Origin of the sequence: Actinoallomurus iriomotensis (assembly GCF_030269445.1) — a bacterium.
GTDB lineage: Bacteria > Actinomycetota > Actinomycetes > Streptosporangiales > Streptosporangiaceae > Actinoallomurus > Actinoallomurus iriomotensis.
In genome coordinates, this window is record NZ_BSTJ01000015.1 from 196,747 (window position 1) to 252,887 (window position 56,141).

Sequence of the window (56,141 nt, forward strand, 5' to 3'; positions counted from 1 at the left end):
CGCGGACCCAGGGCCTTCGGCCGGGTCCGCGCGTCACCGGACTGTCATCTCATGGGTGACGGAGACCGTCGTCGACGGCGCGTTCCGCCCGCGCGGGCCCGCCGTACCTCTCCCCCAGCGCCGTACCCCGGGCCCCCCGCCGTACCGCCGAGGATGACCGGCGGGCGGACCGTGGCACGAGGAGACGTCAGCTCTTGCGGCCGACCGCTCCGTACAGCCACCCGGTGGCGTCCGGCGCCGGGTCCTCCGGGTCCGGGCGCCACACGTCGAGTGTGACCAGGCCCGGGTCGACCAGGTCGAACCCGTCGAAGAAGTGACCGATCTCCGCGTGGTCGCGGAAGTAGATCGGCGTCGGCGTCGTGGCGTACACCGCCTCGATCTGCGCGACGGCCTCCGCGGCCTTGCCGTCGGTCGTCACGTGGGTCGCCGCCAGGTGGCTGCCGGGGGCGAGCGCGTCGCGCAGCCGGCTCATGACCGCCGACCGCTCCTCCACGGTCAGGAAGTGCACCATGGCGATCATCAGCACACCGACCGGCTCGTTGAAGTCGATCAGCTTGAGCGTCTGCGGGTGCTCGAGCACCTGGTCCGGATAGTGCATGTCGGCCGTCGCCACCGCCGTGTTGTCGTCGGCGGCGAGCAGCGCGCGGCCGTGAGCGAGCACGACCGGGTCGTTGTCGACGTACACCACCCGTGCGTCCGGGTTGATCTCCTGCGCGATCTCGTGCGTGTTGCCGACCGTCGGCAGGCCCGAGCCGATGTCGATGAACTGCCGGATGCCCTGCCGGGCCATGTACCGCACCGCGCGACGCAGGAACGCGCGGTTCTCCTGGGCCAGCTGCCGGATCTCGGGCATCGCGTCGGCGACGCGGTCGACCGCCTCGCGGTCCACCCGGTAGTTGTCCTTGCCGCCCAGGTAGTAGTCGTACATCCGCGCCACACTGGGCCGGCTGACGTCGATCTGGGGGATCGTGGGGTCGCTCTGCTGTCCGATGGGAATGCCTCCGTCCAAGCCATGCCGACGGATCGTCGCGCCGACACGATGCCTCCCCGCCGCGATAAACGATCTTAGTAGAGAAGCGACGGACGTACGGGAGGATTCTGGCAGACACTGACGCTAATCGTGGACGTCCGGACGGTTCCGTTCGCCGTACGCGGAGGGGTTCGCGCCGGTACGGGTCGCGGCGCCCGGCGGGGACGATCCCGCGGCGGGCACACGCGCTGCCGGACCCGCCCCCGGCTCGTACGGTCCGGATCGACACGATCGGCCGCCGGAAAGATCGAATGGCGCCCGCCGATTTTCCCGGCGGATCTCACTGGCCACCACGGGTAATTGGATTTACTCTGTTTCTGCTCTCGCGGAATCCGGGGTTAAAGCGCGACGCGAGGCAGAAGGGGAATGCCGTGAACTGGTACGTGGCGGTACTCAAGAACTACGCGGGTTTCAGCGGCCGGGCACACCGGACCGAATACTGGATGTTCTTCCTCGTCAACTTCGTCATCTCCGTCGTACTGAACATTCTCTCGACCTGGGCGAAGGTGTTCAGCTTCATCGACCTGATCTACGCGCTCGCGGTGCTGATCCCGTCGATCGCCGTAGGTGTTCGCCGTCTGCACGACACCGGCCGGACCGGGTGGTGGACGCTCATCGGCTTGATTCCCATCATCGGCACGATCATCTTGATCGTCTTCCTGGCCACCGACGGCCAGCCGGGCGACAACGAATACGGGCCGAATCCAAAGCACGCCCCAGCCGTGGCCTGAACCGGCCACCATGTGAACCCGAGGCCCGGGAGAAGTTTCTCCTCCCGGGCCTCACCCTTTTCTCCCCACCCATTCCGCTGAACCAGAATTCGCCCTCCCGTCGAAAAGGCATCGCCGCCTTCACCCATCCCGGAAACCCCATGCGGCGAACGGTGGGTACCCGCCACTGAGTAGGGTCGGCGGACATGAGTCCCCCGAGTGAGCCGCTGGACCCGGTCGACGAGTCGTGGTCGCGCGCCCTGGCCGTGGTCGCGCATCCGGACGACATGGAGTACGGGGCCGCCGCGGCCGTGGCCCGCTGGACCCGCCAGGGCAAGCGGATCACGTACTGCCTGGCCACGAGCGGTGAGGCGGGCATCGACGCGATCGCCCCCGAAACGGCCGGCCCGCTGCGCGAGGCCGAGGAACGCGCGGGCGCGGCACTGGTGGGCGTCGACGAGGTCGAGTTCCTCGGTCATCCGGACGGCGTGATCGAGTACGGCCTGAACCTGCGGCGCGACATCGCCCGAGCCGTACGACGACACCGGCCCGACGTGGTGATCACCGGCAACCATCACGACACGTGGGGGCCCGGCGCCCCCAACCAGGCCGACCACATCGCGCTGGGCCGCGCGGTGATCGACGGAGTACGCGATGCCGCGAACCGGTGGGTGTTCCGCGAACTCCTCGACGAGGGCCTGGCCCCCTGGCGCGCCGCACGGGTACTCGTGGCCTCCAGCCCACGGGCGGCACACGGCGTCGACGTCACCGCCACCTTCGACGAAGGCGTCGCCTCCCTTCGAGCGCACGCGGAGTACCTGCGCGGCCTGGGCGAGAACGCGATGAGCGACCCGGAGAAGTTCCTCGCCGAACTCGCCCGCCCGGTCGGGGCCCGGCTGGGCACCCGCTACGGCGTCGCCTTCGAGATCATCAACCTCTGACCGGCCGGCGCCATCGAACCCACCCGCGGCGTGCATCGCGGCTTGTGTCTCGAGCCGACGCTGATCCGTGTCAGATCTCGTGTGCCGACCGGTGCTTTCTGACGTCCCAGGCGGGCCGCTGGAGCTCGTCGTTGTTCACGATGATGTCGGCGTGGTCGGTCGGGTGGTCCCGAGTGAAGTAGAGCCGTTGGGAGGGGATGTAGCGGTTGCGCCAGGACCGCTCGATCTCGGTCGTGTCGGCGGTGAGTCCGGCCAGTGCCGTGCCGCGGGCCTGGGCGCGATCCAACGTCCGATCGAACGTGACGGCCATGAAGATGCTCAGGTCCCACCGGTCGAGCAGCTCTGGGCGCAGGAGGAAGACACCGTCGAAGAGCAGCACGGCGTCCGCGCGGGCCGTGGCGACCGGGAGCGACAGTGTGGTGTCCGTTTCCCGGTGGTAGACGGCTGTCTGGAACCTTCGATCTCCGTTCGGGCCCAGCGGGTCGAGCAGCACCCGGCGCATCGAGTCGTGGTCGTGGGCGTCGAAGTAGCAGCCTTCGGGCGAGTACTGGCCGCGTCGATAGCGTTGTGCGCGGGGGAACAGGAAGTCATCGATCGTCGCGCGGATGACTTCGCGGCCCTGTGCACGGAGAACGACGGCGAGTTCGTCGGCCAGCGTGGTCTTGCCCGCGGCGGGCGGCCCGTCGATGGCGACCCTCAGCGAGTGCGTGGTCGTGGCGGATCCGATCTCCGCGATCAGTCGGCCGAGGAGATCGTCGCGGGTGCCGTGTCGCATCATCTGTCCCCATCCGTGCGCCTGGCGCTTTGCCCCAATGTATCGAATCGATATATCGAGGGGATATGGCTTACGGGGGATGTGCGCGCTCCCGGCGTGTCGCCCATCAGTCCGGTCAACAACGCGAACCAGCCGGCCCCGGCGCCGCTGCCCCCGCCCGCATGGGCCGCCGAGCCCGCGGGGACCCGCGGCTGTTGAGCCGGCGATCTCCTGTTCTCGCCGCCGGGCGTCACAAGGTCGACGGACGCACGGCCCCGCCGCTGCGCGGAGGGTGGGCGAATCCGCAGCGGGGAACCAGCCCCGTACGGGAAACTCCGCTCCTCCGCACCGGCGCCGAGTCGCGATCTCACGTTCTCGCGCCGTGGCGCGTCTACAAGATGTGACCATGCAACCGTTCGAGCAGATCGTGACCGCGTACGGCCCGATGGTGCTGCGCGTCTGCCGGGCCGTGCTCGGGCCGGAGGACGCCGATGACGCCTGGTCCGAGACCTTCGTCGCGGCGATGAGGGCCTACCCCGGGTTGCCCGCCGGCGCGAACGTCGAGGCCTGGCTCGTGACGATCGCCCACCGCAAGGCCATCGACGTCACCCGCGCCGCCGCGCGCCGGCCCACGCCCGTCGAGGCCCTGCCCGAGCGTCCCAGCCGTACGGGCCGGCCGGAGGACTGGGACGGTGACCTGTGGCAGGCGTTGCGCGGCCTGCCCGCCAAACAGCGCCAGGCCGTGGCGTACCACTACCTCGCCGGGCTGCCGTACAAGGAGATCGCCGGGCTGCTCGGCGGGAGCACGGACGCCGCGCGCAGGGCGGCGGCCGACGGTCTGAGGACCCTGCGCTCCACCTACCCGGCCACCGACCACGAGGAGATGGCTCGATGAACACCGCACAAGACCCTCAGCACCTGCTCGCGGCGCTGCCCGCCGACGACGAACCCGCGCTGGCCCGGCTGCATGACCGTCTCGCGGACCGGGCCGAACGCGAGGGGATCCTCGACGTCGCGTACCGCACGCTGGACACGCCGGTCGGCTCGCTCCTGATCGCCGCCACCGCGCGGGGCCTCGTACGGGTCGCCTTCGCCGTCCAGGACCACGACGCGGCGCTGCGCCTGCTCGCCGACCAGGTCAGCCCCCGTGTCCTCCACGCGCCCGTACGGCTGGACGCGGCGAGCCGGCAGATCGAGGAGTACTTCACCGGCCGGCGAACCGGGTTCGACCTGCCGCTCGACTGGCGGCTGTCCCGTGGGTTCCGGCGCGACGTGCTGTCCCACCTGCCGGACATCGGCTACGGCCGCACCGAGACGTACGCCCAGGTGGCCGCGGCCACCGGCCGCCCGCGCGCGGTACGGGCGGTGGGGACCGCGTGCGCCACCAACCCGCTGCCGATCGTCGTGCCCTGCCATCGGGTGGTGCGTTCCGACGGCACACCCGGCGGGTACGCGGGCGGCCCCGAGGCCAAGCGCACCCTGCTGGCCCTCGAAACCGGCTGAGCAACCGGCTGACAGGTCCACGCCGCTCCCGACGGACTCAGAAGTCCATGCCACCCGCGTCGGGAGCGGCCGGAGCCCTCTCCTCGGCCCTCGCCCACGTCGTGTGACTCCCGGCACCGGGACTGATCCTCTCCGTAACGGGTAGAACCTGCCCCACGCCGTGCGCGGTGCGACCGGGTGAACAGGGGGAACGATGGCAGGTCTGACCGACGCCGACGGACTGTACTTCATCGGCAACGCCACCATGGTGATCCGCTACGGCGGCTTCACCCTGCTGACCGACCCGAACTTCCTGCGGCACGGCCAGCGGGCGTACCTCGGCTACGGGCTGAGTTCGCGCCGGCTGCGCGACCCTGCGATCTCGATCGACGAGTTGCCCCGGGTGGACGCCGTCGTCCTGTCCCATCTGCACGGTGACCACTGGGACCGGGTCACCACCCGGCACCTCGACCGCGACCTTCCCATCGTCACCACATCCCATGCGTCGCGGGGACTGGCCCGGCGCGGCTTCGGCCGTACCCGTCCCCTGCGGGTCTGGCAGGAGCACGAGTTCATCAAGCAGGGGCGCAGCGTACGGATCACCTCGATGCCCGGCCGGCACGCCTTCGGTCTCACGGGCCGCATGCTTCCGCCGGTGATGGGCTCGATGCTGGAGTTCGGCCCGGCCGGCGGCGGCACCGAGCTGCGGATGTACATCAGCGGCGACACGCTGATGTACGACGGGCTGAAGGAGATCCCCCGCCGCTATCCCGACATCGATCTGGGAGTCGTGCACCTGGGCGGTACGACGCTGCTCGGCCTGTCGATGGTCACGATGGACGCCCGGCAGGGCGCCGACTGGACCGAGATGATCCGCTGCCGCCGCGTGGTGCCGGTCCACTACGACGACTACACCGTCTTCACGTCGGGGCTGGCGGACTTCGAGGCGGAGGCCCGCGACCGCGGCTTCACCGACAGGCTCCATCCGGTCGGGCGCGGCACGAGCATGCCGTTCGGCGACTTCGCGCGGACCACCACGCGGTAGGTGAGCCGCGCGTCAGCCGGACGGGCCAGCGGGGGCGTCCTCCTCCAGGGCGGTGACGACGGCCGTCGCGACCGCCGAGCCGACGTCGTCGAACGTGGGGATCGCGCGCGCGACCGCCGTGATGTCGAACACCTTGCGGACGATGCCGCTCGGCGCCACCGCCGCGTACAGCGGGCGGCCCGTCGCACGGGCCCGGGTGTTCGCGCGCAGCAGCGCGTTGACCGCTGAGGAGTCGCAGAACGTCGTCCCGGTCAGGTCGGCGATGATCGGTTCGTCGCCGGAGTTGAGCAACGCGAGCAACTGCTCACGGACCCCGTCGGCGTTGGACGTGTCGACCTGCTCGGGCAGCTCGACGACGGTGTAGCGGCTGGTGCGCCAGGTGGGCAGAGCGGAAACCACGGCCCGTACCATCCAGATCCCCCTTGTGTCATTCCGAATGGTGGGGCGGCCTCACTGTTGGACCGCGACGACTCGTCTCACCGATACGACGCGCCGCCCCCTGCGGCACGCCTTCGGATCCTGCGGTGTTTCGCATCAGCGGCCGGACATCCCCCGTCCGGCGGTCACCACTCTGATGAGACGCTCCCCTTGCCAGGAGGTTATCCCCTCATTCCCTGATAGATACACCGATTTACTGCTAATCCGGCATAGATCACAGCACGGGGAGTATCGCGACTAGGACACACCGGTACGCCCGCGGAGAGCAGAGAGCCGAGCGTCCGAACGCGAGGACAATCATGGCGCGTTGTTTCGTGTAAACAGACTGGTCAGCGGGGTAATCGATGCGACATGCGCATCGTCGCGGGCCCGACCGACCACGTGGTCGTCGTCGGTGCGGGCCTGTCCGGGCTGGCCGCCGCCCTGCACCTGTGCGGGCGGGGCCGGTCGGTAACCGTCCTGGAACGTGCGGCCGTGCCCGGCGGGCGTGTCGGACGCCGTGACGTCCGCGGTCACCGGCTCGACACCGGGCCCGCCGTGCTCACGATGCCGGACGTCGTCGAGGAGACCCTCGGCGCGGTCGGCGTCGCGCTCGACGACCGGCTCACGCTGACCCGCCTCGACCCGATCTGCCGCGCGTACCTCCCGGACGGCTCGGCGCTGGACGTACGGGCCGGGCGGGACGCCGTGACCGAGGCGCTCCGCGCGTACGCCGGCCCGCGTGAGGCGGCCCGGTACGGGCGGCTGCGCGACCGGCTCGCCCGGCTGTGCCGAGCCCCGTACACCCGGCTCTCCGGCACGCCGGCGCTCCTGCCCGGCGGTTTCGGTCACCGGTTCCCCCGTGCCGAGCCGTCCCCGGCGCTGGCCGCGGTCGCCGCCATGGACGCCGCCGGCGGAGCCTGGTTCCCGCACGGCGGGATGCGGGCGCTGCCGGACGCCCTGGCCGGAGCCGCCGCGGGAGCCGGCGTCGACCTGCGCCACGGCACCACCGTGTCGGCCCTGGAGCGCCACGGCCGCCGCGTCATCGCCGCCCACACCACCGGCGGTGAGCGGATCCCGTGCGACGCCATCGTGCTGGCCTGTGCGCCCGCGACCGCCCGCCGCCTGCTCGGCCACGCGCCGTCGCACCCGTACCGGGCCGCGCCGTCGGCGGTCGTCGTGCACCTGAGCGCGACCGGCGACGGCCCGGCGCACCACAACCTGCTGTTCGGCGACCCGGCGAGCGACACGCCGCTGCTGGTGACGCGACCCACGGCGACGGACCCGGCGCTGGCGCCCGGCGGGCGGCAGATCCTGTCCGTGTCCGTCCCGTTGCCCCGTCCGGGCGACGGCGCGAAACGCGCCGCGCAGGCGTCCTCGGAGGAGACGGTCGCTCTCGTCGCCGCCCGGTGCGGCCTGAGCGGGGTGGAGACGCTCGCCGCCTTCACCGCGGACGGCGCGGAGATCTCCGGCCCCGCCCTCGCCCGTACGGCCGACAACGTGGTGTTCGCCGGCCACGGCGCGATCCCCGGTCTCGACGTGCCCACCGCGCTCCTGTCGGGACGGCCGGTCGCCGACCGCGTCACGGGCACGCCGGTCCCGCGCCCCCGCCCGTACGCCGGGATCACCCGGTGAGCGATCATCCCGGCCGCGTATGGACGCCCGCGTGGACCAACTGCGGTAGCTGCCCCTGGTGCTGCTTCCGGCCGGCTCCGTGGCGGTCCCCGTCTCCTGCGGCCTGTCCGGCGGCCGGGCGTCCGGCCACCCGGCGCGGACGCGCCTGCCCATCGCCGTGGTGTCCGCGGTGCGGGACGTCGTCGCGACCGGCCTGCGGCGTGGCACCGGCCGGATTCTGCCGCTGCCGCTGGAGGCGCTGTCTCCTGTGAGCCGCCGCGCCTGAGGGTCCGGCGCGCTCAGCGTTGCGTCGCGAGCCGCCGCCGGGCGGCCGGCCGGAACAACCTCAGGTCGCCGCCGGGGTACGCGCCGCGCGCCGGCTGGTCGCCGTTGAGGACGGTGCCGAGCACGCGTGCGCGCACGGTCTCCAGCCGCTCGACCGCCTGGGCGACGTCCTCCCGCCGCGTCCGGCCGTGCCGGGCGACGACGAGCGCGCCCGCGCACCCGTGCGCGAGGACCGCGGCGTCGGTGGCGGACAGCACCGGTGGCGTGTCGATGAGCACGATGTCGGCCCGATCGCTCAGCGCGTGGATGACCGAGGGCATCGACCGCGACGCGACGAGGTCTCCGGGGTTGCCCCTGGCGGCGCCGCCCGGCAGCACGGACAGCGTGTCGGGGCCCCACTGCCGGAGCACCTCATCGACGGTACGGCCGCCGCTGAGCAGCTCCGCCAGCCCGTCGGCCTCCTCGACGCCGAGCCGGGAGGCCAGCGGCGAACCGCGCAGGTCGGCGTCGACGAGGATCACCTTCCAGCCCGCCTCCGCCAGCGACACCGCGAGATTGCACGCGACGGTGGTCTTGCCCTCGCCGGGAAGGGCGCTGGTCACGACCACCGATCGGGGCAGGGCGTCACCGTCCTCGGTGAACCGCAGGTTGGCACGGATTCGCCGGAACGCCTCGGCGAGCGGCGCGTCGCCGCGTACGCCGAGGTCGATGCGGCCGTCGGCGGGCACGGCGCCCAGCGCGGTACCGCCCGCGACCTCCCGCAGCGCGCCGGCCGAGCGGATCGAGGTGTCGGCGCGGTCCCGCAGGACGGCGCCGGCCACGCCGACGGCGGCGCCGATCACCAGCCCGATCCCCAGGTTGACCAGGGGCCGCGGGCTCACCGGTCCTCGGGGCTGATCCGCGTCGTCGGCGACCGTGACGCGTACGCCGGCCGGCGCGCTCCGGTCCGGCCGTTCGAGCCGGTCCACGTAGCCGGCGAAGGTGGTGCCGAGGGTGCGCGCGATCCGCGTCGCCAGCTCCGGAGAGCCGTCGGTGACCGTGGCGCGCACCAGGACGGTGTCCGGCACCGCCATCGCGCTGATCTTCGGCTGTAGTTCGTCGGCGGTCATGCCGTCGCCCAGCGCCGCCGCCACCGCGGCCACGACGGTCCGGCTCTGGATCAGCTTGGCGTACGACTTCGCGCGGTCCTGCGACAGCAGCGCGCCCTGGTAGGCCACTGCCGCGTTCCCCCCGTTGGCGGGCGCGGAGACGATCATCGTGATCGTCGCGGCGTACCGCGGGCTCATCCGCGTCGTGGCGAAGGCCGCCGCGATGAGGGCGAGCAGAATCGAGGCCGCGACCAGCGTCCATCGGCGCCGCAGCAGGCGAAGGTAGTACAGCGGTTCCATCGCGCTCCCCTTCCGGCCGGAACTCACGTGGTGCGAAGCCGCTCGTCGTGCTTGGCGTACACCGGCACCTTCAGCAGCAGCCACACGAACACGCCGCCCAGCCCGGTCGCGACGGCGAGGGGCACGGGCGCCGGCACCCAGTCCCACAGGACCGGCAGGACCGCGAGGCAGGTGACCGCGGCCGCGCCGGACAGCGCGAGCGCCACCTGTCCGGTGCTGAGGCCGAGCCGGCGCAGCCGGTGTGAGACGTGGTCGGTGCCGCCGAGCATCAGCGGCCGGCCCGCACGGTGCCGTGACACCAGGACGACGCAGGTGTCGACGGTGGCGACGAAGGTCACCATGAGCGGCCCGGCGACGCCCGTGTCGTCCGACCGCGCGAACACGAACAGCGCCGACGCCGAGATCACGAAGCCGATGAACAGCGAGCCGGCGTCGCCCATGAAGATCCGGGCCGGCGTCCAGTTGTGCGGCAGGAACCCGGCGCATCCGCAGGCCAGCGCGACGAGCAGCACGCTCACGCCCCGCTGCCCCACCATCGTCGCGGGCAGGGCGAGGGACGCGCCGGTGACACAGGCGACGCCGGCCGCGGCGCCGTCCATGTTGTCGAGCAGGTTGAAGGAGTTGGTGATGACGACGATCCACAGTACCGGCAGGACGTAGTCGAGCCAGTTCCCGAAGATCTTCACGTGGCCGCCCGCGCCGACGACGGCCGCGGCGGCCACCCCCTCGACGGCCAGTCGCGGGTACGGCGACAGCGGCCGCAGGTCGTCGACGAGGCCGAGCAGCGCCACGGCCGTCGCGGCCACGAGCAGGATCCGCAGGTGCGCCTCCGCACCGCTCAGCGCGGCGACCGTCGGCACGATCACGCCGGCGGCGATGACGACGCCGCCCAGGTACGGCGTCGGCCGCTCGTGACTCTTGCGCATGCCGGGCCGATCGGTCAGTGCCAGCCGAACGGCCAGCCTGCGGACGAATTCGGTCAGTATCGCGACCAACACGAATGCAGCGACCGCCACCCACGTCATTGCCATTGATTCTGGTCTCTCGTTGACGGCAGCAGCTTCTCAGCTCTGTTACCGCGAGAGACGGCCCGCAAAACACCGGCGCACGGGAGAACAGTCGGCACAGCCGTGCACGTTTCGGGACACCGCGAATCGAAACATTCACCCGAACAAAAGATTGTCAACGGTGGTCAATATTTGCAAGGGTTCAAAGAATCGGCCCAGCGTGATAGCGTGCGGCTGATTTTTGAACGGGACCAAGCATGCCATTTTCCGGAATGGCACAGAGGGCAGTTCAAGCGCGCGGATAACGAAATGTCCAGATTGGCCAGGGGGGGCCTGATGGGTTCGGCAATTAGAGTATCTGGCGGTATCGCCGCCGCCGCACTGATGATGACTGGAATGGCCGTCGCACAGCCGGCGTACGCCCGCCAGATCGTGTACGTGCCCTGCAACACGGCGGCGCTGATCGCGGCGGTCAATGGCGCCAACACCATCGGTTCGGGGACGCTCCGGCTCACCTCGAACTGCGACTACGTCCTGACCGCCCCGTCGGCGACCGGGCGTGGCCCGGACGGGCTGCTGGTCACCGGCGACATCTCGATCATCGGCGGCAGCTCGACGCGAATCACCAGGTCGGCCACTGCCGCGGCGTTCCGGGTCCTCGAAGTCGGATCGGGCGCCAGGCTCTACCTGCGGAACGTCTTCATCTCCGGGGGACTGACCGACAACACGGTGCCCGCCAATGACTCGGGCGGCGGCATCCTCAATTCCCGCGGAACAATCGTTCTGTACCGTACGACCGTCTCCGGCAACACCGCGGACAACGGCGCCGGGATCTCCAATGACAGCGGACGCCTGATCACCAGCTACACGCTCGTCCAGAACAACTCCACGCGCGCCGGCGGTGGCGGCGGCGGTGGCGTGTACAACGACGGCGCGATCATGGCGTCCAACAGCATTATCAGGGGCAACCGCGCCAACACGAACGGCGGCGGTCTCTACAACGGCCAGGGCGGCCGGGCCGAGACGTACCGGACCACGATCGACCACAACACGGCGGGCGCCAACGGCGGCGGTCTCTACAACACCGCCGACGCGCGGTTGCTCCTGCGAAGCACTCTGGTCCAGCTGAACTCCGCCACCAACGGCGGCGGAATCTTCAACGGCGGCATTCCGAGCCGAGTGTCGCTGAACAACAGCCTCATCCAGCACAACACACCGAACAACTGCGTGCCTCTGGGCTCGCTGTTCGGCTGCACGAACTGACCCGCGTTCGACCCGTCACGGCGGTCGTCACCGGGTACGCGCGTACCCGGCGACGACCGCCCGAGAATGGAGATGCGTGGTGGCCGGCATGGCTGAACTCCGCACCAGCGACTTGCACACGGGCCGCCGGTCCGCCGGCCACGGACGACCGCCGACGGCGGCCCTCCCGGCCGGGCCCGCACGCGTCTGCCTGCTGATCGGCCAGCTCGGCCTCGGCGGCACCGAGAAACAGGTCGTCCTGCTCGCCCAGGGCCTGCGCGCCCGCGGCATCGACGCTCACGTGCTCCTGATGTTCGAGGGCGGTCCGCGGGAGAGCGCGCTGCGGGCGGCCGGTGTGCCCGTCGTCCATCTGGGTTTCGCCTCCAGTGCCGTGGGAGCGCGCATGCTGCCGGCGAACGCGGTCGCCTTCGCGCGGCTCGTCCGCCACCTGCGGCGGCTGCGGCCCGCCGTCCTGCACGCGTTCCTCTTCCACAGCTACGTGACCGCCGCCCCGGCCGCGCGCCTGGCCGGCGTCCGGGTGCTGGTCGCGGGCCGGCGCAGCCTCGGTGACTTCAAGCGCGGCCGCCATGTCATGCTCGCGGTCGAACGCCTCGCCACCGGCATGACCGACCTGCTCGTGGCGAACGCCGAGGCCGTCGCCGAGGACACACGGCGCCAGGAGAAGGTCTCTTCCGACAAGATCACCACCGTCTACAACGGCCTGCCGGACTCCGCGTTCGCCCCGGCCGCCCCCGCGGTCATCGACACCACCGCGCCGGTCGTCCTGTGCATCGCGAACCTCAAGCCCGACAAGGGCCACCGCTTCCTGATCGACGCCGTCGCGCGCCTCCGCGACCAGGGCCTGCCGACCACTCTCGCCCTCGTCGGCGGCGGGCCGCAGCGCCGCGCGCTGGAGGAGCAGGCGGCACGCCTGCGTGTCGACGTGCGCTTCCTCGGCACCCGTACCGACATCGAGCCGCTGCTGGCCCGCGCCCAGGTCGTGACGCTGCCGTCCCTGCACGAGGGCATGAGCAACGCCGTCATGGAGGCCATGGCCGCCGGGCGCCCGGTGGTCGCCACCGACGTCGGCGGAACCGGCGAGCTGCTGCGCGACCGCGGCGTCCTGGTGCCGCCCTCCGACGCCGCGGCGCTCGCCGAGGGGCTCGGTCGCGTACTGCGCGACCCCGGACTGGGCGACCGCCTCGCCGCGCGGGCGCGCGCCTGGAGCCTGCGACACCTTCACGTCGACGCGATGGTCGACCGCCACGTCCAGATCTACCGAGAGCTGCTGGAGCGCCGATGTGCGGAATAGCGGGAACCGTGTCGGCCGGCGCACCGGACGCCGGGCTGGTCCACCGGATGTGCGACGCGCTCGTGCACCGGGGCCCCGACGGCGCGGGCTTCCACACCGACGACCACGCCGCGCTCGGCATGCGCCGGCTCGCCATCATCGACGTGGCCGGCGGAGACCAGCCGGTCTACAACGAGGACGGCACCGTCGCCGCGGTCCTCAACGGCGAGCTGTACGACTACGGCCGGCTGCGCGACTCGCTGCGCCACCGCGGGCACCGCCTGACCAGCGAGGGCGACACCGAGTGCCTCGTCCACCTCTACGAAGAGTACGGCGACGGCCTGGTCGACCAGCTGCGCGGCATGTTCGCGTTCGCCATCTGGGACGCGCGCCGGCGACGCCTCCTGCTCGCCCGCGACCGCGTCGGCAAGAAGCCGCTGTACTACCGCTCCGACGGCGCCTCGCTCGTCTTCGGCTCGGAGCTGAAGGCGCTGATGCAGGATCCGTCGATGCCGCGCGAGGTCGACCCGGTCGCGCTGCACCACTACCTCACCTACCAGTACGTCCCGGCTCCCTGGTCGATCCTTCAGGGGGTGCGCAAGCTCCCGCCCGGGCACGTGCTGGTCTGGCAGGACGGCCGGCACGAGGTCCGCCGCTACTGGCGGCTGGACTGCACGCCGCGCCACGTCGCCGACGAGCGCGAGGCGGCCGAGGAACTGCGCGAACGGCTCCTGGACGCCACCCGCGTGCGGATGGTCAGCGAACGCCCGCTCGGTGCCTTCCTGTCCGGCGGCCTGGACTCCTCGGCGGTCGTGGCGGCGATGGCCCGCCAGACGACGGGCCGCGTGAAGACCTTCAGCATCGGCTTCGAGGAGCAGAAGTTCGACGAGCGGCACTACGCCCGCAGGCTTGCCGAGTGGTACGGCACCGACCACCATGAGCTGGTCGTGCGCCCGTCCGCGCTCGACGTGCTGCCGGCGCTGGCGTGGCACTTCGACGAGCCGTTCGCCGACTCGTCGGCGATCCCCAGCTTCTACGTCGCCCGGATGAGCCGCGAACGGGTGACCGTCGTGCTCAACGGCGACGGGGGCGATGAGACCTTCGGCGGCTACCGGCGGTACGTCGCGATGAACCGGACGCGGCGGATCCACCTGCCGGCGGCGCTGCGGCCCCGGCTCGGGCGGCTCGGCTCGCTGCTCACCTCGCGCAACGCGCCGCAGTCGCCCGCGTGGAAGGCCGGGCGCGTCCTCGAACTGCTCAGCCACCCGCCGTCCCGCCGCTACGCGCGGATGATGTCCTACTTCGACCCCGAGCAGAAGCTGGCGATCTACTCGGACGCCCTGCGCGAGCGGCTCGCCGGGGTGGACAGCTACGAGATCCTGGACGCGGCGTTCACCGCCTCGTGCGCCGGATCCCAGCTCGGCGCCATCATGGACGTCGACGTCAACACGTACCTGCCGGGCGACCTCCTCGTGAAGTCCGACATCACCACGATGGCCAACTCCATCGAGGCGCGCTCGCCCTTCCTCGACCACCACCTGATGGAGTGGGCCGCGGCGCTGCCGGCCGACCTGAAGATCCGGTCGGGCACGACCAAGTACCTGCTGAAGAAGGCGGTGGCGGAGTGGCTGCCGCCCGAGTTGGTCAACCGCCCGAAGATGGGCTTCGGGGTGCCGCTCGCGGCCTGGCTGCGGACCGAGTTGCGCGACCTGTCGCGGGACCTGCTCACCGACCACACGGCGCGATCGCGCGGCCTGTTCCGCCACGACGCCGTCGAACGGCTGCTCCGGCAGCATGAGGAGGGCACCGACCACAGCCCGCGCATCTGGGCGCTGATCCAGTTCGAGCTGTGGCACCGCGTCTTCATCGACGGCGCGCACACGCGGGCCGACACCGCCATCGCGGCGGGCGTCGACAGCTGGCGGGCCTGATGGCCGACCGGCCGCTGCGCATCGTGCTGTCCATCGGGTCCCTCCAGGTCGGCGGGACCGAGTCCCAGCTGGTCAAGCTGGCAGGGCGCCTGACCGCCCGCGGCCACGAGGTGCACGTGCTCGCGGTCCGCCGCGGCGGACCGTACGAGGACGATCTGCGGGCGCTGGGCGTGCCCACGCGGATCTTCTCCTACTCCGGGCTGAGGTCGCGCGCCCCCTCCGGCCGCCGGGACCCGCGGATCCTGCTCGCCGAGGTCCGCGAGCTCCTGGCCATATGGCGGCACCTGCGGGCGCTACGGCCCGACGTCTGCCACGGGTTCCTGTTCACCTGCTACACCCACGTCCTGCCGCTCGCCCTGCTGGCGGGCGTACCGGCGCGGGTCAACGGGCGCCGGGGCGCGGCCCCGCAGCAGCCGACCGGGCTGCTGCGCGCGGCGCTGGACTTCGCCGGCCACCGCTCCTCCAGCCTGTACGTGACCAACTCCCGCGCCCTGAGCGCCCGGCTCGTACGGGAGGAGAAGGTGCCCGCCGGTCGCATCGAGGTGATCGCCAACGGGGTCGAGCCGCCCGCCCGCGTCGCCGATCCCGCCCGGAGCCCGGCGCGCGGGATCGTCGTCGCGAACCTCATCGCCTACAAGGGGCACGCCGACCTGATCGAGGCGCTCGCGCTGCTGGACGCGCCTCCGCCCGTCCGCCTCGTCGGCGAGGGACCCGAGCGCGAGCGGCTCACCGCGCTGATCGAGGCGCGCGGGCTCAGGCACGTCGTCCGGCTCGCCGGGGGCGCGCCCGACGCGCGTGCGCTGCTCGCCGACCACCAGTTCGCCGTGCTCCCCTCCCACTCCGAGGGGCTGCCGAACGCGGTCCTGGAGGCGATGGCCGCGGGCCTGCCGGTGGTCGCCACACGCGTCGGCGGGGTGCCCGAGGTGCTGGCCGACGGCGTGGCGGGCCTCGTCGTACCGCCGCACGACCCGGCCGCACTGGCCTCGGCGATCGAGCGGCTCGCCGGTGATCCGGAGCTGCGGCGGGCGATGGGCGCCGCCGGGCGGCGCGCCGCCGAACGCCTCAGCGTCGACGAGTGCGCCGCCCGGCACGAGGCGGTGTACCGGCGGCTGCTGCAGTGAGGACCGCGGTCCGCCAGGTCGCGCACACGGTCGGTATCCGCGCCCTCTTGGTGGTCCTGGGCGCGGTCAGCGGCATCGTCATCGCCCGCGCGCTGCAGCCGGAGGGGCGCGGCGCGTACTACGTCATCACCACGATCGGCACCATCACGATCTCCGTCGGCCACCTGTCCATCGAACAGGCGCAGGTGTGGCTGTGGTCGCGCGGCGCCGACCGGCGGGCCCTGACCGCGAACGGGCTGGTGCTCGGGCTGGCCGTCGGCGCGCTCGCGGCGGTCGCCGCCGGGGTGCTCGTCGGCGTGCTGGGCCAGGACGTCATCCCGATCGCCGGCTACGGGCAGCTCGCCACCGCGCTCGCCGCGATCCCGTGCGCGATGGCCGTGGTCTATCTCAACAACATCCTCGTCCTGCGCTCGCGGGTGCAGGTCGTCAACACGGCCGCGCTGCTCGGCGGAGTGCTGCAGTGCGGGCCGCTGCTGCTCCTCGCGGCCGTCGCCCGGCTGTCTCCCGCGCAGGTCGTCCTGTTGTGGGCGGTGTCGGTGACGGTCCCGCTCGCGGTGCTCGTATCGGCGGCGCGCCCGCGGCTCCACCACTGGGACCGGTCGCTCGCGCGGCGGGCGGTCGACCGCGGCCTGCGGTACCACCTCGGCCTGACCTCGCTGTTCCTGCTGTTCCGCGCCGACATCCTGATCCTCGACGGGATGACGACGACCGCGGCGGTGGGCCTGTACTCCCTCGCGGTCAGCCTCGCGGAGCTGACCCGGCTGGTCACGGACGCCATCGCGCAGATCGCGCTGCCCCGCCAGCTCGGCACCGACGACGAGGGGGCGGCCGCCGCGACCCTGGCCGTCACGCGCCTCAGCACGATCGTCGCGGTCGCCTCGGTCGCCTCGATGTGCCTGGCCGCGCCGCCGCTGATCCCTCTCGTGTACGGCACGGCGTTCGCGGGCAGCGTGCCGTCGCTGATCGCGCTCGCGCCGGGGCTGCTGGCGCTCGGCGCGACCCGGCCGATCGGGGCGTACCTGCTGCGGCTGGACCGCCCGATGCTCGCCTCATCCATGTCGGTGGCGGCGCTCCTGGTCAACGTGGCGCTGAACCTCGCGCTCGTGCCGTTCTTCGGCATCGTCGGCAGCGCGGTCGCCTCCAGCATCGCCTACGCGACGCTGGCCGCCCTGCAGGTCGCGTGGTTCGTGCGCGCCAGCGGCGCGTCACCCCGCGACCTGCTGCCCGGCCCTGCGGAGGTGGCGTACGCGCGGGGCCGGCTGGCGGGGCTGTCAGCCGCGCGCCGGAGTGCCTGACGCGCGTTCGAAGAGGTACTCGTTGCAGCCGATGCCGCCGGCGCAGGTCTTGAGGTGGCGCAGCTCGAAGCCGCGCTCGCGCATGAAGGCGAACACCTCCTCCGGCTTGGCCACCTCGAACGGGTAGCCGCCGACCCAGTCGACCAGGTCGTGTCTCACCGACATACCGCGCGCCCGCGGCGGGCGTACGAGCGTGGTCTCGCCGCGGACCATCCGGAGGGCGGTCGCCAGCGGCTTGCGGCGGTACAGGTAGGCGGCGCTGCCGAGGACGAGCATCCGCCGCGCCAGCGCGCCGGACCTGTTGTACCGGCGCTTGACCCGCCGCCACATGCGGCTCTCCAGGCCCTGGTCGTTGTAGATGGAGATGAACAGCAGGCCGTCCGGCGCGACGAGGCCGGCGGCGTTGTCCATCGCCCGCCACAGCTCACCGGTGTGGTGCAGCACCCCCCACGAGTAGACGATGTCGTACCGGCCGAGCCCGGCGACGCCCTCCTCGTCCAGGATCGACCCCGTCGAGACCGTCCAGTCCGCGTCCGGCGCGAACCGGTCGCGCAGGGCGAGCGTCGCGGCGACCGAGTCGGGGTCGTAGTCGAAGGAGCGGACGCGAGCGCCCATGCGGTGCGCGGCGAGTGAGAACAGGCCGCTGCCGCACCCCACGTCGAGGAAGGTCCGGCCGGTCAGATCGGTGGTGCCGAGCGGTCCGGCGAGTGAGCCGGCGGCGGCCTTGATCCTCCCCTCGTCGACGAGCTCGATGAAGGCACGCCAGTTGTTGCCGAAGGCGAACCGATCACCGTCGAGGACCTCTTGCCTGCCGTCGATCATTTCTGTGCTCCCGGTGCCGAGGTGATGGAGTGCTCCCGCGACGCGGGAGCGGCGAGCAGGCCGCCCACGGCCAGCCAGAACGGCGTGCTGACCACGAGGTTCGCCAGCGGGTTGGCGAAGAGCATGCCGACCGCGTAGGCGGCGACCATCGCGCGTGGTATCGCCGCCTCGCCGGACGCCGGACTTCTCATCGCAAGCCAGATCAATACGAGAAAGACGATGAGCGCCGGAATTCCGGTCTCGGCGGCCAATCGCAGGTAGTCGTTGTGGGTGGCGATGTAAATGCCGATCTGGGAGGAGTTCGCGGCATGGAAGGGAAAAACGCCGTAGCCGATTCCGCGGAGCGGATGCTCGGCGGCGACCTTCGCGGCGTACCACGCGACGTGTTCGCGGACGGAGGAGTTCTGGCTCAGCTCCGTGGCCGTCCGGTGGCCGACCGCCACGTGCTCGGCGGAGTCGATCGCGGCGGGGAAGACCGTGCCGAGGACGACGGCGACGGCCACGATCGCCACCTGGATCCCGCGCCGCCGGCCCTGGAGCAGCACGACGGCCAGCCCGGCCCCGGCCGAGACGAACGCGCCCCGCGACTGGGTCGCGGCCATCGCGGCCACGCAGACCCCGGCGGGCACCAGCCACGCGGGCCGCCGGTGGCGGAGCGCCAGCCCGGCCGCGGCGACGAACGGCAGCGCGAGGAGCGCGCCGAGGAAGTTGGGGTTCTGGGCGAACCCCACGAGCCGTCCGCCCTCCCGGTGTCCGGCCGCCAGGGCCCATCCGGCCGCGGCCGACCCGGCCGCCGCGGCGACCCGCGCCATCAGGCCCGGCGGTGGCGGGGACGCGGCGACCGCCGCCGCCAGTCCCAGCCCGGCGAGCAGGCAGATCAGGTCCGAGAACCGGTCGGGCGAGCCGCCCGGCCCGCCGGCGGGCAGCACGTACGCGAGGAGCACCAGGAGCCCGAGCACCGCGATCCACAGGTGCGCCGGACGGGGCGTCCGGGTGCCGGCCACGAGCTGGACCGCCACGACCAGCGTCACCACGGCGATGGCGCCGAGCGTGACGGTGGGCGCGTCGAACAGCCCGGCGAGCAGGCTCACCGGGATCAGCAGCAGGACGCCCGCCGAGCCGGCCACCGTGAGCACGCCGAGGACCAGCATCGCCACCGCACCGAGCACCGGCCATGAGCGGTTGACCGCGAGGAAGGCGACGACCGGGGCGGACAGCGGCAGCAGGGACGACGGCCGGGCCGCCGCGCGGCGGAGTGAGGCCGCGAGCGCGTCCGTGGTCGTGCCGCCGCGTCGCATCGCCCCCCGCCCGCCGGCGCGGACTCCGCCGATCCGGCACCGCGCTGATGTCGTGGCCGGGTTTCTGATGACCGACTTTTTTGATCACCAGGATCCGACCCGAAGTGACTAAGTGATCACGAAGGGTAGTGCTACCTGCACTGACCACTCGGAATTTCGAGAGGGCGTGTCATGGCGGACAGTACTGGAACGCGCTATTTGGTGACGGGCGGCGCCGGTTTCATCGGTTCTTATCTCGCTAATGCACTATTAACCCGTGGTGACACCGTTGTCGTCCTGGACAATTTGCAGACGGGGCGGCTGGCCAATCTCGAAGAGGCGAGCGCGTCTCCGCGCTTCCATTTCGTGCACGGCTCGGTGCTCGACGAACTCGTGGTGGACGAGCTGGTGCACCAGTGCGACGTGGTCGTGCACATGGCGGCGGCGGTGGGCGTCCGGTTGGTGGTCGAACAGCCGCTGAAGTCGCTCACCACCAACATCCGCGGTTCGCAGGTGGTGGTCGAGGCGGCCCACCGGTACCGCCGCAAGATCCTCATGACCAGCACGTCGGAGATCTACGGGAAGAACTCCCTCGGGCCGCTGCGGGAGACCGCGGACCGCATCTTGGGCGACCCGTCGATCGTCCGCTGGGGCTACAGCACCGCCAAGGCCGTCGATGAGATCCTCGCCAACTGCTACCACCGCGAGCGCGGCCTGCCCACGATCGTCGTCCGGCTGTTCAACACGGTCGGCGCGCGGCAGAGCCCGGCGTACGGGATGGTCATCCCACGGCTCGTGCAGCAGGCCCTGCGGGACGAGCCGCTGACCGTCTACGGGGACGGGCGGCAGACCCGCTGCTTCGCGCACGTCCTCGACGTCGTCGACGCACTGCTGCGGCTGCTCGACGACGACGCGGCGGTCGGCCAGACGTTCAACATCGGATCCTCCGAGGAGATCAGCATCGGCCGTCTCGCCGAAGCGATCATCGCCCGGTGTGAGAGCCGGTCGCGGATCGAACTGATCCCCTACGAGGAGGCGTACGGGGCCGGCTTCGAGGACATGCAGCGTCGGGTCCCCGACACGACGAAGCTCCGCGCGCTCACCGGCTGGCAGCCGCGCTACACGCTCGCCGACGTGCTGAACGACGCCATCACCGAGGCGCGCCGCGAGGCGGCCCCACGAGCGGACCTGGTGTCACCATGAACGAGCGAAGCGAGCGAATCGACAGGCACGGCGCCCTGGTCCCTCCCCCGACGAAGGAGGGCTCATGATCGACGGGGAGCGCATCCGGGTGATGCGGATCATCGCGAGGATGAACGTCGGCGGGCCGGCGCTGCAGGCGAGCGTCCTGATGCGCGGCCTGGACCGGGAGCTGTTCGACCAGCGCCTCTACACCGGGACCGTCGAGCCGGGCGAGGCGGACTATCTGGAGCTGCGCGCGCGTGACGTCACGCCGCACCGGATCGCCACGCTCGGCCGGTCGATCCGTCCGGCCGACGACGCGCGGGCGGTCGCCTCGCTCGTCGCCGAGATGCGGCGGTTCCGCCCGCACATCGTGCACACGCACACGGCCAAGGCGGGGCTGCTCGGGCGTACGGCGGCCGTCCTCGCCCGGGTGCCGGCGCGCGTGCACACCTACCACGGCCACCTTCTCTACGGCTACTTCTCGCCCGCGAAGACGCAGCTGGTGGTGCACAGCGAGCGGATGTCCGCCCGGCTCTGCGACCGTCTCGTCGCCGTCGGCACGCGGGTGCGCGACGAGCTCATCGGGGCGGGCATCGGCCGGGCGGAGCAGTACGCCGTCGTGCCGCCCGGCACCGAACTCCGCCCGCCGCCCGCTCGCGCCGCCGCGCGCCTGGCTCTCGGGTTGCCCGGCGACGGGCCGGTCGTCGCGTTCGTGGGCCGCCTCACCGGCGTCAAACGACCGGACCGGCTGGTCGAGGTCGCGCGGGAGCTGCGCCGGCTCGTCCCCGGCGTGCGGTTCGTGATCTGCGGGAGCGGCGACGCCGCCGGCGAGGTCGCCGCGGCCGCGCCGGAGTTCGACGGCGCGATGCGGATGGTGGGCTGGCGGCGTGACGTCGAGACCGTGTACGGCGCGGCCGACCTGGTCCTGCTCACCTCCGACAACGAGGGGATGCCGGTCTCGCTGATCGAGGCGGCCCTGTCCGGCCTGCCGGTCGTGGCGACCCGCGTCGGCAGCGTCGCGGAGGTCGTGCACGACGGTGTCACGGGTCTGCTCGCGCCGTGCGACGCGGGCACGCTGGCCCGCCGGGCGGCGGGCCTGCTCCTGGACGATCCCCGGCGCCGCGAGATGGGCCGCCGGGCGCGGGCGTGGGCCACCCAGCGGTTCGGCGCCGAGCGGCTCGTCGCCGACATCACCGGGATCTACGGGTCCATCGCCGAGGAACGGGGCTGGTGGCCCGTACGACAGAAGGAGGAGGCCCGATGAACGTCCTTGTCACCGGGGGCGCCGGCTTCATCGGCGCCAACCTGTGCCGCGAGCTCGTGGAGCGGCCCGAGGTCGACCGGGTGGTCGCGCTCGACGACCTGAGCACCGGCCGCGCCGACAACCTCGACGGCACCGGCGCCGAACTGGTCGAGGGCAGCATCCTCGACGCCGCCGTGCTCGCCCGGCTCGTGGCCGACGCCGACGCCGTCGTGCACCTGGCCGCCCGCCCGTCGGTCCCCCGGTCGCTCGCCGACCCGGTGGCCAGCCACGACGTGAACGCCACCGGCACGGTCCGGGTCCTTGAGGCGTGCCGGCGCGAGACGGTCCACGTGGTGGCGGCCTCGTCTTCCTCGGTGTACGGCTCGGTCACGTCGCTGCCCAAGCACGAAGGGCTGCCGACGCGGCCGCTCAGCCCGTACGGGGCCAGCAAGCTCGCGGCCGAGGCGTACGTCCTGGCGTACGGGGCGAGCTTCGGGCTGCCGTCGCTGGCCTTCCGGTTCTTCAACGTGTACGGCCCGCTGCAGCCGGCCGGGCACGCGTACGCCGCCGTGGTGCCGGCCTTCGTCGACGCGGCGATGCGCGGCGAGCCGCTCCTCGTCCACGGGGACGGCCACCAGACGCGCGACTTCACGTTCGTCGGGACGGTCACGCAGGTGCTCGCGGACGCCGTCCTGCGGCGGGTCACCAGCGACGAACCGGTGAACCTGGCGTTCGGCACCCGGGTATCGGTGCTGGAGCTGACCCGCCGGCTGTCCGGGGTGCTCGGCACGCCGGTCGAGGTGCGGCACGGCCCGCCGCGCGCGGGCGACGTCCGCGACTCTCAGGCCGCGGACGAGCGGCTCCGGCGGCTCTTCCCCGGCGCCACGGCCGTGCCCCTGGAGGAGGGACTCCGGCGGACGGTGGCCTGGTTCCGCGGGCGTCCGGTGTACGCGGCCGCGCGCTGACCTGCGCGCTCACTCTGGACCTGGGGGACATCATGGATCGGTCACAAGGCGATCGGCTCGTCGAATGGGACCTGGTCGTCGTCGGCCTGGGCTACGTGGGGATGCCGCTGGCCCGCGAGGCGGTGCGGGGCGGGATGCGGGTCGCCGGGCTCGACGTCGACCCGGCCCGGATCGCCCGGCTCAACTCCGGGATCTCGCACGTGGACGACATCTCCGACGGCGAGGTCACGACACTGCTCGGCGAGGGCTTCCTGGCCACGTCGGACGACAGTGTGCTGGCCGCCGCCGACACGGTGGTGATCTGCGTGCCCACGCCGCTGGACGAGGATCGCAGGCCGGACCTGGGCGCGGTGATCGGGGCCGGCCGCATGGTCGCGGACCGGCTCGGCCCGGGGACCCTGGTCGTGCTGGAGTCGACCACGTGGCCGGGCACGACCGAAGAGGTCCTGCGCCCGCTGCTGGAGAAGAGCGGCCTGTCCGCGGGGATCGACTTCCACCTGGCCTACTCCCCCGAGCGGATCGATCCCGGCAACCCGGTCTACGACCTGCGCAACACCCCGAAGATCGTCGGCGGCGTGACGGGCTCGTGCCTCGACCGCGCCATGGCGTTCTACGGCAAGCTCGTCGAGCAGGTCGTGCCGGTGCGCGGCACTCGCGAGGCGGAGATGGCCAAGCTGCTGGAGAACACCTACCGCCAGGTCAACATCGCGCTCGTCAACGAGATCGCCGTCCTGTGCGACGAGCTGTCGATCGACGTCTGGGACACGATCACGGCGGCGGCCACCAAGCCGTTCGGCTACCAGCCGTTCCGGCCCGGCCCCGGCGTGGGCGGGCACTGCATCCCGATCGACCCGAGCTACCTGTCCCACCGGGTGCGGCGCCTCGGGCACCGGTTCCAGTTCGCCGAGCTGGCCCAGCAGGTCAACGACCGGATGCCGGCGTACGTCGCCGAGCGGGCCACGCGCCTGCTGCACCGGCACGGCCGCTGCGCCAACGGCGCCGAGGTCGTGCTGCTCGGCGTGACCTACAAGGCCGACATCGCCGACGGCCGCGAGTCGCCGGCCGAGCCCCTCGCCCGGCGGCTGCACGCCGCGCGGGCCAGGGTGAGCTACCATGACCCGCTCATGGACGACTGGCCGGCCGGCGGGGTGCCGGTGCGGCGGGTGCCCGACCTGGAAGAGGCGCTCGACGCCGCCGACCTGGCGATCCTGCTCCAGCCGCACCGGTCCTTCGACCTGTCGCTGGTCGCGACGCGTGCGCCGCTGGTGCTGGACACGCGCGGCGTGCTGCCGCCGTCGGACACCGTCGAGCGCCTCTGAGGGCCGTCACATCGTCGAGGCGGCGTGCCTGCGCTCGTCGGGCATCATGATCCACAGCGCGATGTAGACGAGGAACTGCGGGCCGGGCAGCACGCAGGAGATGATCGCCAGCAGCCGTACGGTCCAGGCGCCGAGTCCGAACCGGCGGGCGAGCCCGGCGCACACGCCACCGATGACGCGACCCTGGCGCGGGCGGTGGAGACCGTTCATGTCGTATTCCTCCTTGGGATGACCTGCTTCTACGTTAGGGACGGGGACCGCTTCGGCGCGTCGCTCTCGGGGACCCTTTCCAGGTCCCCCGGGAGGGGGACGGCTCATGCGGAGGTCGTACGGCGTGCGCTCCTCTCCTACTCACGAAGACCGATGCCGTCGACGGGGCGGGTCCGCAGGACCCGCCGGGACGGCAGGAGGGTCGCCACGACGCCGATCAGCACGACACCGCCGAGCACCGCGACCCAGCCGCCGGGCGGGATGTACGGCGTCGCGGAGCCGGTGATGCCCCGGACCATGGGGATGAGGGTGCCCGCGGCGATCGCGGCGCCGAGCACCAGCGCCAGCCCCAGCAGCAGGACCTGCTCCAGCCGGACCATGCGCAGCACCTGCGTGCGCGTCGTGCCCGACAGGCGCAGCACCGCGAACTCCCGGCGGCGGCCCAGCGCGTACATCGCCAGGGTGTTCACCGCCGCGATCACCACGTAGATCAGCAGGACGGCGGTGACCACCTTGTTCGTCCAGGCGTTCTCCTCCAGGTTCCGGTCGAGGCCGACCTGGAAGGCGTCGCGGCTGACGACCGAGGAGCCCGGCGCCACGGCGTCGAGCTCGGCGCGGAGCGCCGCGGTCGCGTGCGGGTCCGCGGTGGCGACGAACACCGCGTCGTCCAGCCCGGAGCCGGTGTGCGGGGCGAGCGTGTCGTGCGGGAGGGTCAGCGCGGCGAACCCCAGGCCGCGCGTGTAGATCGCGACGACGCGGAGGGTCACCAGCGTGCCGTCGCCGAACCAGCCGCGGAAGCGGCCGCCGACGCGAAGGTGCATCGACTGGGCGGTGAGGGCGTCCACGGCGACCGCGTCGCCCCGCAGGCCGGCCAGGTCGCCGCGGGTCACGTCCAGGTCCAGTGTCCGGTCGAGGCCTTCGGTGTCGACGCCCTGCGCCGGGAGGTCGGTGATGCCGCCGCCCTGACGGGTGAAGAGCGTGCCGTGCACGACACCGGTGGCGGCGGTCACGCCGCCGATGCGCCGGATCGCCGCGGCCTCCTCGGGCCGCAGGCCGGGCGCGGCGGGCGTGACGACCTGGTCGGCCACCAGCCCGGCCCGGCTCTGGCGGCTCGCGACGTGCAGTTCGGAGGTCTGCATGAACCACAGCGAGCCGCCGAGCCCGACCGCGAGGACGAGACAGCTCAGCACGGACGAGAGCCGCCGCGCCGAGGTGGCGGTGGTGGCTCTGGCGAGGCGGCCGGTGGCGCCGGCCAGGTGCAGCAGGCGGCCGAACGTCGCGGCGGCGGCGCGGATCAGCAGCGGGCTCAGCAGCGCGACCGCCACCACCAGGGTGAACACCGTGCCGATCGAGGTACCGGCCGCACTGTCGCCCGACACGGAGCCGGACACCACGCACAACGTGATCCCGCCGGCCAGCGCGACCAGGCCGAGCGCGGACCGGACCAGGCCGACGCCGCCGCGTTCGACGGCGGTCTCGGCGAGCGCCGCGGTGGGCTGGATCCGGCTGGCGCGAAGGCTGGCCATCCATGCCGCGACGACCGCGATGACCAGCGCGGATCCGGCGGCGACGAGCGGCGGCAGCCACGAGAGGTGCGTGCGGAAGGTCTCGGGGACCATGCCGCGCGCGACGAACTGGTCGCGCAGCCGGTCGGCGAACAGCAGGCCGGGCCCCACGCCCAGCGCGCCGGCGAGCAGCCCGAGGGCCATGGCCTCCCGCACCACCATCCGCCGTACCTGGCGCGGGGTCGCCGCGAGCGCGCGGAGCAGGGCGATGTCGCGGTGGCGTTGCCGGACCGACAGGCCGACCGTACCGGCGATGACGAGGACGGCGATGAGCAGCGCGCAGCCTCCGAACACGCCCGAGACGGAGATGGCGAACTCACGCCCGTTGCCGACGGCGGGCGACTCGACGGTGCCGCGGCCGACCCCGGAGTACACGTGCGGGTAGGCGCCGGTCAGGCGGGCCGGTGCCGGCGGAAGCGCACGGCCTACGGCGCCGGCCAGGGTCTTCGGCCCGACGCCCGGATCCGGCAGCACGCCGATGACCTGCGTGACGCCGCCCGCGAGCGCGCGGGCCCCGGCGTCGTCGAGGAAGACCGTGGGCGTCTCCGGCGCCGTGCCGGCCGGCGCGGCGACGCCCGCCACGGTGTAGGTGCGCGCGGCGGAGGCGAACCCGAGCCGTACCCGTGCACCCGGCCGCGCGCCGATGCGGCCGGCGAGGCTCTGGTCGAGCACGACCTGGCCGGCCGCCGGGGCGGCCCCGGCGCGGAGCGTGAACGGCGCGAGCCGCGCCGCCGACCAGGGGTGCGCCTCCACGGGCGCGGTACGCCCGCCCGCGTCGAGCCGGGCCGGCAGCGCGACGTCGGCGACCGCCTCGCGCACGCCCGGAGCCGCGGCGATCCGCGCGGGCAGCGACGGGTCCAGCCGCCCGCGCACGGCCAGCGGGTAGTGCTCCGTGTCGGGCTCCTGCCGCGGGCCGAAGGTCACCTGGATGTCGGTGGCCGCGACGAGAACGGGCGCGGCGGCGTAGCGCGCCACCGTGCCGTTGTAGCGCACCCCGGACTCGAGCATGGCGCCGCACATCGTCACGATCACGACGGCGAACCACAGGGCCAGGAAGGTCGCGAGCATGCTCGCGGGACGCTGCGTCAGCATCCGCCAGGCGATCCTCACCATGACGGCGCCTCGCCTCCGGCGCGCGCGGCCCCGAGGTGCGCGAGGCGCTCGGCGATCGCGTCCACGCCCGGAGCCGCCAGATCGTCGACGATCCTCCCGTCCGCCAGGAACACGACACGGTCGGCGTACGACGCCGCCACCGGGTCGTGGGTGACCATGACGACGGTCTGCCGGTCGGCGTCGACCGCCTGGCGCAGCAGGGCCAGCACGCGCGCCGCCGTGGTCGTGTCGAGCGCGCCCGTCGGCTCGTCGCAGAAGATCACCTGCGGCCGTACGGACAGGGCGCGGGCGATCGCGACCCGCTGCTGCTCACCGCCTGACAGCTGGGCCGGCCGGTGGCGCAGCCGGTCCCGCAGGCCCACCCGCTCCACGACCTCGGCCAGCCATCGCCGGTCCGGCCGTACGTGCGCCAGCCGCGACGGCAGCAGGATGTTCTCCCGCACGGTGAGCGCGGGAACGAGGTTGAAAGCCTGGAAGACGAAGCCGACGCGGGTGCGGCGCTGCCGGGTCAGCGCGGTCTCCGACAGCCCGGCCAGGTCGGTGCCCCCGAGCATCACCGTGCCGGCGCTGGGCCGGTCCAGGCCCGCCGCGCAGTGCAGCAGGGTGCTCTTGCCGGACCCGGACGGACCCATGACCGCGGTGAACGTGCCGGCGAAGAAGTCGAGGTCGACGGAGTCGAGCGCCTGGACGGACGAGGCGTGACGCCCGTGGGTCTTGCGCACGCCACGCAACGCGACGGCGGGCACGGGCTCGGTCCGGGGCTGGGGTGGCGTGTTCACTGTTCTCCTGTTCGAGGAAGACAGAGAAGACGCTAGGTTTCCGGCGTACGCCGGGACGATCCGGTGAGCTGGCGGGTTCTGCTGGGGCCAGCCCCAGGGTGCTGGCACGTGGGTGCCGCGCAGTCACGCCGCCGTCAGGTGGTGATCGCGCCGTCGGCCGCCCGTACGTCCAGCTCGCGGGCGAACCAGTCGATGGTCCGCCGCAGGCCGTCCGCGCTCGGCACCGTGGGCCGCCAGCCCAGCCGTTCGCGTGCGAGTGCCGTGTCGGGCCGCCGTACGGCCGGGTCGTCGGCCGGACGCTCGACGAACGTGATCGGCGACTCGCTTCCGGCCAGGTCGCGGATGGTCACGGCCAGGTCCAGGACGGTCATCTCCTCCGGGTTGCCGATGTTGACCGGACCGGCGAAGTCGTCGAGGGCCATGGCGAGGATCCCGGCGACCGTGTCGTCGACGTAGCAGATCGACCGGGTCTGGCCGCCGTCGCCCGCGACCGTCAGCGGGCGGCCCATGAGCGCCTGGCAGACGAACGTCGGGATCGCCCGCCCGTCGTTCGGTCGCATGCGCGGGCCGTAGGTGTTGAAGATCCGTACGATGCCGGTGTTCACGCCGCGGCTGACGCGGTACGCGGTCGTCAGCGCCTCGGCGTAGCGCTTCGCCTCGTCGTACACGCTGCGCGGCCCGACCGGGTTGACGTTGCCCCAGTAGTCCTCCCGCTGGGGGTGCCGGAGCGGGTCGCCGTACACCTCGCTGGTGGAGGCCAGGACGAACCTGGCGTTCTTCTCCCGCGCGAGGCCCAGCGCGTGCAGGGTGCCGAGCCCGCCCACCTTGAGCGTCTCGATCGGCAGCCGGAGGTAGTCCACCGGTGAGGCCGCCGACGCCAGGTGCAGGACGAGGTCGACGCCTCCGGACACGTGCACGAAGCCGGTCAGGTCGCACTCGGTGAGCCGGAATCCGGGCTCGCCGAGGAGGTGTGCGACGTTGCGCGGCGATCCGGTGAGGAAGTTGTCCATGCAGGTCACCGCGGCACCCTGCGCCAGCAGCCGCTCGCAGATGTGGGAGCCGAGGAAGCCCGCGCCCCCGGTGACCACCGCGTGTTCGATCATTGGCCATCACCTCCGGGAAGAACGCTCGTGATCTCGCGGGCCCGCGCGACCAGGCGGCTCGTCGAACGGCCGTCGAGGTAGGGCAGCAGCACCACCTCGCCCCCGTGGCGGCGTACCACCGCGGCCTCGGCGAGGTCGATGCCTGCGTAGTCGGCGCCCTTGACCCAGATGCCGGGCCGCAGGCGTTCCAGCAGCGCGACGGGCGTGAGCTCGTCGAAGACGGCGACGGCGTCGACGCACTCCAGCGCCGCCAGCACGCGCACGCGATCGCCGGCCGGGACGAGCGGGCGGTCCGGGCCCTTGAGCGCCCGTACGGAGGCGTCGGAGTTGACGCAGACCACGAGGCAGTCGCCGAGCCGCCGGGCCTCCCGCAGCAGGCCGACGTGGCCGGCGTGCAGCAGGTCGAAGCATCCCCCGGTGGCCACCACGCGGCCGCCCGAGGCCTGGGTGCGCCGCACCAGGTCCCACACGTCGTCCGCCGCCACGGCGGCGGTGTCCCGCGGGGTGGCGGGCGCACCGAGCGAGGCGGCTCCGCCCGCCGCGACGAAGGCGCTCGCGCGCCGTACGGCCTCGGCGACCGCCTCGGTGACCATGCCGCCGTCGTGCAGTACGTGGGCGGCCGCCGCCGCGAAGCAGTCGCCGGCCCCGCACCCGTCCGCGCGCGGTCCGGCGACGACGGGAGCCGGGATGACGTGGGGCGCCGCCCCGCCCATCGACAGAAGGGCGCCGTGCTCGCCCAGCGTCACCGCGACCCCGGTCACCCGCCACCGGCCGACGAGGGCGGCCGCGTCGGCGGCGGCCTGCGGAAGCGGTTCGTCCGCCGCCGGTCCCCCGGCGAACCGGCGTGCCTCGGCGTGGTTCGGCGTGACCAGGCGCGTGCCGCGCGGGGGCCGCGGGCCGACCGGATGCGGGTCCCACGTCACTGGCACGCCGTCGGGCAGGGTGGCGAGCAGGCGGCGGATCCCGGAGTGGGCGGCGACGCCGCGCCCGTAGTCGGAGACCAGTACGGCGCCGGCGCGCGCGAGGGCCTCAGCCGCTCGCGGCGGCAGCGGTCCGTCGGCCGCGCGGCCGTCGCCCTCGTCGATCCGCACGAGGGTCTGGCCCCCGGCGCGGATCCGGGTCTTGCAGCTGGTCGTCCCGGCCATCGGCAGGCGGACGACGTCGGCGTACGCCGCCAGGAGCGCGCCCACGCGGTGCCCGGCCTCGTCGTCGCCGACGGCGGTGACGAGGACGACGTCCCGTCCGGTGATCTCGGCGGCGAGCCGGGCGGCCAGGCCCGCGCCGCCGGCCCGTCGATGTTCGCGGGTCCGCTCGACGACCGGGACGGGCGCGTCCGGGCAGAGCCGTCCCGCGGTCCCCTCGACGTCGATGTCGAGGAGCGCGTCGCCGACCACGACCAGCGGCCCGCCCCGTGGCCTGCCCCGTGACATCACGGGGTCTCCTCCGTCATGAGGCCATGCCTTCTCCGGCGGCGCGGTCCGGGCGGCACACGATCGCGTCGACGGAGGCGCAGAGCATGTGGATGGCGGCGAGATGGATCTCCTGGACGGTCGCGGTGCGCGGCGCGTCGACGGCGACGGCGTCGTCGCAGACGCCGGCGAGCGTGTTCGGCCCGGGGCCGGTCAGCGCCCAGGTGCGCATGCCGAGGTCGGCGGCGGCCTCGGCGGCGGCGATGACGTTGCGGCTCTCGCCGCTGGTCGACAGCCCGATGAACACGTCCCCGGGCCGGCCGTGCGCGCGTACCTGCCGGGCGAACATCTCCTGCGGCCCGTAGTCGTTGACGATGGCGGTGAGGGCCGGCAGGTCGGCGTGCAGCGGGATGGCCGCGTACGGCGGGCGCTCGTCCTCGTACCGGCCCACGAGTTCGGCGGTGAGGTGCTGCGCCTGCTCGGCGCTGCCGCCGTTTCCGCAGGCGAGCAGCCGTCCGCCGGACTCCAGCACGCACGCGAGCCGCCGCCCCCACTGTTCGATGTGCGCCGCGTGCGCGTCGAACCGGCGTACGGCCTGTTCCAGCGCCGCGAGGTGGGAGACCAGGGCGCTCATGCGCGGTCCGCGACGGCGACCGGGGCGGCGGAGGCCGCGATCAGACGTTCGTAGACGGCCTCGGTCTCGGCGGCGATCCGCTCCCAGCCATAGCGGGCGGGAACGCGCTCGGCCGCCGCGGCGCCCAGGGAGCAGCGCAGCTCCGGATCGGCGAGCAGGCGGCGCAGCTGCGCGGCCAGCGTGCCCGGCCGCCGGGCCGGCACGTGCAGGCCGGTCACTCCGTCGAGGACCGTGTCGAGGTGCCCGCCCACGGCCGAGACGACCACGGGCACGCCGCAGGCCATCGCCTCCACCGGCGCGATCCCGAACGGCTCGTACCAGGGCACCGACACGGCCACGTCGGCGGAGCGGATCAGCGACGGCAGGTCATCGTGCGCGACCCGGCCGAGAAACGTCACCCGGCCGGCGACGTGCTCCTCCCGTGCGACGCGCGCCAGCCGGCGCACCTCCGCGTCGCGGCAGAGGGAGCCGCGGTCGGGGCCGCCGGCGACGAGCAGTTCCGCGTCGGGCACCCGGCCGAGCGCCTCGATGATCGTGTCGACGCCCTTGCGCGGCACCAGCCGGCCGAACGTCACGACGCGGAACCGCCCGTCGCGCGCGTCCGACGGGCCGTCCGGGCGGAAGCACGTGGTGTCCACACCGCAGGGCACCACGAAGACCCGGCCGGGCGGCGCTCCGTACGCGGTGAGCTCCCGCACCTCGTCGGTGCAGGTCGCGATGATCGCATCCGCCTCGCAGGCGATCCGCCGCTCCAGGTGGATCCGGCTCTCCGGGCTGGTGTCGGCCTCTCTCTGGTGCCGGCGTTTGACGCTGCCGAGGGCGTGAAAGGTCTGTACGACCGGAATTCCGCGGCCCCGCGCGCCGTCGAGGGCGGCGAGCCCGCTCATCCAGAAATGCGCGTGCACGACGTCCGGCGGACGGACCAGCCACCGCCGCGAAAGGGCGGCGGCGAAGTCGTGCATATAGGCCAGCAGCCGGTCCTTGGGCACCCGGCGGGGTGGCCCCGCCGGGACGTGCTCGACCGTGACCCCGGGCGCGAACGGCACCACGGTCGGGCGGTGCGCGTCGTCACGACGCGTGAGAACGACCACTTCGTGGCCGCGTCGGGCCAGCGCCACGGCCAGCGCGCCGACGTGGACGTTCTGGCCGCCCGCGTCCGGACCGCCCACCCGCGCGAGCGGGCTCGCGTGCTCCGAGACCATTTCGATCTTCATGAGTCACTCCTTTATCAGGCGGCCGTATTGACACAATTACCGGATAACAACCCCCGAAACCCCACTTGTCCGAGCATGATCAATACACGCCGGAAAGGTAATTATTCGATCGATGACCCTTTAGGCGGGTTTTACCGGTCCGGCCATTCCTCGATCAGCAGGCGAATGGCGCTCTCGACCGATGCGGGCACGGGCCGGCGCCGGCGCAGCGCGGCCGGCAGGCGCAGCGCGGCGGCCACCAGCGCGGCGCGGGCGTCGCCGTCGCGCACCGCCGCCAGGCCCATCCGCGCGGTCTCGGCCAGGGCGACCGGCGCGGGACGGCGCATCCAGGCGGTCAGCACGATGTTGCGCAGCTCCGCACGGCGCCGGTCGCGGGCGACGGGACGGTGCGGTGACGGATGGTGCACCGCGACGATCTCGGGCACGTAGCACCGGGCCCAGCCGGCGGCCGCCAGGTCGTAGGCGAGCAGGCGCTCCTCCCCCACGAAGAACAGCAGCAGGCTGAAACCTCCGGCGTCGAGGAACGCCCGGCGACGGACGATCGCGGCGCACCCGAGGAACCCCAGCACCGGAGGGCCGGGCAGCCCGGGCTCGGCGGGCAGGGGTGAGGCGGCCATCGCCGCGTTGATCGGGTCGGGGCGGCGCTCCTCGCCGACGAGCACCCGCGCCGCGACCAGCCCGAGACGCGAGTGGGCGTCGAACAGCGCGGCGGCGCGGGCCAGGGCGCCCGGCTCCCACCACGAGTCGTCGTCGCTGAAGGCGACGTACGGCGTACGGGAGAGATGGACGCCGATGTCGCGCGCGGCGGCGCCGTGGTTACGGCCGAGGGGCACCAGGCGGACGTCCGGATGCGCCGCCCGGACGGCCGCGGTGGTGCCGTCGTCCGAGCCGTTGTCGACCACCACGACGACCGGGCGCTCGGGCAGCGCCTCGATCCGAGCCAGGGTGTCCAGCAGGCCGGCCCGCCGGTTCCGGGTGATGACCACGACGGTGAGGCGGCCCACGCCACCTCCTTTTCGGCTCATTCTTGGCTTGTCCGGCCCGGTGACCCGCACCACTCGGCTGCCCGCGCCGCGCTCACGGCAAACGCCGCTTTCCCTCGGTGAGCCGCTCTTCTACCGGCTCTATGCACCGCGTGTACCCGGGGGATAGGCGCTGCGTCAGCCGTCGCGGTAGGCGGAAGCACCCGCGGGTAGGTCCCGGCCTGAAGCGCACCGGGCCACTACGGGAGGAATCATGGACAGCGACTCGAAGCAGACCGGACGGACGGCGGAGGCCGATCCCGGACTGCTCGGCGTCTACCTCAACGACCATCTGGCCGGGGCGACACTCGGCAGTGAGCTGTCCGCACGGCTGGCGTCGGCACACCGGGACTCGGAGGACGGCGCCGTCCTCGAACGCCTCTCCACGGAGATCCGCGAGGACCGGGCCGCGCTGATCGAGCTGATGGCGGCCCTGGAGGTTCCGGTCCGGCAGTACAAGGTCCTGCTGGGCTGGGCGGCCGAGAAGGCCGGCCGGTTCAAGCCCAACGGGCGGCTGCTGGAACGCTCGCCGCTCAGCAGCCTGGAGGAGCTGGAGGCCATGACCCTCGGCGTGGTCGGCAAGTCCGCCTGCTGGCGGGTGCTGCGGACCCTGGCCGACCACGACGACCGGCTCGACCCCGAACGCCTCGACGATCTCCTCCGCCGGGCGAAGCGGCAGGCGGAGACGCTGGAGGAACTGCGGCTCCGCGCCGGCGCCCGGCTGGCCACGTCCGCCGCCTGACCGTGCGCGACCGGCGTCTTTACCCAGGTCAGCGGGTTGACCGGGAACCGCGACCGGGAGATGGTGGTGCCAAGTCGTGACGAGGAGGTTCCGCCTGGGGGGCGGGCTGTGCTCGGCCGATCCCGCGAGCCGTTTCGCGCGATAACCGTGTGTTTTGACCTGTGTGACGTGAGTAGCGGGGGTAGAGAACCAGACAACACGGTTCGCTGGTCGTCACGGACGGGGGGCCTTGATGACGAAGAACGCGCACGATCTGATCGACATACTGACCCATGACCAACGGGAGCTGGAGGACCTGCTCGGCGAACTGACCGCCGCACGGGACCTCGGCGAGCGCCGCCGCATCCTCGACGACGTCACGATCGAACTCGTCTGGCACGCGGTCGTCGAGGAGACGCACCTGTACCCGGCGGTGCGCCGGCACCTGCCGGACGGCGACCGGGTCGCCGACAAGTACGCCTCGGAAAACGCGCAGGTCGAACGGCTCCTGGAGGAGCTCCGGCGATCCGCCGCCGCCGACCGCGTCTTCGCCTCGCTGACCCGGCGGCTCATGGACGAGGTGCACGAGCACATGCGGGAGGAACAGCACGCGCTGCTCCCCCGCCTCGCCGAACACGCGAGCCCGGAGGACCTGCGGCGGCTCGGCGAACGGGTCGAATCCGCGATCAACCGAGCGCCGAGCCGGTCGGACCTGACCGCACCCGCCCGCCCACCCGAGGCCGGCGACCTGGCCCACCGCGTCCGCGAACGCTTCCCACACGAGCCGGAACCGGCACGGGGACCACGGCCACGCCGCCCGCGTACGCCGAAGAGCCCCGACGCCTGCGACCAGGACAGCATGTGGCCGGACCTGTGGGCCGGCCACCGCTGCACGTAGACCCTGTCTCAAAGCTTCCGGCCGAGGGGCCCGCCCGAGGGTCCCCGCCCGAGGGTCCCCGCCCAGGGGCCCCCGCCCAGGGGTGCCCAGGGGTCCCCGCCCGCCCTGGGGGGCCAGCCCACTTCCATTGTCAAACGCCGAAGTCTCCGGGCGGAAGACCGGCGCGGGGCCTGTGGACAACGCGGATCGGGCCCCGGACGGCGCGGGCGGCGGGTCGCCGCCGCGACGTGCCCGCAGGGCCGGCGATCGCGCTCGGCGTCGGTGGTCCTGCCCGCCCGGCCGGGCGGGGGCGGCGAGGCATGCTCGCCCGGTCCCACCGCCGGGTCGCGTAGGCGCTCCGGCAGGCCGGGGCGGTGTTTGCCGAGCGGCTTGTGGGGCAGCGCGAGTGCTCTGTGCCCCGGGAAAGGCGACAGGCATGCTCTTGCGAGGGAGGTCAGCGTGCGGGTACTCGGGATCAACGCGATCTTTCACGATCCGGCCGCGGCGCTCGTGGCCGACGGTCGCATCGTCGCGGCGGCCGAAGAGGAACGTTTCAGCAGACGCAAGCACGGCAAGCGGCCGGTCCCGTTCTCCGCCTGGGAACAGCCCGTCCTGTCGGCCCGCTGGTGCCTGGAGCAGGCCGGTCTGCGGCCCGAGGACCTCGATCTCGTCGGCTTCTCCTACGATCCCTCGCTCGCACGGCCGGCCGAGTCGATGGGCCTGCACGACCCCTGGGACCACCTGCGGATCATGTACGCCGAGCAGGCCCCGAGCCTGCTGGCCGACGCCCTGCCGGGGCTGGATCCGGCCAAGGTACGGTTCGTCCCCCACCACGTCGCGCACGCCGCCTCGGCGCTGCTCGGACGCGAGGGCAGCGTCCTGGTCTGCGACGGCCGCGGGGAGTGCGCCTCCCACCTGAGCGGCCGTGACTCCCCCGACGGCCTGGAGGTGCTGGCGAGCCAGGAGCTGCCGCACTCCCTCGGCCTGATGTACGAGGACCTCACGCAGCATCTGGGCTTCCTGCGCTCCAGCGACGAGTACAAGGTCATGGCGATGGCCTCGTACGGCAAGCCGCGCCACCTGGACCTGCTGCGGGAGTCCGTGCGCGCCACCGAGGACGGCGGGTTCGTCACCGGCGCGATCGACTGGGAACGCCTGGCGCCCGCCCGCGCCCCGGACGAGCAGTGGACGCAGGAGCACGCCGACCTGGCCGCGAGCGTGCAGCGGCGGCTGGAGGAGGTCCTGCTCGACCTGGCGAACTGGATCCACGAGCGCACCGGCGACCGCACCCTGATGATCGCGGGCGGCACCGGGCTCAACTGCGTGGCCAACACCGTCCTGTCCGAACAGGGCCCGTTCGACCACGTCTGGGTGCAGCCCGCCGCCGGGGACGCCGGCACGGCGCTCGGCGCGGCCGTGCACCTCGCGCGGAGCGGACCGCTGGAGTTCGCCCCCGGCCTCGGGCGCGAGTTCGGCGACGCGGAGATCGAGGAGGCGCTGCGTACGGCGCGGGTGCCGTACGAGCGGCCGCCGGACGTCGCCGAGGCCGTGGCCGAGACGCTGGCGGACGACGGCATCGTCGCCTGGTTCCAGGGGCGCGCCGAGTACGGTCCGCGGGCGCTGGGCCACCGGTCGCTGCTCGCCCACCCGGGGCGCAAGGCGAACCTGGAGCGGCTCAACAACGTCAAGGGCCGCGAGCAGTTCCGCCCGGTCGCGCCGATGGTGCTCGCCGACCGGGCCGCGGAGATCTTCACGCGCGGCCCGCTGCCCAGCCCGTACATGCTCTTCGTGCACGACGTGACGTCCGCCTGGCAGGACCGGATCCCGGCCGTGGTGCACGTGGACGGCACCGCGCGCGTGCAGACCGTCGATCCGGCGGCCGAACCGCTGGTGGCCCGGATGCTCACTGCCTTCGAACGCCGTACCGGCCTGCCCGTCGTGGTCAACACCAGCCTCAACACCGCCGGGCGTCCGATGGTCGACAGTCCCCGAGACGCGCTGGAGTGCTTCGGCGCCACCCCCATCGACCTGCTGGCGATCGGCCCGTTCGTCCTCCGGAGGCCGGCATGAGGTACGCCGTCGTCATCCCGACCATCGGACGTGCCTGCCTCGCCGACTGCCTGAACGCCCTCGAACGGTCCCGCGGTCCGGAGCCCGACGAGATCGTGGTCGTCGACGACCGGCCGGGCGGCGGCCCCCCGCTCGACGTGCCCGGCACGGTCGTCCGCAGCGGCGGCCGTGGCCCTGCGGCGGCCCGCAACACCGGCTGGCGGATCACCACCGCGCCCTGGGTGGCGTTCCTCGACGACGACGTACGGGTCACCGAGACCTGGCGGGAGGACCTGCGGCGCGACCTGGAGAACGCCTCGCCGGAGACCGGCGGGATTCAGGGCCGCGTCACCGTGCCGCTGCCGGACGGGCGCCGCCCGACCGACTGGGAGCGCGGCACGGCCGGGCTCGCCGACGCCTGGTGGATCACCGCGGACATGGCCTACCGGCGTGACGCGCTGGTCGAGACCGGCGGGTTCGACGAGCGCTTCCCCCGCGCGTTCCGCGAGGACGCCGACATGGCTCTGCGGACGATGGACGCCGGATGGGTACTGACCAAGGGCGAGCGGCGCACCGTGCACCCCGTACGGGCCGCGTCCCGGTGGGCGAGCGTGCGCGCGCAGGCCGGCAACGCCGACGACGCGCTCATGCGCGCCGTCCACGGACCCGGATGGCACAGCCGGGCCCGCGCCGATCCCGGGCGTCGCGGACGGCACCTGGCGATCACCGCCGCCGGCGCGCTCGCCGCCGGGCTGACCGCCGCCGGCCGGCCCAGGGCCGGGGCGCTGGCCGGCGCCGCCGCGCTCGCCGGGATCGCCGAGTTCGCCGCAGCCCGCGTCGCGCCCGGTCCCCGGACCCGCGACGAGATCCTCACCATGGCGGCCACCAGCGCGCTCATCCCCCCGATGGCCACGTGGCACTGGCTGCGCGGCCTCGCGACGACCCGCGGCGAGCGTGCCTGGCCGGGCCCGGCGAAGGCGGTGCTGTTCGACCGCGACGGCACGCTCGTCTACGACGTCCCGTACAACGGCGATCCGGAGAAGGTCGAGCCCATGCCGGACGCGGCCTCCGCGGTGCGCCTGGCCCGTGACGCGGGCGTGCGTGTCGGCGTGGTCTCCAACCAGTCCGGCGTCGCGCGCGGCCTGGTCACCGAGGACGACGTCCAGCGCGTCAACAAGCGGGTGGACGAGCTGCTCGGGCCCTTCGACACGTGGCAGGTGTGCCCGCACGACGGCGGATGCGCCTGCCGTAAGCCGGCGCCCGGCCTGGTGTTCCAGGCGGCGACCGCCCTCGGGGTCCGCCCCGACGAGTGCGTGCTGATCGGCGACATCGGCTCGGACGTGGCCGCCGCCCGCGCCGCCGGAGCCCGCAGCGTCCTCGTGCCGACCGCCGAGACGCTGGAGTCCGAGTGCCGGGGAGCACGGGTGGCCGGGTCGCTCACCGAGGCGGTGCGGTTCGCGCTCGGGGAGCGGCGATGAGCACTCTCGTCGTGCGCCTGGACAACGCGGGCGACGTACTGCTGTGCGGCCCCGCGGTCCGCGCGGCGGCCGCCGGGTCCCGGCACGTCACGTTGCTCGCCGGACCGGAGGGCGCGGACGCCGCGCGGCTCCTGCCCGGCGTCGACGAGGTGATCGTGTGGCGCGCGCCCTGGGCGGGCTTCGACCCGCCGCCGGTGGACCGCCGTGAGGTGGCGGACCTGGTCGCGCGGCTCGGCGGTTTCGACCGTGCGCTGATCCTGACCTCCTTCCACCAGTCGCCGCTGCCGGCCGCGCTGCTGCTTCGGCTCGCCGGGGTCGGGCACATCGCGGCGATCAGCGAGGACTATCCGGGCTCCCTGCTCGACGTACGTCACCGGGTCGACGACGACATCCCCGAGGCCGAACGCGCGCTGTCGCTGGCCCGCGCGGCCGGCTTCGACCTGCCGGCCGGCGACGACGGCCGCCTCGCCGTCCGTCGTCCCCTACCGCCCGCGCCGCTCGACGGCCGGTACGTCGTGCTCCATCCGGGGGTGTCGGTGCCCGCGCGCGCCTGGCCCGAGGGGCACTGCGCGCGGGCCGTACGCGAGCTGGCGGCGCGCGGCCGGCGGGTCGTGGTGACCGGCGGGCCGGGCGAACGCGCGCTGACCGCGCGGGTCGCGGGCGACGCGGGCCTGGACCTCGGCGGCCGAACGACCTTCGCCGAACTCGCCGGCGTCCTCGCGGGGGCGAGCGCCGTCGTGGCCGGGAACACCGGCCCCGCGCACCTCGCCGCCGCCGTCGGCACGCCGGTGGTCTCGCTGTTCGCGCCGGTCGTGCCCGCGGTCCGCTGGGCGCCGTACGGCGTGCGGCACGTGCTGCTCGGCGACCAGGACGCCCCCTGTCGTGACACGCGCGCACGTGAGTGCCCCGTCGCCGGGCACCCGTGCCTGACTTCGGTGCGGCCCGCCGACGTGGTGGCCGCCGTCGAGGAGGTGTGCTGACGTGAGAATCCTGCTCTGGCACGTGCACGGCTCGTACACCACGGCCCTCGTGCAGGGGCGGCACGAGTACTTCGTCCCGGTGACGCCCGACCGCGGCCCCGACGGGCTCGGCCGCGCCCGTACCTGGGACTGGCCCGCGTCCGTGCGGGAGGTGCCGCTGGACCGGATCGCCGAGACCGAGCCCGACGTCGTCATCCTGCAACGGCCGCACGAGGAGGAGCTCGTACGGCCCCTGGGCCGGGTGCCGACCGTCTACCTCGAGCACGACGCCCCCTGGGGGGACGTGCCGCTCAGCCGGCATCCGCTGGCCGACCGGCCGGACCTGCGCCTGGTGCACGTCACCCACTTCAACGACCTGTTCTGGGACTGCGGCACGACTCCGACGACCGTGGTCGAACACGGGGTGGTCGACCCGGGACCGCTGTGGACCGGGGAGGTACCGCGCGCCGCCGTGGTCGTCAACGAGCCGGTCCGGCGGGGACGCTACGTCGGCACCGACCTGCTGCCCCGGCTGGACGCGCCGCTGGACGTGTTCGGGATGAAGGTCTCCGGGCTGACCGGCTGCCGCACGTACGAGGACCTGCCCCAGGACCGGATGCACGCCGAGCTGGCCCGCCGCCGCGTCTACGTCCACCCGATCCGGTGGACCTCGCTCGGCCTGTCCCTGCTGGAGGCGATGCACCTGGGGATGCCCGTGGTCGCGCTCGCCACGACCGAGGTGGTCGAGGCGGTGCCGTCCTCGGCCGGGACGATCTCGACCGACGTCGACGTGCTGCGCGCCGCGATCCGGCGGTATCTCGCCGATCCCGGCGAGGCCGCCGAGGCGGGGCGCGCCGCCCGCGAGAGCGTGCTGGGCCGGTACGGCCTCCAGCGGTTCCTCGACGACTGGGACCGCGTCCTGAAAGAGGTGACGGCATGAGGATCGCGTTGGTCTCCGAACACGCCAGTCCACTGGCCGTGCTGGGCGAAGCGGACGCCGGCGGGCAGAACGTGCACGTCGCGGCGCTCGCCGACCACCTGTGCCGACGCGGTCACGAGGTGACCGTGCACACGCGCCGGGACGACCCCGGCCTGCCCGACCGCGTCGTCGTCGACGCCGGATACACGGTCGAGCACGTGCCGGCGGGACCACCCGAGCCGGTGCCCAAGGACCTGCTGCTGCCGCACATGCGGGAGTTCGGGCAGGAGCTGGGCCGCCGGTGGCGGGCCCGGCCGCCCGACGTGGCGCACGCGCACTTCTGGATGTCGGGGCTGGCCTCGCTCGCGGCGAGCGAGGGCGCCGTCCCGGTCGCGCTGACCTACCACGCGCTCGGCACGGTCAAGCGGCGTCACCTGGGCGAGGACGACCCGAGCCCGGCCGGCCGCCTCGACGTCGAGCGCCGCATCGGGCAGGACGCCGACCACATCATCGCCACGTGCAGCGACGAGGTGTTCGAACTGGCCGCGATGGGCGTGACCCACCGCAGGACGACCATCGTGCCCTGCGGCGTGGACCTGGCGCGGCTCCGCCCGGACGGGCCGGCCGACGACCGCGTGCCGCGCCGCGAACGCCACCGGCTCATCTACGTCGGCCGTCTCGTCGAGCGCAAGGGCGTGGAGACGGCCGTCCGGGCGCTCGTGGACCTGCCTGACGCCGAGCTCGTCGTCGCCGGCGGTCCCGCCGCCAGCGAGCTCGACGGCGACCGTGAGGCCTGCCGGCTGCGGAAGGTCGCCGCCGAGGTGGGCGTCGCCGACCGGCTGGTGATGCTGGGCGGTGTGCCCCCGGCGGACGTGCCTGCGCTGCTGCGCTCGGCCGACGTGGCCGTCTTCACCCCCTGGTACGAGCCGTTCGGCATCGCGCCGGTCGAGGCGATGGCGTGCGGCGTGCCGGTGGTCGCCTCGGCGGTCGGCGGGATCGTCGACACGGTGGCGGGCGGGGTCACCGGCGAGCACGTGCCGCCGCGCCGGCCCGACGTACTGGCCGCCACGCTGCGCGCGCTGCTGGACGACCCGGAGCGTCTCGCGGCGTACGGCCGCGCCGGCGCCGGGCGGGCCCGCTCACGCTACTCCTGGGAGCACGTGGCCGCCCGCACCGAGACCGTCTACGACCGGCTGGCACGGCGGCGGCCCATGGCGGCGAGCCAGTGAAGGAGATCCGATGAAGCCCGTGGTCATCGTCGGCGACGTGATGCTCGACCGCGACCTGGACGGGCGGGCCGAACGGCTCAGCCCGGACGCACCGGTCCCGGTGGTCGACGCCGTCGAGGAGCACACCCGTCCCGGAGGCGCGGGGCTGGCCGCCTTGCTGGCGGCCGACGACGGGCCGGACGTGGTCCTGGTGACGCCGCTCGGCGCCGACCGCGTCAGCCGTACGCTGCGCGACCTGCTCGCGCCGCGCGTGCGCGTGGTCGCGCTGCCGCTCAGCGAGAGCCCGGCGGAGAAGACCCGCGTCCGCGCGGGCGGCCATCCGCTGGTGCGGATCGACCGAACCGCGCCGGGTGCCGTCGGCGAGCCGGGCCGGGAGGTCCAGGCGGTGCTCGCCGACGCGGGGGCGGTCCTCGTCTCCGACTACGGCCGGGGCACGGCGGCGCAGCCGCGGATGCGCGAGCTGCTCGCCGACGCCGCGCGCCGGGTGCCGCTCGTGTGGGACCCCCACCCGCGCGGCGCCGACCCGGTGCCCCGCGCCCGGCTGATCTGCCCGAACCTGAGCGAGGCCCTCGCCTGGTGCGACCGGCGGGAGGACGACCTCGACGCGGTGACCCGGAGCGCGGAGGAGATCCTGCGCCGCTACCGGGCCGACGGCGTCGCGGTGACGATGGGCGAGCGCGGCGCGCTGCTGTCGCACGGCTCGGGCGCCCCGCAGATCTTCCCCGCCGAGCCGGTCACGGGCCGCGACACGTGCGGGGCCGGCGACCGGTTCGCCGCGACCGCGGCCCGCCTGCTGGCCCGGGGCGCGCTGCCGTCCGAGGCGGTCGAGGCCGCCGTGGCCGCGGCCGCCGCCTTCGTCGAGCGGGGCGCGGCCTCCGCGCTCTCCCAGACCCCGGCGCCCCGGCCCGTACGGGACCCGGTGGCCGCCGTGCGCGAGGCGGGCGGCACCGTCGTGGCGACGGGCGGCTGCTTCGACGTCCTGCACGCCGGGCACGTGGCGACGTTGCGCGCCGCGCGGGCGCTGGGCGACTGCCTCGTCGTCTGCCTCAACTCCGACGCGTCGGTGCGCCGCGCCAAGGGCCCCGACCGCCCGGTCAACCCGGCCGCCGACCGGGCCGCCGTGCTGAACGCGCTGGAGTGCGTCGACGCCGTGGAGGTGTTCGAGGAGGACACGCCGGAGGAGATCCTGCGCCGGCTGCGCCCGGACGTGTGGGTCAAGGGCGGCGACTACACCGTCGACCGGCTCCCCGAGGCGTCGGTCGTGGCGAGCTGGGGCGGGCGCACGGTCGTGCTGCCCTACCTGCCCGGACGCTCCACGACGCGGATCCTGGCACATCGATCATGAGGGTGCTCATGCTGCGGGCCCTCGGGCTCGGCGACTTCCTCACGGCGGTGCCGGCCTACCGCGCGCTGCGCGCGGCGTACCCGGAGCACGAGACGGTCCTGGCCGCGCCGCCCGTGCTCGCGCCCCTGGCGGAACTGACCGGCGCGATCGACCGGCTCCTGCCGGCGCGTGAGCTGGAGCGGCTCTCCTGGGACGGCCCGCCGCCGGAGGTCGCGGTCGACCTGCACGGCGACGGCCCGGCCAGCCACCGCCTCGTGGAGGAGCTTTCCGCCCCGCTGACGATGCTCTACGCCTCGCCGCAGGCACCGGACGCGAAGGGTCCCTGGTGGGACCCTGGCGAGCACGAGGTCACGCGGTGGTGCCGGCTGCCGGAGTGGTACGGCGTGCCGGCGGACCCCGCCGACCTGCGGCTGCGTTCGCCGGGCCCCTCTCCGTACGCGGGGATGGTCGTGCTGCACCCCGGCGCCGCGAGCACGGGCCGCCGCTGGCCCGCCGGGCGGTTCGCGGCGGTCGCCCGCGCGCTGACCGCCGAGGGACACCGCGTGGTCCTCACCGGCGCGCCGGACGAGCAGGATCTGACCCGGCGGATCGCGGCCGAGGCGGGCCTGCCGCCCGACGCCGCCCTGGAGACGACACTGGCGGAACTGGCGGCCGTCATCGCGTCGGCCAGCGCCGTGATCAGCAACGACACGGGCACGTCACACCTGGCCACGGCGTACGGAACCCCCTCCGTCACGCTCTTCGGGCCGGTGTCCCCGGCCCTGTGGGGTCCCCCGCCGGACCGTCCGGAACACGTCGCCCTCTGGCACGGCACCGGCGGCCGGCCCGGCGACGCCCACGGCACCGAGACCGACCCCCGGCTCCTGCTGATCACCGTCGAGGAGGTACTCGACGCGACGACGCGCGTAGCAGGTCAGGATCGCCGCCACCGGCTGGACCGATAGCGGCAGGAGGCCGGAGACGCGGCGTTCGCTTCTGAAGACGCGCGTGCTCACGTGTCCGCGAGGTACTCCTGGAACCACTTCACGGTGCGGGCGAGGCCGTCGTCGGGGTCGATCCGGGGGTGCCAGCCCAGCTCGCGTTCGGCGAGTGAGCAGTCCGGCCGGCGTACACGCGGGTCGTCCACCGGGCGGTCGATGAACTCGATCTCCGATGAGGAGCCGGCGAGCGCGCGGATCCGCTCGGCCAGGTCCAGGACGCTCATCTCCTCGGAGTTGCCGATGTTCATCGGGCCCGGGTGCGCGGAGCCCGCGAGGGCGAGGATGCCGGACACGGTGTCGTCGACGTAGCAGATCGAGCGGGTCTGGGAGCCGTCGCCGGCCACGGTCAGCGGCTCGTCGCGCAGCGCCTGGCGGATGAAGGTGGGGATCGCGCGCCCGTCGTCGGGGCGCATGCGGGGGCCGTAGGTGTTGAAGATCCGGACGATGGCGGTGTCGACGTCCTTGCTCGCGCGGTACGCGGTGGTGAGCGCCTCGGAGAACCGCTTGGCCTCGTCGTACACGCCGCGCGGGCCGACGGGGTTCACGTTGCCCCAGTACGACTCCGGCTGCGGGTGGACGAGCGGGTCGCCGTAGACCTCCGAGGTGGAGGCGAGGAGGAAGCGCGCGCCCTTCTCGACGGCCAGGCCGAGCGCGTGCAGCGTGCCCAGGCTGCCGACCTTGAGCGTGTCGAGCGGCAGGCGCAGGTAGTCGATCGGTGACGCCGGCGACGCGAAGTGCAGGACCAGGTCGACGGGCCCCGGCACGTGCACGAAGTCGGTCAGGTCGCAGCGGATGATCCGCATCCGCGGATGTTCCTGCAGGTGCGCCAGGTTGGCCGGGGCGCCGGTCAGGAAGTTGTCCAGGCAGACGACCTCCGTGCCGGTCTCCAGCAGGCGTTCGCAGAGGTGCGAGCCCAGGAAACCGGCCCCACCGGTGACCACGGCACGCTCAAAGGTTCGCATCGTCACAGCTCAATCCCTTCTCCCGCATTACCCCACGTACCTTCGGGCGACGGACCTGCGTTGCGGCTCCTCCAGCAGCCGCAGTCCCTCCTCGACGTCGCGCGGCACCACGCGGCGTTCGCGCACCACCCACGGCAGCCCGGCGACGGCGGCGGCCAGCGCGCGGGCGCTCGTGGTGTCGCGCGGCAGCGAGCCGACGACCACGCCGGTACGGCGCAGCGCGTCCCGGACCGGCCGCCGCAGCCAGGTCGTCCACAGCGTGTTCCGGATGCCCAGGCGGCGGCGCTCGGTGGCGTCGCGGGCGGACGAGGCGGCGTGGTGGACCACGACGTCGCCGCGGTAGCACATCCACCAGCCGCGCGCGGCCAGGTCGATGGCGAGGAGCTCCTCCTCGCCGCCGAGCCACAGCCGCGGTGAGAACCCGCCGACCTCGCGGAACGCCGTCACGCGCAGCATGCTGGCGCCCGCGAGGATGCCGAGCAGGGCGGGGCCGGGCAGCCAGCCCGGCGCGGGCAGCGGCGAACCGTCGAGTTCGGCGACGATCGGGTCCTCCGCGCCGCCGGGCTCGACCACGATCCGGCCCGTCACCGACGCCAGCCCGGCGTGGGCGTCCAGCAGGTCCGCCGCCGTGCTCAGGGCGCCCGGCTCCCACCAGGTGTCGTCGTCGCAGAACGCGACGTACGGCGAGGCGACCTGGTGCACGGCCACGTTGCGCGCGGTCGCGCCGAGGTTGCGGTCGCTCCGCAAAAGCCGTACCCGGGGGAAGCGGTCCGCGACCATGGCGGCGCTGCCGTCACGTGAGCCGTTGTCGACGACGATGATCTCCGGGCGTTCCGGCAGCGCGACCATGTGGCCGAGAGTGCGGGCGAGCTCCGCGCACCGGTCACGGGTGATGATGACGACGGTCACCCGCTCGTCGCGGGCCCTCACACCGTCTCCAGCAGTCGCGCGTGACGCTCGACGGGCTCCGGCAGCCGCCGCCGGTCGCGCAGCGCGGCCGGGAGGCGGACGAGCGCCGACGGCCAGGCCGACCGCGCGGCGGCCGAGGTCGCCGCGCGGCCCGCCAGGCTCAGGGTCCGGGCGAGCGCCAACGGCACGGGCCGCCGCAGCCAGGCCGTGAGCATCTCGTTGCGCAGCTCCAGGCCCCGGCGGCGCTCGGGTGCGTCGCGCACCGGCGAGGGCCGGTGGACCGCCACCACCGAGGAGACGTAGCTCAGCCCCCAGCCGGCCGCGGCCAGGTCGTAGGCGAGCAGGCGTTCCTCCCCCACGAAGAACAGCACCTCGCTGAAGCCGCCGACCTCCAGGAACGCCGTACGGCGCACGATCGCGGCGCAGCACAGGAAGCCGAGGACCGCGGGGCCCGGCAGGCGGTCGTCGGCCGGCAGCGGGCTGTCCGCCATCAGCCCGGCGATCGGGTCGGGTCGCCGCTCGTCCCCGACGAGCGGCCGCCCGGCGATCAGGCCCAGGCGCGGATGGGCGTCGAACAGCTCGGCGGCGGTGGCGAGCGCGCCCGGCTCCCACCAGGAGTCGTCGTCGCTGAACGCGACGTACGGCGTGCGGGCCTCCTCGACCCCCAGGTTCCGTGCGACCGCGCCGAGGTTGCGCCGGAGGGCGAGCACCCGTACGCCGGGGAAGTCACGGCGCACGGCCTCGGCGGTGCCGTCGGCGGAGGCGTTGTCGACGACGATGATCTCGGGACGGTCGGGCAGCCTCCGCAGCCGGCGCAGCGTGTGCGCCAGCTCGTCCCGCCGGTCCCGGGTCGCGATGACCACGGTGACGCGTGACGCCATGAGCCTCCCCCTTCGTCGGCCGCCGACCTGTCACCGGGTTCCCGCTCTACCCTCCCGCCACGGAACATGCGCCCCCGTACGGCGCCGCGGACCCTTCACGCCCCCCTTTCCCCATCGTGTACCGCGGACCCGGCGGACCGCTACGGCCCGCCGATGACACCTGGTGCCGCCTTCGGCCACGACGACCAAGCGGCCGACCGGCAGGTCACGGCTCGCCGAAGGCCTCGCGCAGCTCCGCGGCGATCAGACCGATCGCGTGGTCCCCGGCGGACAGGGCGCCGCAGAAGTTCAAGAACGCGTGCATCGTCCCGGCGTACTCCACGTGGGTCACGTCCACGCCCGCCGCGTCCAGGCGGGCGGCGTAGGCGCGCGCGTCGTCGCGGAGCGGGTCACGCCCGGCGCCGATGACCAGGGCCGGCGGCAGCCCCGCCAGGCTCGCCGCGCGCAGCGGCGCCGCGTACGGGGTGACCTCCCGCCCGGCCAGGTACGCCGCGTTCGCCCAGCCGGGCCGGGCGCTGAGGAACACTCCGTCGAACTCACGGGCGGAGTCGGTGTCCTGGCCGAAGTCGAGCAACGGGTAGCACAGGACCTGGCGGGCCGGTGGCGGGTCGCCCTCGTCGCGCCCGGCCAGGCAGGCGGCGGCGACCAGGTTGGCCCCGGCGCTCTGCCCGCCCGCGGCGAGCCGCCCGTCGCCGCCGAGGACCGGCCCGTGCTCGGCCAGCCAGCGCATCGCGTCGCAGGTGTCGTGCAGGGCGGCCGGGAACGGGTGCTCGGGGGCGAGCCGGTACTCCAGCGAGGCCACCGCGCACCCGGACAGCCGTGCGAGCCGCGAGCACACGTGGTCGAGGTCGCCCACCGAGCCGCCGATGAAGGCCCCGCCGTGCAGCCACAGCAGGATCGGCCGCGGCCCGCCCGGCGTCCGGTAGAGCCGGACGAGGACCGGCCCTCCCCGGGCGGGCAGGTACAGGTCCGCCGCCCGTACGGCGGGGTCGGGCGCTCCGGCCAGGCCGGGGTCGGCCGGGTCGGCGCGGGCCGCCAGCAGGCTCGCGTGGTCGGTGATCTCCTCGACGGGACCGATCCGCGCCAGCAGGGCGTCGGTCTCCCCCGCGAACCCCGGTTCGCGGATGACGCGGGCCCTCACGACGACGCCTCGGGCAGGCGGCCGAGGTGGATCGCGGCGTGCCAGTACGCGGGGCGGCCCGGCACGGTCCAGACCCGCTGCGCCAGCGCGGCGCCGGAGGGCTCGATGCGGCCGAACTCCGCCAGCACCGCGTCGTGCACGGCGCCGAGCCGGTGGAGCAGCAGCTCCGAGGGGATCTCCCGGCCCGCCTCCACGCCGGCGCGGTTGAGGATCCGCCCGGCGTCCGGCGTCTCCCAGCGGGCGTCCAGGCTCCAGTGCGCCCGGCCCGCGGCCGCCTCGCTCAGCACGGCCAGGTTGATCTCGTCCCACATCAGCACGTGCGCGACCAGGTCGTGCAGTGACGCGCAGAAGTCGCCGAGCGGCCCGGAGTCCACGCGGTACTCGGCGGTCAGCTCCTCCTCGCCGCGCCCCTCGACCCGGGTGAGCAGCAGCTCGTGGTCGGCACGGAGACGACGCGTCGCCTCCTCGATCGACAGAGTTTCCACGTTCGCCCTTCTCGTCGTACGGGCCAACGACGGAATCACGCGGAGCCGGCGCGGGCCAGCGGACTGACGGATACCGTCAGTCCGCTGGCCCGCGGTGTCTCAGCGCAGCAGCAGGGCGACGAGGTCCGTGCCGAGCGCCTCGACGGCGGCCACGTCGAGGTGGTACCGCACGAACCGGCCGTGACGGACGGTGCCGGCCAGACCGGCCGCGGCCAGGGCGCGCAGATGCCGGTTGACCAGCGTGGGGTCGACGTTCCACAGGGCGGCGATCTCGCCGGCCGTCCGCGGCTCCGTCGCGATGGCGCGGGCGACCTCCAGCCGCCCCCGATGCGCCACGGCCTCCAGCCGCCGCAGCAGCTCCGGCACGGACGGGACCGGCGTGCCGCCGGGGGCGGCCGGGTGGATGAGCAGGAGCGGCCGGCCGGGCACGTCCGCGACGTACACGTGGGGGCGGACGAACACGCTGGGCGCCACGAGCAGGCCGCGGCCGGACACATCGTGCCGGACGTCCTGGATCTTGGCGATCCGCACCTCCCCGCCGGCCGCGCCGAGCGTCACCGACGGGTCGAGCGTGGTCAGCGCCGCCGCCGCGCCGTGCGCGTCCACCGTGGTGGCGAAGCGCCTCGCCCGCGCGGCCAGGACCGGGCGGATCCGGTCCCACTCGGCGGCGAACCACTCCTCCCGGCTGCGTTCGAGGAACCCGAGGAAGTCCGCCACGGCCTCCTCCGGCCGGGCCGCGAGCGCCTCGACCCGCGCCCGTACCGCGGGCCGGCGCGCACGCGCCCACCGCAGCGCGGCCGGAACGTCACCCGACCGGGAGACCGGCCGGAGCAGCTGATCGGCGAGCAGCCGCGCGGGCACGGCCCGCAGCCGGTCGAACGCGCCGGAGTCGTCCGGCGGCTCGGGAGTGACGAACGGCGTCGCCCTGATCGCCTGGGCGGTCCACCACCACGACTCGGTCCACTCCGCGAGGCGAGGGCTCAGCGAAGCCCGGATCCCGGCGGCCCAGGGGTCCGCGCCGTGGTGGCCGGGGTCACGCAGCACGTGCAGCGCGGAGCCGAACTCCACCAGCGCCGACACGACAGGCGCGGGCCGCGCCGGGCCGGCGCCGGCCAGGCCGGTGATCACAGTCGGCACGGGTCAATTCTCGTACGGGTGCCGCAGCCGCCGGTCCGCGCGTTCCTCCAGCAGCGCCACGGCCAGCAGTTCGCCGTCGACCGGCCCGAAGCGGTCCAGCGCACGCCGATAGGTGTCCTCGACCAGCTCGGACAGCGCGAAGGGCACCCCGTGCGCGCGGGCGAGGCCGGTCACGGCGGTGAGCTCCTCCAGGCACCGGTCGAGGCCGAAGGACGTCAGGTAGTCGCCGGCGAACAGGGCGGTCAGATCGCGGCGGATGAACTCACTCCCCGCGGCGCTGCCGGCCAGGACCCGCCGGAGCGTACCGAGGTCCAGGCCGGCGCTCGCGCCCAGCAGCAGAGCCTCGGCGGTGGCCACGGCCTGCCCGAACCACAACAGGTTGACCAGCAGCTTCGCGGTGTAGCCCGCACCGTGCCCGCCGACGCGCACGATCTGGGCGGGATCGGCGAGGATCTCCAGGATCGGCCGGCACCGCGCGAACACCGCCTCCTCGCCACCGGCGAAGATCCGCAGGGTGCCGGCGCGGGCCGCCTCCACGCCCCCGCCGACCGGCGCCTCCAGCACGTACGCTCCGCGCGCCAGGACCCGTTCGCGTACAGGGGTCGTGGCGGCCGGGTCGTTGCTGGTCATGTCGATCCAGACGGCGCCGGGCCGCAGCGCGTCCACCGCACCCGCCATCGCGTCCGTCACCTCTCGGGGACCGGGCAGCATCGTGATGAGCACGTCCGACTCGGCCGCGAGGTCGGCCATGCCGGGCAGCGGGCGGGCCCCGGCGACGACCGCCTCGGGCCGGATGTCGGTGGTCGCGACCGTACGGCCGGCCCGTACGAGGTTCGCGCACATCGGCGCGCCCATCCGGCCCAGCCCGGCGAAGCCGATCCGGCCGCTATCCCGGATGGATCTCACCTCCGGCGGGCACGAGGTTCTGTCCGGTGTAGAAGGAGGAAAGCCGGTTACTGGCGAAGAAGATGTACGACGGCGCGATCTCGTCCGGCTCGGCCGCCCGGCCCATGGGCGACTGCTCGCCGAAGCCCTCCACCCGTTCGGCGTCGAACGTGGCCGGGATCAGCGGCGTCCACACCGGACCCGGCGCGACGCAGTTGACCCGGATGCCACGGTCGGCCAGTGACTGCGCCATCGACTGGGCGAACGTCATCGCGGCCGCCTTGCTCGCCGCGTAGTCGATGAGCGTCTTGTTGCCGCGCAGCCCGTTGATCGAGCCGGTGAACACGATCGACCCGTCGTCCGGCATGTGGTCCAGGGCCTCCTGCACGGCCCAGAACAGGCTGTACACGTTGACGTTGAACGTGCGTTCGAGCTGGTCCGTGGTGATCTCGCGAACGTCCTGGACCGGCTTCTGCGTGCCGTGGTGGAGGACGAGCACGTCGATGCCGCCGAGCTCCTGCGCGGCGCGGCGTACCACCTCACGTGTGTGAGCCTCGTCGGCCATGTCGCCGCCCAGAGTCACGCAGCGCCGGCCCTCCTGCTCGACCAGCTTCTTGGTGTGCCGCGCGTCGGCGTCCTCGTCCAGGTAGGTGATGGCCACGTCCGCGCCCTCCTTGGCGAACCCCACCGCCACCGCCCGGCCGATCCCGGAGTCTCCCCCGGTCACCAGCGCCCGCCGGCCCGCCAGCAGCCCGCTCCCGGTGTAGTCGCGCATCTCGTCACGCGGCCGCGGTGTCATCTCCCCGGTCTCGCCCGGGTACGGCTGGCTCTGCGCCGGTTTGTCGCTCATGAACCCTCCTTCGATCGGCTGCTGGTACGGTCGGCGCGCTACCCGTGCGGCCCGGCCCGAAACGGCGGGGCGGCAATGCCCGAATGGTCCCTGACCTGGCGGGTAGGGCCGGAAGCATGAAGCGGAACAAGCACACCGAACGCGATGTGGAGCCGGACGAGGCCGTGGCCGCCAGCCGGGACACGGGCGGCGTGCCCGACCCCGACCAGCCCGACCAGGCGACGACGACGGGCACCACGCCGGACGAGGAGTTCGTGGGCCGGGTCACGGGCCAGGACGTGGGCTACGCCGAGGAGACCGGCGCCGAGGCCCGTGCCGCCGGCCACTCCCGCGACCGGGACGCGTAGACACCCCGTTCTTCCGCGAAGGGGGCAGGTGAGAGATCGTGAGTGTCACGGCTCTGGTCGTCATCGACATGCTCAACCCGTACGACCACGAGGACGGCGACCAGCTGGCGGCCGAGGCGGAGAAGATCGCCGAACCCCTGCACGGGCTGATCGAACGGGCGCGCGACCACGATGAGGTCCGCGTCGTGTACGTCAACGACAACTTCGGCGACTTCTCGGCGAGCCGGCAGGACCTGGTCGACCGTGCCCTCAAGGGCCGCCGGCCGGACATCGTGAAGCCGATCGTCCCCCCGCCGGACGCGACGTTCCTGACCAAGGTGCGGCACAGCGTGTTCTACGGAACGCCGCTGGAGTACCTGCTGCAGCGCATCGACGCCGAACGCCTCATCCTCACCGGCCAGGTGACCGAACAGTGCGTGCTCTACAGCGCCCTGGACGCGTACGTGCGCCACTTCCCGATCATGATCCCCCGCGACGCCGTGGCCTGCATCGACCCCGAACTGGGCGACGCCGCACTCCGCATGATGGAACGGAACATGCGCGCCGACATCGTCACCACCGCCGAGTGCCTCCGCTGACCGCCTCGGCCGACGACGGCCTACCGGACCGGGGCGTTCAGCCCTCGCGCCAGGCGGCGGAGTCCAGGGCGCCCGCCGCCTGCGGCCCCATCAGGACCAGGCCGCCGTCGACGAACAGCGAGGCGCCCGTGACGTACGAGGCGGACGGGTCGGTGAGGAACGCGATGGCCGCCGCCACCTCGCGGGCGTCGCCCGGGCGGCCCAGCGGGTAGCCGGGACGGGTGTCCGGGCGGGGCGGCTGGTCCTCCTGGCCCGTCATCGGCGTGGCGATCTCCCCCGGCGCGACGGTGTTCACGGTGATCCCGTACGGGGAGAGCTCCAGCGCGAGCACCCGCGCCAGCATCTTCAGGCCGCCCTTGGCCGCACAGTACGGCCCGGCGCCGACCCGCGGATACTCCTCGTGCACGCTCGTCACGTTGACGATGCGGCCCCCGCCGCCCTGCGAGGTCATCCGGCGGGCCGCCCGCTGGGCGCACAGGAAGGCGCCGTCGAGGTCGACCGACAGCACGGACCGCCACTCGTCGTACTCCATCTCCAGGAGCGAGCGGCCGCTGCCGGTGCCGGCGTTGTTGACCAGCACCCCGATGCCGCCCAGTTCGTCGGCGAGCTCGTCCACGACGCCCGCCGCGGTGACCGGATCGGTCAGGTCGTGGCGGCGCACCGCGCACGTCCGGCCGAGCGCGCGGACCTCCTCGGCGGTACGCCGTGCGCCGTCCTCGTCACGGTGGAAGGTGATCCCCACGTCGAGGCCGCGCTCGGCCAGCGTGACCGCGGTGGCCTTGCCGATGCCGGAGTCGGCACCGGTGATCACCGCGATGCTCGGGTAGCCGGTCCCATGGACCGGGGCGTCTGCTGCGGTCATGCCCGCGCCCTACCCGTACGGGGCGTGAGGAACCCGAACGCCTCTCACACCCGGTGCAACCGGCGGTGGGCCGCCGCGAGACCGGTCGCGACCTGGTCGTCGCACGCGAAGCCCACCAGTTCGGCGACCCGGCGGACGGAACCGGTGTCCGGCAGCGCCACGCACGCCGGAGTGTGCAGGACGTCGGCCCGCCGCCGGACCCGCGTGATCGCGCGCAGGCCGGCGCAGTCGCAGAAGCTCGTGGTCGTCAGGTCCACGATCAGCGCGGTCACACCCTGGTCCAGGAGGCTGAACAGCGCTTCACGGATCATCGGCGCGTTGTAGGCGTCGATCTCGGGCGGCAGCACGACGGTGTCTCCGCGCACCGTTGTCACGGGCAGCTGGAATGGCGTCAAGGCAGGCATTGCCGGCTCCTCACATCGCAAAATGGTGAGGGCCGCGTGTTTGGACCCTTCGCCCGCGACAAGCGGCGGGCGGCTCTCTCCACCATCCACCCGGCGACCGTCCGCAGTCAACCGCCCCGCCAAGCCGTGCACGGGCACGCCGCATCCCGTACGACCGGGCGGCGGCTCAGGCGTCCCGGCCGGACAACCGGCTGACCAGCGCGTACAGCGCGGAGTGGTCCAGGCCGCCGTCGCCCTGGGCCTTGAGCGCGGCGAGGAGCTGGGCGACCGCCGCACCCAGCGGAATGACGACGCCCGCCTCCCGCGCGGCGCCGGTGACGATGCCCATGTCCTTGTCGTGCAGCTCGACGCGGAACCCCGGTTCGAAGTCGCGGGCGACCATCGAGGAGCCCTTGCGTTCGAGTACGACGCTGCCCGCCATGCCGGCGCGGAGCACCTGGAGGGCGGCGTTCGTGTCGACGCCGTGGGCCTCGAGGAACACGATCGCCTCGGCGAGCAGCTGGAGGTTGCCGGCGACGATGAGCTGGTTGGCCGCCTTGACGGTCTGGCCGGCGCCGGACGGTCCGACGTGCACCATGGTGGCGCCGACCACCTCGAAGACCGGAACGGCGTCCGCGAAGTCGCGGTCCGCCCCGCCGACCGCGATCGACAGCTTGCCGTCGATCGCGCCCTGCTCGCCGCCGGACACGGGGGCGTCCAGGACGCGGAACCCGCGCTCGGCCCCTTCGGCCGCCAGCTCGGCCGCGACGTCGGGCCGGATCGTGGAGAAGTCGATGACGAGCGTGCCGGGCCGCGCGTGTGCGAAGACCTCCGTGAGCACCGCGCGTACGTCCGGTGAGTCGGGCAGCATCGTGGCGACGACGTCGGCGTCGCGTACCGCCTCGGCGACGCCGTCCGCGCCGCGGCCGCCGCGCTCGACGAGGCGCTCGATCTTGGCCGGAGTGCGGTTGTACCCGATGACCTCGAAGCCGGCCGCCACCAGGTTGGCGGCCATCGGGCCGCCCATGATGCCCAGTCCGATGAACCCGACGGTCGTCATCGTTGCCCCTCCAGATCGCCCCGGCGCAGCCAGGCCAGGCTCTCCTCGGTCGTGGTGGACGGCCGGTACTCCAGCGAAACCCAGCCGTCGTAGCCATGGTGCCGCAGCGAGGCGAGGTGACCGGCGAGGTCGAGGTCGCCGGTGCCGGGCTCACCCCGGCCCGGCGCGTCCGCGATCTGGACGTGACGGATCGCGCCGGCGTGCCGGGCGATGGCGGCGCCGACGTCGTCGCCGTTGACCGCCAGGTGGTAGAGGTCGCAGAGGAACCCGACGTTGTCCGCTCCGGCCGCGGCGTTCGCCGCGTCGACGACCGCGACGGCCTGGCCGGCGGTGCGCAGCGGGTACGGCTTGGGCCCGCTCACCGCCTCGATCAGCACGACGGCGCCGATCCGGCCGGCCGCCTCGGCGGCCAGGGCGAGGCTCGCCATGGCCGTCTCGTGCTGGAGCCCGGACTCCACGTCCTCGACCCGGTTGCCGTACAGGGCGTTGAACACGCGGACGCCGAGGCGTTCGCCGATGCCGACGGCGACCTCGACGTTGTCGCGGAACTCCCCGGCCCGCCGCGGGATGGACAGCACGCCGCAGTCGGGTCCGGCCAGGTCGCCACCGAAGAAGTTCAGCCCGACGAGCCGTACGCCCGCGTCCTGGATCGCGGACACGAAGGCGTCGACCTGGGCGTCGCCCGGCACCGGGGAGGCGAACGGCCACCAGAACTCGACCGCCTCGAACCCGGCCTTCCGCGCCGCGGCGGGGCGGTCGAGCAGCGGCAGCTCGGTGAACAGCATCGAGCAGTTGGCGAGGTAACGCGTCACGATGGCCTCACGATGACGACTGCCGCATGAGGGGCGCCCTCTCTTTCCGGTCAGGGTTTGCGGGCGACGCCGGCGAGGAGCCATCCGGTCGAGTCGCGCAGCGGACGGTCGGGGCGCCATTGAGGCGGCGGGACCAGGCCCGGCTCCACCAGGACGAGGTCGCCGAACAGCGCCTCGATCTCCGCGCGGCTGCGTTGGGCCATCGTCACGTTGAGGGAGGCGGCGAACTCGGCCGTCACCGCCCGGTCCTCGGGCGGGATGCCCTCGGGGTGATAGTGGGTGAGCACGACGTGGCTGCCCGGGGCCGCGCCGGAGACGAACTCCTTCACCAGCCCCGCCGGGTCGTCCTCGTCCTCGAAGTAGTGCAGCACCGCGGTCAGCACGATCCCCACCGGCCGGCGGAAGTCGATCAGCTTGCCCACCTCGGGGCTGGAGAGGATGTCGCCCGGCCGGCGGATGTCGGCGAGCAGCGCGGTCGCCACGCTGGAGCTGGACAGCAGCGCCTGGAAGTGGTTGACGACCATCGGCTCGTTGTCGACATAGACGACCGTGGCGGACGGCTCCGCGGCGGCCGCGAGGTCGTGGACGTTGCCGCGTCCAGGCATGCCGCAGCCGAGGTCGAGGAACTGCCGGACGCCGACGGACAGCAGGTGGCGTACGGCCCGCCGCATGAACTGGCGGTTCTCCCGGACCCCGGCCAGCGCCGAGGGCAGGGCGGCCCCGATCTGCTCCGCGGCGTCCCGGTCCGCCCGGTAGTTGTCCTTGCCGCCCATCGCATAGTCGTACATCCGAGCCTCATTGGGCACGGCGGGATTGAAGCGCTTCGGCGGGCGGTCGTGGGAAATGCCGATACCTCACCTTCCGGACGTACACCGAAGG

Annotated in this window: 55 protein-coding genes; 27 read left to right on the forward strand and 28 right to left on the reverse strand. The window is 73.6% G+C overall.

Annotated features, from left to right (window positions below):
- Positions 1-187: 187 nt before the first annotated feature.
- Positions 188-1,009: an SAM-dependent methyltransferase gene (locus tag QSK37_RS44435; RefSeq protein ID WP_285633917.1), complete on the reverse strand. Its 822-nt coding sequence runs from the start codon at positions 1,007-1,009 to the stop codon at positions 188-190.
- Between the two features lie 392 nt (positions 1,010-1,401).
- Between QSK37_RS44435 and QSK37_RS44440 the strand changes: the two genes are divergently transcribed.
- Complete coding sequence (locus tag QSK37_RS44440) at positions 1,402-1,761, forward strand: DUF805 domain-containing protein (protein WP_285633919.1); 360 nt, start codon at positions 1,402-1,404, stop codon at positions 1,759-1,761.
- Positions 1,762-1,946: 185 nt separating this feature from the next.
- Positions 1,947-2,681 (forward strand): PIG-L deacetylase family protein, encoded by a 735-nt coding sequence (locus QSK37_RS44445; RefSeq protein ID WP_285633921.1) that lies wholly within the window; start codon positions 1,947-1,949, stop codon positions 2,679-2,681.
- A gap of 70 nt (positions 2,682-2,751) precedes the next feature.
- On the opposite strand, the gene QSK37_RS44450 is transcribed toward QSK37_RS44445, so the two are convergent.
- Entirely contained in the window at positions 2,752-3,456 is a 705-nt protein-coding gene (locus QSK37_RS44450; protein ID WP_285633922.1) for a cytidylate kinase family protein, read from the reverse strand.
- Positions 3,457-3,841: 385 nt separating this feature from the next.
- Between QSK37_RS44450 and QSK37_RS44455 the strand changes: the two genes are divergently transcribed.
- From QSK37_RS44455 to QSK37_RS44465, 3 genes are all read left to right on the forward strand, one after another.
- Complete coding sequence (locus QSK37_RS44455; protein WP_285633924.1) at positions 3,842-4,330, forward strand: RNA polymerase sigma factor; 489 nt, start codon at positions 3,842-3,844, stop codon at positions 4,328-4,330.
- Positions 4,327-4,938, forward strand: coding sequence for a methylated-DNA--[protein]-cysteine S-methyltransferase (locus tag QSK37_RS44460; protein WP_285633926.1), 612 nt, complete (start codon positions 4,327-4,329; stop codon positions 4,936-4,938). Before QSK37_RS44455 ends, QSK37_RS44460 begins: the two co-directional genes overlap by 4 nt.
- A 193-nt stretch (positions 4,939-5,131) precedes the next feature.
- Positions 5,132-5,962, forward strand: a complete 831-nt coding sequence (locus QSK37_RS44465) for an MBL fold metallo-hydrolase (RefSeq protein ID WP_285633928.1) — start codon at positions 5,132-5,134, stop codon at positions 5,960-5,962.
- Between the two features lie 12 nt (positions 5,963-5,974).
- Here QSK37_RS44465 and QSK37_RS44470 read toward each other — a convergent pair whose 3' ends face one another.
- Positions 5,975-6,361 carry an STAS domain-containing protein gene (locus QSK37_RS44470; RefSeq protein ID WP_285633930.1) on the reverse strand — a complete coding sequence of 129 codons (387 nt, stop codon included), beginning with the start codon at positions 6,359-6,361 and terminating at the stop codon, positions 5,975-5,977.
- A gap of 390 nt (positions 6,362-6,751) precedes the next feature.
- On the opposite strand from QSK37_RS44470, the gene QSK37_RS44475 reads away from it, so the two are divergent.
- Together QSK37_RS44475 and QSK37_RS44480 are read left to right on the forward strand one after the other, a co-directional pair.
- Positions 6,752-8,014 (forward strand): FAD-dependent oxidoreductase, encoded by a 1,263-nt coding sequence (locus QSK37_RS44475; protein ID WP_285633933.1) that lies wholly within the window; start codon positions 6,752-6,754, stop codon positions 8,012-8,014.
- A 58-nt stretch (positions 8,015-8,072) separates the two neighbouring features.
- Complete coding sequence (locus QSK37_RS44480; protein ID WP_285633936.1) at positions 8,073-8,279, forward strand: hypothetical protein; 207 nt, start codon at positions 8,073-8,075, stop codon at positions 8,277-8,279.
- Between the two features lie 13 nt (positions 8,280-8,292).
- On the opposite strand, the gene QSK37_RS44485 is transcribed toward QSK37_RS44480, so the two are convergent.
- Together QSK37_RS44485 and QSK37_RS44490 are read right to left on the reverse strand one after the other, a co-directional pair.
- Entirely contained in the window at positions 8,293-9,666 is a 1,374-nt protein-coding gene (locus tag QSK37_RS44485) for a tyrosine-protein kinase domain-containing protein (RefSeq protein ID WP_285633939.1), read from the reverse strand.
- Between the two features lie 23 nt (positions 9,667-9,689).
- On the reverse strand, positions 9,690-10,691 hold the full coding sequence (locus QSK37_RS44490; protein WP_285633942.1) for an MraY family glycosyltransferase: 1,002 nt from the start codon (positions 10,689-10,691) through the stop codon (positions 9,690-9,692).
- A gap of 378 nt (positions 10,692-11,069) precedes the next feature.
- Here QSK37_RS44490 and QSK37_RS44495 point away from each other — a divergent pair, with 378 nt between their 5' ends.
- The 5 genes from QSK37_RS44495 (at position 11,070) to QSK37_RS44515 (ending at position 17,553) form a co-directional block, all read left to right on the forward strand.
- Positions 11,070-11,936, forward strand: coding sequence for a hypothetical protein (locus QSK37_RS44495; protein ID WP_285633945.1), 867 nt, complete (start codon positions 11,070-11,072; stop codon positions 11,934-11,936).
- A gap of 88 nt (positions 11,937-12,024) precedes the next feature.
- The gene (locus tag QSK37_RS44500) at positions 12,025-13,227 is read left to right on the forward strand and encodes a glycosyltransferase (protein WP_285633948.1); all 1,203 of its coding nucleotides are present in this window, start codon (positions 12,025-12,027) and stop codon (positions 13,225-13,227) included.
- On the forward strand, positions 13,215-15,137 hold the full coding sequence (gene asnB, locus QSK37_RS44505; protein ID WP_285633951.1) for an asparagine synthase (glutamine-hydrolyzing): 1,923 nt from the start codon (positions 13,215-13,217) through the stop codon (positions 15,135-15,137). Before QSK37_RS44500 ends, asnB begins: the two co-directional genes overlap by 13 nt.
- Positions 15,137-16,258, forward strand: a complete 1,122-nt coding sequence (locus tag QSK37_RS44510; protein WP_285633954.1) for a glycosyltransferase — start codon at positions 15,137-15,139, stop codon at positions 16,256-16,258. The genes asnB and QSK37_RS44510 overlap by 1 nt, the downstream gene beginning before the upstream one ends.
- The gene (locus QSK37_RS44515) at positions 16,255-17,553 is read left to right on the forward strand and encodes an oligosaccharide flippase family protein (protein ID WP_285633957.1); all 1,299 of its coding nucleotides are present in this window, start codon (positions 16,255-16,257) and stop codon (positions 17,551-17,553) included. The genes QSK37_RS44510 and QSK37_RS44515 overlap by 4 nt, the downstream gene beginning before the upstream one ends.
- Here the strand turns inward: QSK37_RS44515 and QSK37_RS44520 are convergent.
- Both QSK37_RS44520 and QSK37_RS44525 read right to left on the reverse strand, forming a co-directional pair.
- Positions 17,530-18,375, reverse strand: coding sequence for a class I SAM-dependent methyltransferase (locus QSK37_RS44520; protein ID WP_285633960.1), 846 nt, complete (start codon positions 18,373-18,375; stop codon positions 17,530-17,532). The two genes, QSK37_RS44515 and QSK37_RS44520, sit on opposite strands and share 24 nt — an antisense overlap.
- Positions 18,372-19,673: an O-antigen ligase family protein gene (locus QSK37_RS44525; RefSeq protein WP_285633963.1), complete on the reverse strand. Its 1,302-nt coding sequence runs from the start codon at positions 19,671-19,673 to the stop codon at positions 18,372-18,374. The genes QSK37_RS44520 and QSK37_RS44525 overlap by 4 nt, the downstream gene beginning before the upstream one ends.
- Positions 19,674-19,844: 171 nt before the next feature.
- On the opposite strand from QSK37_RS44525, the gene QSK37_RS44530 reads away from it, so the two are divergent.
- From QSK37_RS44530 to QSK37_RS44545, 4 genes are all read left to right on the forward strand, one after another.
- Positions 19,845-20,855: an NAD-dependent epimerase/dehydratase family protein gene (locus tag QSK37_RS44530; RefSeq protein ID WP_285573117.1), complete on the forward strand. Its 1,011-nt coding sequence runs from the start codon at positions 19,845-19,847 to the stop codon at positions 20,853-20,855.
- Positions 20,856-20,919: 64 nt separating this feature from the next.
- The gene (locus tag QSK37_RS44535) at positions 20,920-22,101 is read left to right on the forward strand and encodes a glycosyltransferase (protein WP_285633966.1); all 1,182 of its coding nucleotides are present in this window, start codon (positions 20,920-20,922) and stop codon (positions 22,099-22,101) included.
- Positions 22,098-23,045, forward strand: coding sequence for an NAD-dependent epimerase/dehydratase family protein (locus tag QSK37_RS44540; RefSeq protein WP_285633969.1), 948 nt, complete (start codon positions 22,098-22,100; stop codon positions 23,043-23,045). Before QSK37_RS44535 ends, QSK37_RS44540 begins: the two co-directional genes overlap by 4 nt.
- Before the next feature lie 32 nt (positions 23,046-23,077).
- Positions 23,078-24,364: a nucleotide sugar dehydrogenase gene (locus tag QSK37_RS44545; protein ID WP_285633972.1), complete on the forward strand. Its 1,287-nt coding sequence runs from the start codon at positions 23,078-23,080 to the stop codon at positions 24,362-24,364.
- A 6-nt stretch (positions 24,365-24,370) separates the two neighbouring features.
- Here the strand turns inward: QSK37_RS44545 and QSK37_RS44550 are convergent, their stop codons facing one another.
- From QSK37_RS44550 to QSK37_RS44585, 8 genes are all read right to left on the reverse strand, one after another.
- Complete coding sequence (locus tag QSK37_RS44550) at positions 24,371-24,574, reverse strand: PspC domain-containing protein (protein ID WP_285573104.1); 204 nt, start codon at positions 24,572-24,574, stop codon at positions 24,371-24,373.
- Between the two features lie 137 nt (positions 24,575-24,711).
- Positions 24,712-27,252, reverse strand: coding sequence for an FtsX-like permease family protein (locus QSK37_RS44555; RefSeq protein WP_285633976.1), 2,541 nt, complete (start codon positions 27,250-27,252; stop codon positions 24,712-24,714).
- Positions 27,246-28,031, reverse strand: a complete 786-nt coding sequence (locus tag QSK37_RS44560; protein ID WP_285633979.1) for an ABC transporter ATP-binding protein — start codon at positions 28,029-28,031, stop codon at positions 27,246-27,248. The genes QSK37_RS44555 and QSK37_RS44560 overlap by 7 nt, the downstream gene beginning before the upstream one ends.
- Positions 28,032-28,165: 134 nt before the next feature.
- Positions 28,166-29,134 (reverse strand): UDP-glucuronic acid decarboxylase family protein, encoded by a 969-nt coding sequence (locus QSK37_RS44565; RefSeq protein WP_285633982.1) that lies wholly within the window; start codon positions 29,132-29,134, stop codon positions 28,166-28,168.
- Positions 29,131-30,564, reverse strand: coding sequence for a D-glycero-beta-D-manno-heptose 1-phosphate adenylyltransferase (rfaE2, locus tag QSK37_RS44570; RefSeq protein WP_285633985.1), 1,434 nt, complete (start codon positions 30,562-30,564; stop codon positions 29,131-29,133). Before rfaE2 (QSK37_RS44570) ends, QSK37_RS44565 begins: the two co-directional genes overlap by 4 nt.
- 16 nt (positions 30,565-30,580) lie before the next feature.
- The gene (locus QSK37_RS44575) at positions 30,581-31,177 is read right to left on the reverse strand and encodes a D-sedoheptulose-7-phosphate isomerase (protein WP_285633988.1); all 597 of its coding nucleotides are present in this window, start codon (positions 31,175-31,177) and stop codon (positions 30,581-30,583) included.
- The gene (locus QSK37_RS44580; RefSeq protein WP_285633991.1) at positions 31,174-32,391 is read right to left on the reverse strand and encodes a glycosyltransferase; all 1,218 of its coding nucleotides are present in this window, start codon (positions 32,389-32,391) and stop codon (positions 31,174-31,176) included. Before QSK37_RS44580 ends, QSK37_RS44575 begins: the two co-directional genes overlap by 4 nt.
- A gap of 131 nt (positions 32,392-32,522) precedes the next feature.
- A complete protein-coding gene (locus tag QSK37_RS44585; RefSeq protein ID WP_432705660.1) occupies positions 32,523-33,416 on the reverse strand; it encodes a glycosyltransferase family 2 protein in 894 nt (297 codons plus the stop codon).
- Positions 33,417-33,627: 211 nt separating this feature from the next.
- Between QSK37_RS44585 and QSK37_RS44590 the strand changes: the two genes are divergently transcribed.
- The 9 genes from QSK37_RS44590 (at position 33,628) to QSK37_RS44630 (ending at position 43,934) form a co-directional block, all read left to right on the forward strand.
- A complete protein-coding gene (locus QSK37_RS44590; protein ID WP_285633997.1) occupies positions 33,628-34,155 on the forward strand; it encodes a hypothetical protein in 528 nt (175 codons plus the stop codon).
- A 232-nt stretch (positions 34,156-34,387) separates the two neighbouring features.
- On the forward strand, positions 34,388-35,032 hold the full coding sequence (locus QSK37_RS44595) for a hemerythrin domain-containing protein (RefSeq protein ID WP_285634003.1): 645 nt from the start codon (positions 34,388-34,390) through the stop codon (positions 35,030-35,032).
- Between the two features lie 438 nt (positions 35,033-35,470).
- Complete coding sequence (locus QSK37_RS44600; protein ID WP_285634006.1) at positions 35,471-37,081, forward strand: carbamoyltransferase family protein; 1,611 nt, start codon at positions 35,471-35,473, stop codon at positions 37,079-37,081.
- Entirely contained in the window at positions 37,078-38,538 is a 1,461-nt protein-coding gene (locus tag QSK37_RS44605; protein ID WP_285634009.1) for an HAD-IIIA family hydrolase, read from the forward strand. Before QSK37_RS44600 ends, QSK37_RS44605 begins: the two co-directional genes overlap by 4 nt.
- Positions 38,535-39,518 (forward strand): glycosyltransferase family 9 protein, encoded by a 984-nt coding sequence (locus QSK37_RS44610; protein ID WP_285634012.1) that lies wholly within the window; start codon positions 38,535-38,537, stop codon positions 39,516-39,518. The genes QSK37_RS44605 and QSK37_RS44610 overlap by 4 nt, the downstream gene beginning before the upstream one ends.
- Before the next feature lies 1 nt (position 39,519).
- Positions 39,520-40,437 carry a glycosyltransferase gene (locus QSK37_RS44615; protein WP_285634015.1) on the forward strand — a complete coding sequence of 306 codons (918 nt, stop codon included), beginning with the start codon at positions 39,520-39,522 and terminating at the stop codon, positions 40,435-40,437.
- A complete protein-coding gene (locus tag QSK37_RS44620; protein ID WP_285634018.1) occupies positions 40,434-41,645 on the forward strand; it encodes a glycosyltransferase in 1,212 nt (403 codons plus the stop codon). Before QSK37_RS44615 ends, QSK37_RS44620 begins: the two co-directional genes overlap by 4 nt.
- Before the next feature lie 10 nt (positions 41,646-41,655).
- Positions 41,656-42,990: a D-glycero-beta-D-manno-heptose 1-phosphate adenylyltransferase gene (gene rfaE2, locus QSK37_RS44625; protein ID WP_285634021.1), complete on the forward strand. Its 1,335-nt coding sequence runs from the start codon at positions 41,656-41,658 to the stop codon at positions 42,988-42,990.
- A complete protein-coding gene (locus QSK37_RS44630; RefSeq protein WP_285634023.1) occupies positions 42,987-43,934 on the forward strand; it encodes a glycosyltransferase family 9 protein in 948 nt (315 codons plus the stop codon). Before rfaE2 (QSK37_RS44625) ends, QSK37_RS44630 begins: the two co-directional genes overlap by 4 nt.
- Positions 43,935-43,981: 47 nt before the next feature.
- Here QSK37_RS44630 and QSK37_RS44635 read toward each other — a convergent pair whose 3' ends face one another.
- The 8 genes from QSK37_RS44635 to QSK37_RS44670 form a co-directional block, all read right to left on the reverse strand.
- Positions 43,982-44,932 carry a UDP-glucuronic acid decarboxylase family protein gene (locus QSK37_RS44635; protein WP_285634026.1) on the reverse strand — a complete coding sequence of 317 codons (951 nt, stop codon included), beginning with the start codon at positions 44,930-44,932 and terminating at the stop codon, positions 43,982-43,984.
- A 27-nt stretch (positions 44,933-44,959) separates the two neighbouring features.
- Positions 44,960-45,862: a glycosyltransferase family 2 protein gene (locus QSK37_RS44640; protein WP_285634028.1), complete on the reverse strand. Its 903-nt coding sequence runs from the start codon at positions 45,860-45,862 to the stop codon at positions 44,960-44,962.
- Positions 45,859-46,722: a glycosyltransferase family 2 protein gene (locus QSK37_RS44645; RefSeq protein ID WP_285634031.1), complete on the reverse strand. Its 864-nt coding sequence runs from the start codon at positions 46,720-46,722 to the stop codon at positions 45,859-45,861. Before QSK37_RS44645 ends, QSK37_RS44640 begins: the two co-directional genes overlap by 4 nt.
- A gap of 205 nt (positions 46,723-46,927) precedes the next feature.
- Positions 46,928-47,863 (reverse strand): alpha/beta hydrolase, encoded by a 936-nt coding sequence (locus QSK37_RS44650; protein ID WP_285634034.1) that lies wholly within the window; start codon positions 47,861-47,863, stop codon positions 46,928-46,930.
- Entirely contained in the window at positions 47,860-48,348 is a 489-nt protein-coding gene (locus tag QSK37_RS44655) for a hypothetical protein (protein WP_285634037.1), read from the reverse strand. Before QSK37_RS44655 ends, QSK37_RS44650 begins: the two co-directional genes overlap by 4 nt.
- A 99-nt stretch (positions 48,349-48,447) precedes the next feature.
- Positions 48,448-49,485 carry an ArsR/SmtB family transcription factor gene (locus QSK37_RS44660; protein WP_285634040.1) on the reverse strand — a complete coding sequence of 346 codons (1,038 nt, stop codon included), beginning with the start codon at positions 49,483-49,485 and terminating at the stop codon, positions 48,448-48,450.
- A gap of 3 nt (positions 49,486-49,488) precedes the next feature.
- Positions 49,489-50,391, reverse strand: coding sequence for an NAD(P)-dependent oxidoreductase (locus tag QSK37_RS44665; protein ID WP_285634043.1), 903 nt, complete (start codon positions 50,389-50,391; stop codon positions 49,489-49,491).
- A complete protein-coding gene (locus QSK37_RS44670) occupies positions 50,372-51,220 on the reverse strand; it encodes an SDR family oxidoreductase (RefSeq protein ID WP_285634046.1) in 849 nt (282 codons plus the stop codon). The genes QSK37_RS44665 and QSK37_RS44670 overlap by 20 nt, the downstream gene beginning before the upstream one ends.
- 116 nt (positions 51,221-51,336) lie before the next feature.
- Between QSK37_RS44670 and QSK37_RS44675 the strand changes: the two genes are divergently transcribed.
- Entirely contained in the window at positions 51,337-51,567 is a 231-nt protein-coding gene (locus QSK37_RS44675) for a hypothetical protein (RefSeq protein ID WP_285634049.1), read from the forward strand.
- A 38-nt stretch (positions 51,568-51,605) separates the two neighbouring features.
- Positions 51,606-52,145, forward strand: a complete 540-nt coding sequence (locus tag QSK37_RS44680; protein WP_285634052.1) for a cysteine hydrolase family protein — start codon at positions 51,606-51,608, stop codon at positions 52,143-52,145.
- Positions 52,146-52,182: 37 nt separating this feature from the next.
- Here the strand turns inward: QSK37_RS44680 and QSK37_RS44685 are convergent, their stop codons facing one another.
- The 5 genes from QSK37_RS44685 to QSK37_RS44705 all read right to left on the reverse strand — a co-directional run bounded on the left by QSK37_RS44685 (position 52,183) and on the right by QSK37_RS44705 (position 56,113).
- Positions 52,183-53,007: an SDR family oxidoreductase gene (locus QSK37_RS44685; protein WP_285634055.1), complete on the reverse strand. Its 825-nt coding sequence runs from the start codon at positions 53,005-53,007 to the stop codon at positions 52,183-52,185.
- A 44-nt stretch (positions 53,008-53,051) separates the two neighbouring features.
- Positions 53,052-53,411 carry an STAS domain-containing protein gene (locus QSK37_RS44690; protein ID WP_285634057.1) on the reverse strand — a complete coding sequence of 120 codons (360 nt, stop codon included), beginning with the start codon at positions 53,409-53,411 and terminating at the stop codon, positions 53,052-53,054.
- A 166-nt stretch (positions 53,412-53,577) separates the two neighbouring features.
- Positions 53,578-54,450: an NAD(P)-dependent oxidoreductase gene (locus QSK37_RS44695; protein WP_285634060.1), complete on the reverse strand. Its 873-nt coding sequence runs from the start codon at positions 54,448-54,450 to the stop codon at positions 53,578-53,580.
- Positions 54,447-55,235, reverse strand: a complete 789-nt coding sequence (locus QSK37_RS44700; RefSeq protein WP_285634116.1) for a hydroxypyruvate isomerase family protein — start codon at positions 55,233-55,235, stop codon at positions 54,447-54,449. The genes QSK37_RS44695 and QSK37_RS44700 overlap by 4 nt, the downstream gene beginning before the upstream one ends.
- A gap of 77 nt (positions 55,236-55,312) precedes the next feature.
- On the reverse strand, positions 55,313-56,113 hold the full coding sequence (locus QSK37_RS44705) for an SAM-dependent methyltransferase (RefSeq protein ID WP_349498045.1): 801 nt from the start codon (positions 56,111-56,113) through the stop codon (positions 55,313-55,315).
- Positions 56,114-56,141: the final 28 nt, after the last annotated feature.

Bases quoted from the DNA above. Each gene is read 5' to 3' on its own strand.
- QSK37_RS44445 (WP_285633921.1), top strand. From the start codon at position 1,947: ATGAGTCCCCCGAGTGAGCCGCTGGACCCGGTCGACGAGTCGTGGTCG.
- QSK37_RS44450 (WP_285633922.1), bottom strand. From the start codon at position 3,456: ATGCGACACGGCACCCGCGACGATCTCCTCGGCCGACTGATCGCGGAG.
- QSK37_RS44455 (WP_285633924.1), top strand. From the start codon at position 3,842: ATGCAACCGTTCGAGCAGATCGTGACCGCGTACGGCCCGATGGTGCTG.
- QSK37_RS44460 (WP_285633926.1), top strand. From the start codon at position 4,327: ATGAACACCGCACAAGACCCTCAGCACCTGCTCGCGGCGCTGCCCGCC.
- QSK37_RS44465 (WP_285633928.1), top strand. From the start codon at position 5,132: ATGGCAGGTCTGACCGACGCCGACGGACTGTACTTCATCGGCAACGCC.
- QSK37_RS44475 (WP_285633933.1), top strand. From the start codon at position 6,752: ATGCGCATCGTCGCGGGCCCGACCGACCACGTGGTCGTCGTCGGTGCG.
- QSK37_RS44485 (WP_285633939.1), bottom strand. From the start codon at position 9,666: ATGGAACCGCTGTACTACCTTCGCCTGCTGCGGCGCCGATGGACGCTG.
- QSK37_RS44490 (WP_285633942.1), bottom strand. From the start codon at position 10,691: ATGACGTGGGTGGCGGTCGCTGCATTCGTGTTGGTCGCGATACTGACC.
- QSK37_RS44495 (WP_285633945.1), top strand. From the start codon at position 11,070: ATGGCCGTCGCACAGCCGGCGTACGCCCGCCAGATCGTGTACGTGCCC.
- QSK37_RS44500 (WP_285633948.1), top strand. From the start codon at position 12,025: ATGGCTGAACTCCGCACCAGCGACTTGCACACGGGCCGCCGGTCCGCC.
- asnB (WP_285633951.1), top strand. From the start codon at position 13,215: ATGTGCGGAATAGCGGGAACCGTGTCGGCCGGCGCACCGGACGCCGGG.
- QSK37_RS44510 (WP_285633954.1), top strand. From the start codon at position 15,137: ATGGCCGACCGGCCGCTGCGCATCGTGCTGTCCATCGGGTCCCTCCAG.
- QSK37_RS44520 (WP_285633960.1), bottom strand. From the start codon at position 18,375: ATGATCGACGGCAGGCAAGAGGTCCTCGACGGTGATCGGTTCGCCTTC.
- QSK37_RS44525 (WP_285633963.1), bottom strand. From the start codon at position 19,673: ATGCGACGCGGCGGCACGACCACGGACGCGCTCGCGGCCTCACTCCGC.
- QSK37_RS44530 (WP_285573117.1), top strand. From the start codon at position 19,845: ATGGCGGACAGTACTGGAACGCGCTATTTGGTGACGGGCGGCGCCGGT.
- QSK37_RS44535 (WP_285633966.1), top strand. From the start codon at position 20,920: ATGATCGACGGGGAGCGCATCCGGGTGATGCGGATCATCGCGAGGATG.
- QSK37_RS44540 (WP_285633969.1), top strand. From the start codon at position 22,098: ATGAACGTCCTTGTCACCGGGGGCGCCGGCTTCATCGGCGCCAACCTG.
- QSK37_RS44545 (WP_285633972.1), top strand. From the start codon at position 23,078: ATGGATCGGTCACAAGGCGATCGGCTCGTCGAATGGGACCTGGTCGTC.
- QSK37_RS44550 (WP_285573104.1), bottom strand. From the start codon at position 24,574: ATGAACGGTCTCCACCGCCCGCGCCAGGGTCGCGTCATCGGTGGCGTG.
- QSK37_RS44555 (WP_285633976.1), bottom strand. From the start codon at position 27,252: ATGGTGAGGATCGCCTGGCGGATGCTGACGCAGCGTCCCGCGAGCATG.
- QSK37_RS44565 (WP_285633982.1), bottom strand. From the start codon at position 29,134: ATGATCGAACACGCGGTGGTCACCGGGGGCGCGGGCTTCCTCGGCTCC.
- rfaE2 (WP_285633985.1), bottom strand. From the start codon at position 30,564: ATGTCACGGGGCAGGCCACGGGGCGGGCCGCTGGTCGTGGTCGGCGAC.
- QSK37_RS44575 (WP_285633988.1), bottom strand. From the start codon at position 31,177: ATGAGCGCCCTGGTCTCCCACCTCGCGGCGCTGGAACAGGCCGTACGC.
- QSK37_RS44580 (WP_285633991.1), bottom strand. From the start codon at position 32,391: ATGAAGATCGAAATGGTCTCGGAGCACGCGAGCCCGCTCGCGCGGGTG.
- QSK37_RS44585 (WP_432705660.1), bottom strand. From the start codon at position 33,416: ATGAGCCGAAAAGGAGGTGGCGTGGGCCGCCTCACCGTCGTGGTCATC.
- QSK37_RS44590 (WP_285633997.1), top strand. From the start codon at position 33,628: ATGGACAGCGACTCGAAGCAGACCGGACGGACGGCGGAGGCCGATCCC.
- QSK37_RS44595 (WP_285634003.1), top strand. From the start codon at position 34,388: ATGACGAAGAACGCGCACGATCTGATCGACATACTGACCCATGACCAA.
- QSK37_RS44605 (WP_285634009.1), top strand. From the start codon at position 37,078: ATGAGGTACGCCGTCGTCATCCCGACCATCGGACGTGCCTGCCTCGCC.
- QSK37_RS44610 (WP_285634012.1), top strand. From the start codon at position 38,535: ATGAGCACTCTCGTCGTGCGCCTGGACAACGCGGGCGACGTACTGCTG.
- QSK37_RS44620 (WP_285634018.1), top strand. From the start codon at position 40,434: ATGAGGATCGCGTTGGTCTCCGAACACGCCAGTCCACTGGCCGTGCTG.
- rfaE2 (WP_285634021.1), top strand. From the start codon at position 41,656: ATGAAGCCCGTGGTCATCGTCGGCGACGTGATGCTCGACCGCGACCTG.
- QSK37_RS44630 (WP_285634023.1), top strand. From the start codon at position 42,987: ATGAGGGTGCTCATGCTGCGGGCCCTCGGGCTCGGCGACTTCCTCACG.
- QSK37_RS44635 (WP_285634026.1), bottom strand. From the start codon at position 44,932: ATGCGAACCTTTGAGCGTGCCGTGGTCACCGGTGGGGCCGGTTTCCTG.
- QSK37_RS44645 (WP_285634031.1), bottom strand. From the start codon at position 46,722: ATGGCGTCACGCGTCACCGTGGTCATCGCGACCCGGGACCGGCGGGAC.
- QSK37_RS44670 (WP_285634046.1), bottom strand. From the start codon at position 51,220: ATGAGCGACAAACCGGCGCAGAGCCAGCCGTACCCGGGCGAGACCGGG.
- QSK37_RS44675 (WP_285634049.1), top strand. From the start codon at position 51,337: ATGAAGCGGAACAAGCACACCGAACGCGATGTGGAGCCGGACGAGGCC.
- QSK37_RS44685 (WP_285634055.1), bottom strand. From the start codon at position 53,007: ATGACCGCAGCAGACGCCCCGGTCCATGGGACCGGCTACCCGAGCATC.
- QSK37_RS44690 (WP_285634057.1), bottom strand. From the start codon at position 53,411: ATGCCTGCCTTGACGCCATTCCAGCTGCCCGTGACAACGGTGCGCGGA.
- QSK37_RS44695 (WP_285634060.1), bottom strand. From the start codon at position 54,450: ATGACGACCGTCGGGTTCATCGGACTGGGCATCATGGGCGGCCCGATG.
- QSK37_RS44700 (WP_285634116.1), bottom strand. From the start codon at position 55,235: ATGCTGTTCACCGAGCTGCCGCTGCTCGACCGCCCCGCCGCGGCGCGG.